The sequence below is a fragment of the Micromonospora sp. LOL_021 genome, assembly GCF_048060215.1.
Taxonomy (GTDB): Bacteria; Actinomycetota; Actinomycetes; order Mycobacteriales; family Micromonosporaceae; genus Micromonospora_E.
In genome coordinates, this window is sequence record NZ_JBHMIN010000014.1 from 55,881 (window position 1) to 111,172 (window position 55,292).

Here is a 55,292-nt window from a genome sequence, read left to right on the forward strand (position 1 = left end):
GTTCTTCATCGGGATGGACCGGCGGCATCCGGCGATCCGGTTGGAGCGGGCCGGCGAGCCGGCGGCGGCCGAACTCGCCACCGTCGTGGTCCAGAACACCGCGCCGTGGACCTTCATCGGTGAACGGGCGATCAATCCGAATCCGGAGGCGTCCTTCGATCTCGGCCTGGACGTGATGGCGCTTCGCCAATTGCATGTGCCGAGTACCGCCCGCACTTTGGCCCAGGTCGCCGCCAGCCGACCGGATCCACGCGGCCGCCAGCTGGTCCGACTGCACGATTTGTCCGAATTTACGCTATCCGCAACACAGCCGCAGGCCTTCCAACTCGATGGCGATTATCTGGGAGAGCGGCTCAAAGTCCGTTTCACGGCGGTCCGAGAGGCCTTGCGAGTGGTCTTCTGACACGCTCCGTAACAGAGCTTCGACTGCAGAGCGTGACCAGAGGCACGGAAGACACGTAGCTGAAATGCCTGCACTGCGGGGCGGACCGTACTACATTGATTCTTGACTGTCGCACTCCGGGTGTCGGTGAGCGCCAGAAAACGGACAAATGGGTCGTGACGTTGCTCACCCGATTGGACTTTTTCTGAGCGCTGCTCTTGACATCGCAGGGGTTCGTGAAAGTATTCACAAGCGGACCGATTCACCCGGGACGTTGCCTGGATGCGCTCGCCACGCGGCAGCTAGGAGCAACGTTCCACAGGCTTACGCCTGCTCACGCGCTGCCGATCCGACGGATGCAATCCGTTGTGGCCGACTGCGCGGGCGCATAAAGAAAGACCGGAGCATTTACCGCCACCGATCCAGAATGAGGAGTGTTGCCGCCATGGACTGGCGTCACCATGCTGTCTGCCGCGACGAGGACCCGGAGCTGTTCTTCCCGATCGGGACGTCCGGCCCCGCGATCCTGCAGGTCGAGCAGGCCAAGGCTGTCTGCCGGCGCTGCTCCGTGACCGACCAGTGCCTGCAGTGGGCGCTGGAGTCCGGACAGGACGCTGGCGTCTGGGGCGGGATGAGCGAAGAGGAGCGGCGCGCCGTCAAGCGTCGCGGCGGACTGCGCGTCCTGCGCGCTCAAACTGCCTGACCCACCCGACCACCACCAAGCGACGTCCGTACGGCGCCCCGGAACTGTCTCCGGGGCGCCGTCGTACATTGCACTGCGGCGACTCCGCCTCCGGCAACCGCCACGGTACGCGGCAGCCCGCTCAGACCAGCACCGGTGCGGCCCGGTCGACCCGGTGCAGCACCAGCCGGGCCAGTTCCGGCGCGCCGGCCAGCGGTGCCGCCGCACAGACCGCGCCGGCCTGCCGGGCCGACGCCACCGCCGTGTCGTAGAGCAGGCCGGGTGCCAGGAAGTACGCGGCCACCGCGACGCGCCGGGCACCCGCCGCACGCAAGGTCTCGACCGCCGCCCCCGCAGTCGGCGGTGCCGCCGACGCGAAGCCTTCGACACACGGCACCCCGACCTCGGCGCCGAACGCCGTCGCGGCCACCGCCACCGTCTCCCGGGCCGGAGCCGACCGGGTGCCGGCGGCGGCCAGCACCACGGCGTCCCAGCCGACACCGGCCTCGGCGAGTCGCCGCCGCAGCCCGGCGGTCAACAGCGGGTCCACCGCGCCGGAGCCGACCGACGGGCCGAGCACCTGCGTCGTCGTCACCGGCATCCGCAGCCCGTCCCGGTACGCGGCCCGCACCACCTCGGGAATGTCCACCCGGCCGTGGAACGCCTCGGTCAGCAGCAGCGGCACCACCGTCACCGCCGGATAGCCGGCAGCCTGCAGGTCGGCCAGCACCGCCCCGGGACGTGGTCCGGCGTGATCCAGGTACGCCGCCCGGACGTCGACCCCCGGCCGGGCCGCGGCGACCGCCCGGACCAACGCCCGGGTCGCCGTCGCCGCCCGCGGGTCCCGGCTGCCGTGCGCCACCAGCACGATCGGCCCGGTCATCCGTGCAGGCCGCACTCGGTCTTCTCGAACATCGCCCAACGGCCGGCCCGTGGGTCCTCGCCAGCGGTGGTACGCCGGGTGCACGGCCAGCAGCCGATCGAGGTGTAACCCTGCTTGAACAGCTCGTTGACCGGGATGTTCCACCGGGACACGTAGGCGTCAACGTCCGCCTGGGTCCACGCCGCGATCGGATTCACCTTGACCCGGCCGCGTCGGGCGTCGAACCCGACCACCGGGGTGTTCGCCCGGGTCGGCGACTCGTCCCGGCGCAGCCCGGCGGCCCAGGCGTCGTAGTCGCCGAGCGCCCGCTCCAGCGGCTCGACCTTGCGCAGCGCGCAGCACTCGTCGGGTGCCCGGTTGAACAGCCGGGGACCGAACTCGCCGTCCTGCTGGCCGACGGTCATCCGGGGCCGGATCGACCGCAGTTTCACCGGCATGGTCGCAGCCACCTGGTCGCGGACCCGCAGCGTCTCCGGAAAGTGCAGCCCGGTGTCGAGGAAGACCACGTCGACGCCGGGCGACACCCGGGAAACCAGGTGCGCCAGCACCCCGTCCGCCATCGAACTGGTCACGCAGAACCGGTCGCCGAAGGTCCGAACCGCCCACCGGGCGACCTCCTCGGCCGGAGCGCCCTCCAGCTCCCGGCCGGCGCGTTCGGCGAGGGCCCGCAGCTCGGCGGGGCTGCGCCGGGTCGGCGGTTGGTCGGCGGCCGGACCGAGCCGGATCAGGTTCAGGTCCGCGGCGAGCACCGGGCTCATCGGGACACCCCCTTGCGGGCCAGCAGTCCGGTGAACCGGACGGTGAAGACCCGGGCGCAGGCGTGGCACTCCCAGGCGGTGTGCGCGTCGGCGTGCGGGCGGAGGTTCTCCTCTCCGCAGTACGGGCAGTAGAGCGGTGCCGCGCGCGTCTCGGTGCTCACCGCACCTCACCTCGCTCGTTCATCGCAACTCCTCCTCGTCGGCCCGGACGACCCACCTGGCGAACGACTCGCCGTCGGTACGGCCGGCCAGGTAGCGGCGGACCACGCGTTCGACGTACTCGGGCAGCTCGTCGGCGGTGGTCTTGAGACCCCGTACCTTGCGCCCGAAGCCGGCGGTCTGCCCCTGGGCCATGCCCAGGCCACCGCCGAGATGGATCTGGTACCCCTCGACCTGCTGGCCGTCCGGCCCGACGACCAGCTGGCCCTTGAGCCCGATGTCGGCGACCTGGGTGCGGGCGCAGGCGTTCGGGCAGCCGTTGATGTGGATCGAGATGTCGGCGTCCTCGGCGAGACCGGCCGAGGCGAGCCGCTGCTCCAGGTGAGCCACCAGCTCCTCGCCGCGCCGCTTGGTCTCGACGATGGCCAGCTTGCAGAACTCGATCCCGGTGCAGGCCATCGTGCCGCGCCGCCAGGTGGACGGCCGGGCCTCCAGGCCGATCGCGCGCATCCCGGTGACCAGCGACTCGACCCGGTCCGGGGCGACGTCGAGCACCAGCAGTTTCTGGTACGGGGTGAGCCGTACCCGGTCCGAGCCGTGCTCGGCGGCCAGGTCGGCCAGGGCGGCGAGCTGGCTGCCGGAGACCCGCCCGACCACCGGGGCGACCCCGACGTAGCGCCGACCGTCGGCCTGCGGGTGCACCCCGATGTGGTCGATCGGCTTGGCCGGCAGCTCCGGAGCCGGCCCGTCCAGCAGGGTCCGGCCGAGGTACTCCTTCTCCAGCACCTCGCGGAACTTCTCGGTGCCCCAGTCGGCGACGAGGAACTTCAGCCGGGCCCGGTGCCGCAGTCGACGGTAGCCGTAGTCGCGGAAGATGCCGACCACGCCGGCCCACACGTCGGGTACCTCGGCCAGCGGCACCCAGACGCCGAGCCGCTGGGCGATCATCGGGTTGGTGGACAGCCCACCACCGACCCACAGGTCGAACCCGGGGCCGTGGTCGGGGTGGTCGACGCCGACGAACGAAATGTCGTTGACCTCGTACGGGGTGTCGGCCAGCCAGGAGATCGACGACTTGAACTTGCGGGGCAGGTTGGAGAACTCCTTGCTGCCCACGTACCGGCGGACGATCTCGTCGATCGCCGGGGTGGGGTCGATCTTCTCGGCGGCGGCGACGCCGGCGACCGGGCTGCCGAGCACGATCCGCGGGCAGTCGCCGCACGCCTCGGTGGTCTCCAGCCCGACGTCCTCCAGGGCCTTCCAGATCGCCGGCATGTCCTCGACCCGGATCCAGTGCAGCTGGATGTTCTGCCGGTCGGTGACGTCGGCGGTGTCCCGGGCGTACCGCTGCGAGATGTCGGCGATGGTACGCAGCTGGGCCAGGTTCAGCTGGCCGCCGTCGATGCGCACCCGGAGCATGAAGTACTCGTCCTCCAGCTCGTGCGGCTCCAGCACGGCGGTGCGCCCGCCGTCGATGCCCGCCTTGCGCTGGGTGTACAGGCCCCACCAGCGGAACCGGCCGCGCAGGTCGGCCGGGTCGATCGAGGCGAAGCCCCGGTGGGCGTAGATGGTCTCGATCCGGGCCCGGACGTTGAGCGGATCATCGTCCTTCTTGGTCCGCTCGTTGGGGTTGAGCGGCTCGCGGTGCCCGAGCGCCCACTGCCCCTCGCCGCGCCGGCGGCCGGGTCGGGTCGGGGTGCTGCTGCGCGCCATCGCGGCGTCCTCCGTGTCTGCGGGTCGATCTCGGTGGGCGGCACGGGCGCCTGCGCCGTCGACGACGACGGGGCCAAGGAGAAGGCCGGCGCGGGATGCCGCCCGGAACACAAAAGGGTCGGGCGTGCCTCAGTCGGCCGGACAGATGGCGCTGCGGACGCGACCGTAATCGACGTGGCGGCGGGCCACGAAGCGGCGCTCAACGGCAGCGGTCATGGCACGAATGTTGCCACATCCGTACCGGTCAGACCAGCGCACCGTAGCCGACGTCCCACATGACGGGCGAGCTGTGGGCCGGCTCACCTGCGGCCGGCGGGATTCAGGGAGTCACCTGCCGGCCAGCGGGGCCAGAGAGTCACCTGCGGGCCAGCGGGACCACCAGCACCGCCTCGGTGCCGCCGCCCGCCCGGTTGCGCAGCTCGATGGTGCCGCGCAGCTCGCCGGTGGCCAGGGCCCGCACGATCTGCAGGCCGAGTCGGCCGCCCGCGGTCGCGTCGAACTCCGCCGGCAGGCCCCGACCGTTGTCGACCACCGTCACGTGCAGCTGCTTGCGGAACCGGTGCACCGTCACCACCACCTCGGCGGCCGGCGGCGACGCCCCGCCGCCCTCGCCGGCCGACGGGAAGCCGTGCTCGACCGCGTTGAGCAGCAGTTCGTTGAGCACCATCACCAGCGAGGTGGCGATCTCCGCCGGCAGTACGCCGAACGTGCCCTCCCGGCGCATCACCACCTCGACCTCGGTGGCGGCCACCTCGGTCGCGGCGCTGGCAACCCGGTCCAGGATGCCGTCGAACTCGACCGCCTCGTCGCTGGACATGGCGAGGGTCTCGTGTACCAGGGCGATGGAGGCGACCCGGCGTACCGACTCCTCCAGGGCCGCCCGCGCCGCCGGCTGCTCCACCCGACGGGCCTGCAGCCGCAGCAGCGCCGCCACCGTCTGCAAGTTGTTCTTCACTCGGTGGTGGATCTCCCGGATGGTGGCGTCTTTGGTGATCAGCGCCCGGTCCCGGCGGCGTACCTCGGTGATGTCGCGGACCAGCACCAGCGCACCGATCGGCACGCCGGCCGGCATCAACGGCAGCGCCCGGGTGAGCATGGTGGCGCCACGGGCCTCGATCTCCTTGCGGGCCGGCGCCTCGCCGCGCAGCGCGGCCAGCATCCGGTTGGCCGCGTCGGTGCCCTCCAGCGGGTCGTCGGCGAGCCGGTGACACAGCGCGGCGAGGTCCTCACCCACCAGGTGGGCGGAGAAGCCGAGGCGGCGAAACGCCGACTGGGCGTTCGGGCTGGCGTACGTGGTCTTGCCGCTGGCGTCCAGCCGGATCAGCCCGTCGCCGACCCGGGGCGCCGAGGTGGTCTCGCCCGGGTGCCGGGCCGGCGGGAAGGTGCCGTCGGCGACCATCTGGGCGAGGTCGTCGGCGGTGGTCAGGTAGTTCAGTTCGAGCTGGCTGGGGGTGCGGGCGGTGGACAGGTTGGTGTCCCGACCGACCACCGCGATCACCCGGCCGGTCTCGCCGACGGCCGGGCGCATCCGGACCGGCATCGCCTCGTGCCGGGCCGGCGTGTTGCCGTACCAGACCGGGTCGCCCTCGCGCCAGATCCGACCCTGGTCGTACGCGATGGTCAGGTGCGCCACCTCCGGGCCGTCCACCGTCCGCCCGACCTGGTCGTCCTGGTAGGCGGTCGGCGCCGTGGTGGGCCGGACCTGGGCCACGCACAGGAACGAGCCGTCGGCGTCGACCGGCACCCAGAGCAGCAGATCGGCGAAGGACAGGTCGGACAGCAACTGCCACTCCCCGGCGAGCCGGTGCAGGTGGTCGATGTCGACCGGCCCCAGGGAGGTGTGCTCCTCGACGAGATCGCGCAGGGTGGACACCCTCGTAGCCTGCCATGCGTCGGCTGGGCGGGCACAGCCGTCACCGGGTGGAGGTGACCTTGGCCAGCCCACGGGGCGCGTCCGGGTCCTCGCCCCGGGCCAGCGCGAGGGCCAGGGCCAACTGCTGCGCGGGCAGGATGTCCAGCAGGGGCGCGTACCGCTCGTCGACGTCGGGCACCCCGATCACCGCAGCCGGGCTGGTCTGGCCGGTCCCGGCGGCGCCGGCCCCGATGGCGAGTACGTCGGCCCGCCGCTCGCCGAGCCGGCGCAGCACGTCGCGCATGGCGGTGCCGCCGGGCCCGGAGCCGACCACGGCGAGCACCGGCACGTCGGGGTCGGTCATCGCCAACGGGCCGTGCAGCAGGTCGGCTCCGGAGAAGGCCAGCGCCGGCAGGTACGACGTCTCCATCAGTTTCAGGGCGGTCTCCCGCGCGGTCGGGTAGCCGTACCCGCGCCCGGTGGTGACCAGCCGGGCGGCGAACCGGTAGCGCGGTGCCAGCTCGGCGGCGGTGGGATCGGCCAGCACCCGGTCGGCGAGCGCGGGCAGGGCGTCGAGGGCGACCCGCTCGTCGGGCGGCAGCGCCCCGTCGCCGGCGCGGATCCCCTCGACCAGCATCAGCAGGGCGAGCAGCTCGGCGGTGTACGTCTTGGTGGCGGCGACCGCCCGCTCGTGGCCGGCGGCGATGTCGACGGTGAGCTCGGCGGCGGCGGCCAGCGGCGATTCGGGGGTGTTGGTCACCGCCACGGTCAGCGCGCCCTGCTCCCGGGCCACCGCCAGCACCTCGGCGAGGTCCGGCGAGCCGCCGCTCTGGCTGACCCCGACGACCAGCGCGTCCCGCAGATCGGGGCGGGCGCCGAAAAGGGTCACGGCGCTCGGTGAGGCCAGCCCGGCGGGCAGCCCGAGCCGGATCTCGCTCAGGTACGCGGCGTACAGCGCGGCGTGGTCGGAGGTTCCCCGGGCGGTGAACACCACGTGGCGTGGGCGGCGACCGGCGATCGCCGCCGCCACCTCGGCGATCGGGTCGGCGTACGCCGGCTGCAGCAGCCGGGCGTAGCCGGCCGGCTGTTCGGCGATGTCGGCGGCCATCCCGGTGCCGGGCCGGGCGACGCCTGCCCCGTCAGCTGCCCGTGCTCCGCCAGCTGCCCGGTCAGCCGTCCCGGGCTGGTCCGACACCGGCTTCCGCTGCGTCACGACGCCTCCCTGTCTGCGCGATCCAGCTCGAACGATGATCATTCTTGCACTTTTCTGCCACCTGACGCAATGAAGCGAGCAGCAATGCGCAGGGTACGACGTTTGGCGCTGCGTGCCCTAGGCTGCCGAAGCCAGGGGGGACGATCAGCTACGAGGATCGGAAGAACGTGTCCGAGGGATTGCACGACCCGCGGCTGGCGGCCGAGGGCGAGCTGGCACTGGCCCGGATGGCACTCGACGAGGGTGACTACCGGCACGCCGCCGACCACGTCGCCGGTGCGATCACACACGCGCCGACCATGCCCGAGGTGCATGAGATGCTCACCCGGCTGGCCGCGCGCACCGGCGGAGGTCTCGACCTGTTCCCACTGGACGAGCAGGTCTTCATCGGCGCCGTGGTGGCCCGGGCGCATCTGCTGGCCGCCGCCGGCCGGGCCGGCGAAGGGCTCGAGCTGCTGGCCGCCGCGACCGGGCACGCGCCGACCGTGGACTGGGCCGGGGTGCCCTGGGTAGGCGCCGAGGACCTGCCGGCCCGGCTCGACCCGGACCAGATCGCCATCGTGCTGATGCAGATCTGCGCCAGCGTGCCCGACCCGGTCCCCGCCGCTGACCGGCCGCCCCTGCTGCCGTACCTGCGGCTCGCCGGACACGCCACCGCCGCACACCCCGACCACGGCCTGCTGCTCGGCGCCAGTTCGGCGCTGGCCCGCCGGCTCGGGGAGATCACCACCGCGCTGGACTGGGCGACCCAGGGGGTCCGCGCCGAGCCGTCCAAGTTGGCCGAGGTGTGGCTCGGGTACGCGTACCGCAGCGCCGGGCGCACCGGCGCAGCGATCGCCGCCCTCCGCCGGGCGAGCGCCCACGACCCGGACGACCTGTCCATCTACGCCGACATCGCCGGCACCCTCGCCGACGCGGGGCGCCTCGACGAGGCGATCGACTGGATCGAGCGGGCACTGGCCCGCAACCCCACCTTCGACTGCGCGGTGCACACCGCGTACCGGCTGCGTTACCGCCGGGACGGCGACCTGCGCCACCTGATCGCCCTGGCGGACTTCCAGCGGGACCACCCGGACGACTCGCACGAACACCACGACCTGGCCGAGTGCTGTCACGACCGACCCTGGCTGGCCCGGCTGCCGGCAGCCGGCGGACCGGTGGTCGCCACTGTCGAACGGGCGCTCACCCGTGGGCTGGTGCCGACCAGGCTGTCGCTGCGCCAGCCGGAGCCGCCCAGCGCGATGCGGCTGCTCGGCACGGCTTTGCCCGGACTACCGGTCACCGTGGAGCGGACCCCGACACCGGATCCCCGTCAGCCACGCCGCACCTCGGTACGGCAGCTCTGGCGCTACGCCGGCTGGCAGGCCGACCCGGCGCTGGACCACCCGTCGCCGCAGGCGTGCGAGCGGATCCGGCAAATCGCCCAGCCTGTCTGGCACCACCCGCCGGCCGCGTACGACAGCGCGGTGATCCTGGCCACCCTCGACGCCGACGACCTGCTCGGCCTGCTGGTACACCCACCGCCGCCAGCGGATCCGGCCGGCACCGACCCGGCTGGCTGGCTGCGGTGCGTGCAGGTGTGGGCCTGCCTGGGCATGCTGCACCACCGCACCGACGAGCCCTGGCCCGACTCGACCCGGCGCCGGGTACTCGTCGACGTGGCCTGGGGTGTCGAGGACTGGGCCGCCGAGGCGGCACTGTTCGCCCTGGTCACGGCCGCGTGGGTGGATCCGGCGGTACGCCCGGACGTGGCCCGGGTGGTGGCGGAGCGGCTCGCCGACGCGGTGGAGGTCGCCGAGCACCGTACCGTGCCGATCCTGTGGTCGTTGGCCCACCTGGCCTTGGCCACCCCGGAGCTCGACCCGGACACCGCCAGCACGGCACGCCGAATCGCCGGCCGGTCGGCGCGGATCCCGCGCCAGCGCCGGCCCGGTCTGATCCGTCGGCTGCTGGGCCGGGCCTGACCCCCCCGTCCGACCGGGCCTGACCCCCCGTCCGACCGGGTCCGCGAGGAACCTATTCGATGACCGCGATCAGGTCGCCTTCCTGGACCACGTCGCCCTCATCGACGGCGAGCTTCTGTACCACCCCGTCGGACTCGGCGACCACCGGAATCTCCATCTTCATCGACTCCAGGATCACCAGAGTGTCGCCGTCGGAAACGGTGTCGCCGACGGCGGCCACCACCTTCCAGACGTTGGCCACCATCTCGGCTCGGATCTCTTCGGCCATCAGCCGGCCCTCCTCCGTACGCCCGGCTCACCGGCCGGCCCGTCCCTCGCGCCGGCCCACCGGCCGACCCGTCCCGTAACCACCGGCCTGTCCCGCGTGTGCCGGTTGCGACATGCGAAAGGTATCCAATGGCGTGCCCGTCGCGCATGCCGCTCGCCGGACCGGCCTAGCATCAACGGGTCAGCTCCCGGTCTACGGGAGACACCGTCCGACGGGAGGACAGATGGCCAAGAAGGCCCGCAAGAAGAAGGCACGTAAGAAGAGCGCCGCCAACCACGGCAAGCGCCCCAACTCCTGACGCCGGTGGGTCGCCGGTCGGGCCACCCGACCGGCGGCCCACAGCAGGGTCAGTCCGGCAGGTACTCCCGCGAATCCGCGTCGAACACGAACTCGCTGAGCTTGGCGCGCAACCGATCCCGCAGTTCGGCCGGGGCCGTCTCGTTGCCACAGCAACGCGCGACGAGCGCCTTGACCTCCTGCTCGATGCCGTACTCCCGCAGGCACGGGGAGCACTCGTCGAGGTGGTGCCGGATGAGGTCCCGCCGCTCCTCGGCACACTCCAGGTCCAGGTAGAGGTAGACCTCGGCGAGCACCTGACGGCAGTCCTGGTCGAACGAGTCACCGCCTTGCACGATCGTCACACCTCCTGGCCGGCCGCGGCGGGCTTGGTCGAGCGGACCCGGTTGAGGCCGCGATCGGTGGCGTAGCGCTCCAGCATCCCGCGCAGATTCCGCCGCCCGCGGTGCAACCGGGACATGACCGTCCCGATCGGAGTCCCCATGATGTCGGCGATCTCCTTGTAGGAGAAGCCCTCGACGTCGGCAAGGTAGACGGCGAGCCGGAAATCCTCCGGCAGTTGCTGCAGGGCCTGCTTGATGTCGCTGTCCGGCAGCCGCTCCAGCGCCTCGGTCTCGGCGGACTTCAGTCCGCTGGAGGTGTGCGACTCGGCGGCGGCGAGCTGCCAGTCGGTGATCTCCTCGGTCGGTGCCTGCACCGGCTGGCGCTGCCGCCGACGGTAGGAGTTGATGTAGGTGTTCGTCAGGATGCGGTAGAGCCAGGCCTTGAGGTTGGTGCCCTCCTCGAACTGGTGGAAGGCGGAGAACGCCTTCAGGTACGTCTCCTGCACCAGGTCCTCGGCGTCGGCAGGGTTGCGGGTCATCCGCAGCCCGGCCGCGTACAACTGATCGACGAAGGGCAACGCATCGCGCTCGAACCGCGCACGCCGCTCGTCTGTCCGCTCTGATCGGGTCAACCGCTCGTCCCCCCTCGACTGTCCCGCCGAGGATACGCGCAAAGGCTGACCGGCCGTCGCGGTTCGACCAGGTGTGCCCGTACTCACCGGTCGGGTGGCAGGCTGACCTGTTCGGCGCGGGGCGGGCTCACCGACCCGCCGGGCGGCCGACGCCGGTCGGACCGGTCCGTGGGGTCGGGACGGCCCCGGCGCGGCGAGCCCTTCCAGGGTCCGCAACTCGGGTGACCATTCGAAGGCGTCCCGCAGTCGACGGCCACCGTCGTGCTGGCCCGCAGGCTGCGTCGCGCCGCGTATGTGGATGCGCACCGATTCCACCCCTTCGTCGAGACTGAGCTCCCGGGGTAGTAACGCGGGCCGGGTGGTAGCGCATTCCAACCCGTCCCGGCCCCGGAACCCGGTGACGGGCTCCGGAACCGGGAAGGGCCTGGGAGTTCCCGCGGCGGTGTCGCCACCGCGGCGCTCCGAACGCCGGCTCGGCGTCACGGACACCCGATGCAACGACGGGTACCGGGCACCGGACACGGCCGGCCGGTCAACGTGGGGGGTGGCAGCCGTGCTCGGCGTGCGGGGTCACCGGCCCGCCCAGCCGTGCCGGACCAGCCAGTCGACCACCACGTCGGCCGTACCAGCCGGGTCGCCCCGCAGATCGTGCCGTTCACCCAGGCGGACCACCACGTCGCGGCCGGCCGCCGGGGCCGGCACCCCGAACGGGTCGCGATCGCCGTTCACCACCAGGGTCGGCCGGCCGGTGTCGAGCTCGTCCGCCCGGGTCCGCTCCGGCCGCCCGGGCGGGTGCAGCGGGAAGGCGAGGGCGACGACCGCGTCGGCGTGCACCGCCGCAGCCGTACGGCAGGCCACCCGCGCGCCGCTGGACCGTCCGCCGACTATCAGCGGTGGCGGGGGGGTGAATCCGGCGACCACCTCGGTGACCACGGCACGCCAGGCCTCGTCCAGGTGGTGGGCCGGTGCGGGAGCCCGCCGACCGGCGACCCGGTACGGCTGGGTCACCAGGGCCACCGCCACCGCGGCCCGGGACGCCGCCGAACGCAGTGCCGACAGATCGGCGGCGGCCACGTCGCCGCCGGCACCGTGCCCGAGCACCAGCAGACCGGCCAGCGGCACCGGCGGGACCGTCAGGTCGACCCAGGCGGTTCCGCGCGGCGTCGGCACCGACCGTCGGTCGGCGCCCGGGCCGGCGGGTTCACCCGAGCCGGCGGGTTCACCCGAGCCGGCGGGTTCACCCGGGCCCATCGCCTTCGGCTGGTCCGAGTCGCTTCGCTGCACCGGACCATTGTGCCGTGGCCGTCGGGCGTACCCGCCTGGCAACGCCCCGATCAGCTCAGCGGCACCAGGGTGAGCAACCGGTCGCGGACCGGCGGGCCGGCTTCGTCGGCCGGAGCGGGATCCGGACCGCCGGAGCCCCGCCAGGCCACCTGCATGGCCCGGCGTTCCCGCGGGGTCGTCGCCCCCCAGACGCCGTGGCTGTCCCCGGCGTCGAGCGCCCAGGCCAGGCACGGCCCCTGGACCGGACAGGTACGGCAGAGCGCGACTGCCGCGTCGGCCGGTTCGCTCGGCGCGGGAAAAAACGTCTCCGGGTCGACGCTCTGGCAGACCCCGCGAGTCCGCCAGGCCTCGTCGATGCGGCGCTCCGCCATCGCTGTGAGCAGCCTGGGGTCGCGCCGCGCGGCAGCGACCTCATGTGGACGGGGCATTCGCGCCCGTGTCATTACCCACCTCCCCCGTGGGATCTTAGACATTGATCAACGTCGTTGGTTTGCGGCGAATCGGAATCCACTGTCGGCGCTGGTTTCTATCGCACTTCGGCAGGCACAGACAAGGGCCTGCATCGATTCTGGGGAAAATACGTCCCGGCGATTCGGTCCCAACACTGGCAAACCTCCGCCCGCGTGGTCGTCCGATCACCGAACGTAGGACCCCGGCGTCACCGCCGGGCGTGGGAGCGGTACCATCCGCAGGGTCAGAAGAGCTCCGGCTGCGCCGCCGGACCCGCCGGCCCCGACCCGCTCCCCGGAGCGACCCGTTGCACCAGTTCAGCGCCGTTGTTGCGGACGTTGCCGACCGCCGTGCCCACCGGCCGAATCTCGATGTGGTCCAGGTAATTGTCATCCGGCGGAGCCAGCAGGGCGGTGCCGTCCACTTCTGGGTCGAGCCATTCGGCCCAGCGGTCCTCCGGCAGCAACAGCGGCATTCGATCATGAACCTCGGCGAACGGCCCGACCGCCGCAGTGGTAATCACACTGCTCGTGATCATTGGGTCCGGCCGGCCCCAAACCGACCAGAGACCGGCGAACGCCAGTACCCGGCCGTCGACCGGGGTCATGAAGTACGGCTGCCCGCCACCGCGCCGGGCACCGGGCGGGCGTACCCACTCGTACCAGCCGTCGGCCGGCACCAGACAGCGACGACGGGCGAACGACGGCGCGAACGCCCGACTGGACGCGACCGTCTCCGAACGCGCGTTGATCATGCGCGTACCGATCCGGGGGTCGGCGGCCCACGGCGGCACCAGGCCCCACCGGGCCACGCTCACCACCCGCCGGGCGGCCGCCGGCTGGCCGGCCCGGTCACCCCGGGACAGCCGCACGATGGGCACCGGATCGGTAGGTGCCGCGTTGTAGTCGGCCGCCAGCGGACCGCCCGTGTCGTCCAGCGCCTCGAACAACGCGGAGAGATCCGCCGCGCTGCGCGTGGTCGCGTACCGCCCACACATGGTGCCCAGGCTAGTTGGTCGGCCGGGCGTGGTTGGCACACTGTACGGGTGCCTGAACTCAGCAGTGTCCCGCCGCACCAGCCATGGACCGCACCCCGCGCCGCCGGGCCGATCCGGTCCACCCTCCGACTGCCCGGCTCGAAGTCGATGACTGCCCGCGCCCTGGTGCTGAGTGCGCTCGGCACCGCCCCCGGCGGCGTCGTCCGCCCGCTCCGGGCCCGGGACACCACGCTGATGGCCGCCGGCCTGGCCGCGATGGGGACCGGGATCGACACCGCCTCCGCGCAGCGCTGGCCGGTCGTCCCGGCCGCACTGCACGGCCCGACACACGTCGACGTCGGCCTCGCCGGCACCATCATGCGGTTCCTGCCGGCGGTGGCCGGGCTGGCCGACGGTCCGGTCACCTTCGACGGCGACCCGCAGGCCCGGGCCCGCCCGCTCGGCCCGCTGCTCGACGGTCTGCGCCACCTCGGGTTGCGCATCGACGCCGCGCCGACCGGCGGGCTGCCGGTCACCGTGCACGGCACCGGACAGGTCGCCGGCGGTGAGGTCGGGGTCGACGCCTCGAAGTCCAGCCAGTTCGTCTCCGGTCTGCTGCTGGCCGCGCCCCGGTTCACCGGCGGGGTGCTGGTCCGGCACACCGGGGCGGTGCTGCCGTCCGCCCCGCACATCCGGATGACCGTCGAGATGCTGCGCGCCGCCGGCGCCGTGGTCGACGACTCGGTGCCACAGACCTGGCGGGTCGAGCCGGGCGAACTGCGCGGGCGGGACTGGCCGATCGAGCCCGACCTGTCCGGCGCGCTGCCCTTCTTCGCCGCCGCGCTGGTCACCGGCGGCACCGTGACACTGGCCGACTGGCCGGCGCAGAGCGCCCAGCCGGTAGGCCAGCTGATCGAGCTGATCGAGCAGCTCGGCGGCTCGGCCACGGTCGACGCCGGCGGGCTGACCGTACGGGGCACCGGCACGGTGCACGGCGTCACCGTCGACCTGCGCCAGGTCAGCGAGTTCACCCCGGTGCTCGCCGCGCTCGCCGCGCTCGCCGACGCGCCGTCGCGACTGACCGGCGTCGCCCACATCCGTGGACACGAGACCGACCGGCTGGCTGCGCTGGCTGCCGAGTTGACCGGGCTCGGCGCCGCGGTGACCGAGCTGCCCGACGGGCTGGAGATCGCCCCCAAACCGCTGCACGGCGCGGTGTTCCGCACCTACGACGACCACCGGATGGCACACGCCGCCGCGGTGCTCGGCCTGGCGGTGCCGGGCGTCGAGTTGACCGACGTCGCGTGCACGGCCAAGACGCTGCCGGAGTTTCCGGCACTATGGTCGGCGGTGGCGGCGGGAAACTGACCGCGACGGGAGAGGAGCAGATCCTGGCCGGCAGGCGCAGGGAGTACGACGAGGACGACGTGCGGGTACGACCGCGCCGGTCGTCCCGGCCGCGTACCCGCACCCGCCCGGCTCACGACGACGCGGTCGACGGTTTCGTGGTCACGGTCGACCGGGGCCGTTACGGCTGCGTACTCACCGGCCCGCAGCCGGTCGCCGGCCCGCCTCCGGTGGTGACCGCGATGCGGGCCCGGGAGCTCGGCCGGCGCGCGGTGGTGGTGGGCGACCGGGTCGCGTTGGTCGGCGACGTGTCGGGCGACGCCGGCAGTCTCGCCCGGATCGTCCGGATCGACGAACGGGCCTCGGTGCTACGCCGCACCGCCGACGACGACGAGACCACGCCGGAAGGCCGACTGGAACGGGTGGTCGTCGCCAACGCCGACCAGCTGGTGATCGTCAGCGCGTTGGCCGACCCGCCGCCCCGGACCGGGTTCATCGACCGTTGTCTGGTCGCCGCGTACGACGCCGGGATCGACCCGCTGCTCTGCCTGACCAAGGCCGACCTGGCCGACCCGGCTCCGGTCGTCGACTACTACCGGGATCTCGACCTGGAGTACGTGCTGTGCCGACCCGGCAGTGACCTGGCCGACCTGCGGCAACGCCTGGCCGGTCGGCTGTCGGTGCTGGTCGGGCATTCCGGGGTGGGCAAGAGCACACTGGTCAACCGGCTCGTGCCGGAGGCGTTACGAGCGGTCGGCACGGTCAGCGCGATCGGCCGGGGACGGCACACCTCGTCCAGCGCGGTCGCCCTGCGGCTGCCGTACTCCGGCGCGTCGCCCCACGACGCCGGGGTGGTGGGCAGTCGGGCCGACGCGCGGGTCGTCCCGGCCGGCGACCCCGGATGGATCGTCGACACGCCCGGCGTACGCAGTTTCGGGCTGGCCCACGTGTCGGCCGAGAGCCTGCTGCACGGCTTCGCCGACCTGGTCGAGGGGAGCCTCGACTGCCCGCCGAACTGCGAGCACACCGGCGACGCCGACCAGTGCCGGCTGGCCGGCTGGGTGGCGGCCGGCAACGCCGATCCGCGCCGGCTGGCGTCGTACCGGCGGCTGCTGGACTCCCGGTCCGGGGACACCGAGACCGGCCGTACCGCGACCCGCGAGTGAGCTGGCCGAACCTTGCGCGGTGGGACATCCGACCATTGCGGTGAGTAATCAGATACCTTTCCCGCCATGGCCCGGTACGCCGACGATCTCTCCCTCGCCCATCTGCTCGCCGACACCGCGGACTCGATGTCGATGGCCCGGTTCCGGGCGCTCGACCTGCGGGTCGAATCGAAGCCGGATCTCACGCCGGTCTCCGACGCGGACACCGCCGTGGAGAAGGCGCTGCGCGCCACCCTGGCCCGAACCAGACCCCGTGACGGCGTGCTGGGCGAGGAGTTCGGCGCGTCGGTCGCGGCGGCGGGACCCGGCAACCGGCAGTGGGTGATCGACCCGATCGACGGCACCAAGAACTTCATCCGGGGCGTACCGGTCTGGGCCACGCTGATCGCCCTGATGGAAGGGGACCAGCCGGTGGTCGGCCTGGTCTCGGCACCGGCGCTGGGCCGACGCTGGTGGGCCGCGATCGGTCACGGAGCGTACGCAGGACGGCACACGGCCGCCGCCACCGCGATCCAGGTCTCCGGGGTCCGCCGCCTCGCCGACGCCAGCTTCTGCTACTCCTCGCTGACCAGTTGGGAGGAGTCCGGGCGGCTACCGGCCATGCTGGACATCATGCGGTCGGTGTGGCGCAGCCGGGCCTACGGGGACTTCTACGGCTACATGCTGGTCGCCGAGGGCGCGGTGGACGCGATGGTCGAACCGGAGCTGTCGCTGTGGGACCTGGCCGCGTTGATTCCCATCGTCACCGAGGCGGGTGGCACCTTCACCGATCTGACCGGCCGGGCGGGCCCGGCCGGCGGCAGCGCCGTGGCCAGCAACGGCAGGCTGCACTCCGACCTGCTGCACCGGCTCAGCTGACCGCAGCCGGTCTCAGGTGGAGCGAATCGAGCGACCGTCTATCCTCGCCGGGTGACGTCGACCGGTTGGTGTTTTATCGCGGCGATGATCGCCACCTACGGCGTCGCACACCTCTTCCAGGCGGTGGCCGCTGCCCGCACCACGGTCCGCCGCTGCTTCGACCCCGGCCTGCTGCTGCGACTCGCCCGGCAGCCGGTGTACCTGATCGGCCTCGGCTGCCAGTGCCTCGCCTTCGTGCTGGCCTTCCTGGCCCGGCGGGACCTGCCGCTGTTCCTGGTCCAGGCGAGCGTGGCCGCCGCCCTCGGGGTGACCGCGCTGCTCGGGGTGCTGACCCTGGGCTGGCGGCTGCCGGCCGCCGAGGTGGTCCTGCTGGTGCTGCTGCTGGTCGGAGTCACCGCGCTGGTCGTCGCCGCCCGCCCCGCGCCGGCCCACCCGCTCGGCCCCCGCGCGGTGGCCGTCATCGCCCTCGCCGGCCTGCTGATCGCCGCCCTCGGTGCCGGGGCCGCCCGGCTCGACGGCTCGACCGCGGCCGTCTTGCTCGGACTGCTCGCCGGGTTCGCCTTCTCCGCCGCCGCGGTCGCCTCCCGGCCGCTCGCCGGCACCGCCAGCTACCGGGACCTGGTCACCGAACCACTGCTCTACCTGCTGATCGTGCACTCAGCCATCGGTCAGTGGCTGATCGGCCTGGCGATGCAGCGCGGTTCGGTCACCGCCGCCATCGCGGCGATGGACGCGGCGGGCGCGGTACCGGCCGCCATCGTCGGCCTGCTGCTGCTCAACGACAAGATCTGGCCCGGACGCGAATGGCTGGCCGCCGTCGGTTTCCTGATCACGCTGGCCGCCGTGCTCGGTCTGACCCGCTACGCGACGACCCAGCACGCACCCGAGACCCCGCAGCCGGCCTGGGCCGGCGGCCCGGGTCAGGCAGGCCGGACCGACAGCACAGGTCAGCCGGCCAGCACAGGTCAGCCGGCCAGCACAGGTCAGCCGGCCCGGACCGGCGTAGCGGTCGCCTCCGCCGGCGCGGTCGCCTCGATCGCCGCCAGGTCGATCTCCACGTCGACCGGCTCGACCGAATCACCGTCGGGCAACTGCCCGGAGACGACGCCGCTCGACCCGGCCGGCACCGGGCCGCCGTGGCGCCCCCCGAGCACCCGCTGGTAGAGCCGTTCGATGGCGGCGGCGGTCCGGTCCCAGCCATACCGGCACCGGACCCGGTCGACCGCCGCATGCCCGTACGCGAACCGCTCGGCCTCGTCGGCGAGCAGCCGCCGCAGCGCGACGCCGAGCGCCCGGACGTCGCCGGGCGGCACCAGCCGACCGGTCACCGCGTCCACCACGCAGTCGGCCACCCCGCCGTGGGCGTACCCCACCACCGGCACGCCGCACGCCATCGCCTCCAACGCCACCGTGCCGACGGGTACATACCGGCTCGTGCAGGCGACCACGTCGACCGACCGGTACAGCTGCGGCATCTCCCCCGCCGGCACCGCGCCGAGTAGTTCGATCTGGTCGGCAACCCCGTACCGGGTGGCCACTTCCCGCAGTCGCCGTGCGTCCGGGTGCCCGGCCAACTCGGCCCGGTCGGGCCCGCCGGCGATGAGCACGTCGACGTCGCCGACCAGCCGGAGCGCGCCGATCAGCTCGTCGTGCCCGGAGCCGGGGGTGAGGTCGCCGACGGCGAGCAGCCGGCGACGCCGCCGTACCGGCGACGCGGGGTCCGGCGTAAACCGTGTGGTGTCCACCCCGGGTGGGATCATCGCGACCGACGCCCGGTCCCGTCCCATCCGGGCCAGTTCGTCCACCTCCTCGGTGCACTGCGCGACGGCCGCGTCGACCACCCGGCACAGCGCCTGCTCAAGCGCGATCCGTTGCCGGGGGCCCCGGTAGCCGGGACCCAACTGCCGCTGCTGTTGACTACCGATGCTGTGGAAGGTCTGCACCAGCGGAACCCGGCTGCGGCCCACCGCGCTGGCGGCCGCGAGACCACCCGGCCAGAAGTGCCCGTGCACCACGTCCGGCGTCCACGGTCCGTCGTCCCACTGACCCGCCAGCCAGCGGCTGAACTCCGGCAGGTGGGCCAGCAGGTCAGCGGTGCCGAGCCGGGTCGGCGGACCGACCGGCACCCGGACCAGCTGGTAGCCGTCCGACGACTCGCCATCCGGCTCGTCCGGCCCGGTCCGCCGCTGGTAGACCCGGACGTCGTGGCCGAGAGCGGCCAGTTCGGTGGCGAGCCGGGCGATGTGCTGCCGGGTGCCGGTGACCGGCTGCCCGGCGGTGTCGAGACGTCCGGGGTCACGCTGTGCGAGGTCACGGTGTACGTGGTGGCCCATCGCAGCTCCATCGTGGGCAGACACCAGACCGACGCGCATCTTCACCTCCGTTGCTCGTCACGGGTCCTAGCGGTTCTTTCTAACCCCTGCGGTACGAGGATTCCTCCGGTTCCGGCGAGCACCACCCTCGGGTGAGAGCCACGGGTGAGGTGCGCCGAGCCACACCGGTGGTATGACACGCCCAAATCGGGGTACCGGTACGCATGGCAGCGACCGGGACGCAGAGCAGCCGCTTCCGCCCAACGGGTACGTCGGGGCGGCGGACGACCGGGCCTGATGTCCGCAGCGCCGGGTTGGTACGGGGCGCCGGGAGGAGGAACGTGCCTACCGATCTGCGGTGCGTGCTGGAGTGTGACCCGACCGAGCCGGTGATCCGGCTGGCCGGGGTGCTGGACCGGCACGCGGTCGACGACGTCCGGGCGGCGCTGCTGGACTGCCTGGCCGACCGGGCGGCCCCGGTAGCGGTGGACGTCTCCGCGGTACGCGACGTCGCGCCCGGCGCGTTGCTGCGGCTCGGCGAGGTCGCCAGGACGGTTGCCGACTGGCCGGCCGGCGGCTTCGTCTGCTGCGCCGCGCCGCCCGGCACCGACCGGACCTGGTCAGCGGCGGGGCTGACCGTACTGCCCGACGCCACCCTGGCGGCGGCGCTGGTCACCGGCGCGCCGCCGGCCGCGCCGCTGAGCGCCGAACTGGACCCGGTCGTCGGAGCTGCGCGGACCGCGCGGGCGCTGCTCGCCGAGGGCTGCCGCCGGTGGGGGCTGCCGCAGCTGGTCGATCCGGCCGCCGTGGCGCTCACCGAACTGGTCAACAACGTGGTGGTGCACGCCGGCACGCCGATGTCGGTGCGGATCGGTCTGCGGGACGGCCGGCTGCGGATGTCGGTGCGCGACGGCTCGGATAACCTGCCCACCCCGGCCGGGCCGGTCCCGGCGGCGCCGACCGCGCTGGGCGGTCGGGGCATGCTGCTGGTCGACTCGGTGGCGTGGCGGTGGGGCTGCACCCGGCTGCGAGGCGGCAAACTCGTCTGGGCGGCCATCGATCCAGCGGACCACCCACAGGACGGAGACTGACAGTGGGACGGCACGACAATTCGACCGGCCCGGCCCGGCTCGCCCTGCTACTGGCCGGGGTGGCGGTCGGCTACCTGCTCGGCAGACGGACCAGGTCTGGCGGAACAGACGTCACGACAGGTCCGGCCGTGGACCAGCCGGCTACGCACCCGGCGACCGCCGGGCCGGTGCGGGTGCGGCCAGCGGTGGCGCCGGCCGGCCAGCGGCCCGGGACCGACCTCGGGTACCACCCGGGACGCCCGACGGACGAGGAGTTCGCCGCCGACATGGTGAGCGGATCCTCGGCGACCACCGCCTCGCACCCGTACCAGGTGCCGGCCGGTAGGACCACGGCGACGCCGGCGGCGCCGGTCGGCGACCCGGCCGTGCCGACCGGCGCGGACGGTGACGACGCGCCGCCGCCGGTGCGCCGCCGCCCCGACCCGCCCCGGCCAGGTGTGTGACCGCCACCGACCCGGGTAATGGGACGGCATGCGTACAGACGACTTCCCCCGGCCGGTTTCCGACCCGGAGTCCGAAGGAATCCCGCAGACCGCGGACGACGACTCGACCGCGTACGACGACGTGGCCAGCGGCCGCGAGGCCGACGGCCCGGACCCGGAGAGCATCCCGGGCGACGTGCCGGTGGCGGTGGACCACTTCGGCAACACCGCCCAGGAGCAGCTCGACGGGGAGTCGTTGGACTACAAACTCGCCCGGGAGGCGCTGGGCAGGCCGGTGGACGATCCCCTCGGCGGGCCGGTCGACCAGGCGCTCGGCGACGAGGCCAACAGCGAACAGGCCGCCGCCCAGGCACAACGCGACGCCGACGTACTCGACCCCGGCCCGTACTCGGATCCGGACTCACCGGTCTCGATCTACGACCACGGCCGGCTCGGTGGGGCGGACAACGGGATGGTGGGGCGGCTGATCGAAGCCGACGAGGGGGCGCACACCGACGACGAACCGGACTCGGTGGCTGCCGACGCGGGAGCCGCCGGTGGTGGGGCCAGCGCCGAGGAACTGGCGGTCCACGAGACCGAGTCGCCCGAAGACCACCCGATCGACCGCTGACCGAACCGTCGACGCCCGGCCGGCCGGTCAGTCGTCCAGGCCCTGTTCGATCGCGTACCGGGTGAGCTCCACCCGGTTGTGCAGTTGCAGCTTGCCCAGGGTGTTCTGCACGTGGTTCTGCACCGTCCGGTGGGACAGCCCCAGTCGGCTGGCGATCTGCTTGTACGACAGACCTTTGGCGACCAGTCGCAGCACCTCGGTCTCCCGGTCGGTGAGCCGGGGCTCATCCCCGGCGGGGCGCGCGGTGGCGGCCAGCCGGCGGTACTCGCCGAGCACCAGTCCGGCCAGTCCTGGCGTGAAGACGGGCTCCCCGGTCGCGGTCCGCCGGACCGCGTCGAGGAACTCCCCCGGGCCGGCCGACTTCAGCAGGTAGCCGGTCGCGCCGGCCTTGACCGCGTCGAGCACGCTCTGCTGTTCTCCGCTGGCCGACAGCATCAGCACCCGTACGCCGGGCTGCTCGGCCAGCATGCCGCGGATCACCTCCACCCCGGAGATGTCGGGCAGTTGCAGGTCCAGCACCACCACCTGGGGTCGGGCCGCCGCGCAGATCCGCACGGCCTGGCGTCCCTCCCCGGTGGTGGCGACCACCTCGTGGCCGGCCTCGGCCAGGTCCCGGGCCACCCCTTCGCGCCACATCGGATGGTCGTCGACGACCATCACCCGGATCGGCTCCACCGCGTCCGCTGCCGCACCTGCCGTCACCCGTACTCCTCCACCGTCGCGTCCGGGCTCGGCACCCGCAGCTCGATCTCGGTGCCCGCGCCGGGCTCCGAGACGACCCGTACCGTGCCGCCGATTTCGGCGACGCGTCCCTCGATCGACTGGCTCACCCCGAGCCGACCCTGCGCGGCCGCCTCCGCCAGCCGACCGGGTCGGATGCCGCACCCGTCGTCCCGGATCGACACGGTAACCGCGTCCGGCTCCTCTTCGACCAGCACCCACACCCGTGCCTGCGGACCGCCGTGGCGCACCGCATTGTCGACCGCGGCACCGAGCGCCGCGCCCAGCTCGGCGGCGAGCCGACCGGGCAGCAGCACCGGGTCGGCCGGGGTGGCGACCGAGACCCGCGACGACGCGTACCCGTTGACCACGGATCGCAGGTCGACCGGTCCGGTGCCGGGCACCGTCGGGAGGCCGGCCGCCGTCGGCCCGTCCGCCACCGTCGGGGCGTCTGACACCGTCGGGGCGTCTGACACCGTCGCGGCAGGCCCGGTCGGCGCTACGGTGACCCGGCTGGTGACCAGCGCCCGCAACGCGGCCTCCTGCTCCCCGGCGAGCCGGGCCAGCTCACCGGCCTCGCCGTCGAGGTCGGCTCCGCGCCGGGCGACCATCGCCAGCACCTGCAGCACCGAGTCGTGGATGTCGCGGGCCAGCCGTTCCCGCTCCCGGGTCGCGGCGGCCAGCTCCCGGGTCGCCGCCTCCAGCTCGACCGCCCGCTGCAACCGGTCCTCGGCCGCGCCGATCAGCCGGGCCACGTGCCCGACGGCGATGCCGGCCAGCAGCATCAGCACACCGGGAGTGACCGACGACTCGTTGAGCCGGTCCCGTACCGCGAGGTCGGCGGCGGTCAGCACCAGGGCAGCGGCCGCACCGAGCCGCCGGCCGCCGGCGACCGCCCAGGCCAGCACCGGACCGGCGAGCCAGGCGACCGCGATGGTCGGCACCCCGTCGGCCAACGCGGGTCGCCCGATGATCCATGGGCTGACCAGCAGCGGGACCAACGCGACGAACAGGTCGGCGGCGAGCAGCGGCCAGCGACGCAGTCGGGGCTGGGCGTACGCCCAGCTGGCGGCGACCGTCCAGGCGATCATGCCGAGCAGGACCGGGACGGCGACGAGCGGATGGGCGTAGTCGGCGGCGTTGCGGGCGTACAGCACCAGCACGTAGCCGAGGGCGGTGAACCGGAACACCGCGAGGGCCCGCCACAACGGGACGATCAGGGTGCCCACCGGGGCAGGGCTCTGCCGCACCCGCTGACGATGGCACACGACCGGGCGGCCGGCGAGGGCCGGCCACCCCCGGCACGGAGCGAGCCGTCTCGGGCGGGCCGGACACGCCCGGACCGAGGTGCATTTCCCCACAGGTCAACGTAGGGTGAGAATGCCACGAAAGCACTGACGATCAGCAGCCGGATGGGCCATGACCGACGCAGATCCCCCGTCATCGCGTACGGTCGTGCCTATCGACCCGATGGATCTGCTCAGCGAGACCTTCGACCGGTCGCAGGTCACTGACCTGCGACATCACGTCGCATCGTGCGCCAGTTCGGCCGGGATGATCGGCCAGCGGCTCGATGACTTCGTGCTGGCCGTCAACGAGCTGATCACCAACGCGGTCCGGCACGGCGGTGGCCAGGGCTGGCTGCGGATGTGGCGTGACACACAGTCGATGTACTGCGAGGTCGCCGACAACGGGCAGGGCATCCGGTCCGACCGACTGCGCAACCGGGACCGCCCAGCGCCGAACACGGCGGGTGGCTGGGGGCTGTGGCTCACCGAGCGGTTGACCGACACCATGGCGGTCGCCACCGGCCCGGAGGGCACCACGGTACGGATCAGCCTCAGGTTGACCGACCCCGCAGCGTCCGGGGCCGGGGTGACCGAGTCGGCAGCGTCCGGGGCCGGGGTGGACGATCCGGTCAGCCGAACAGGGCGCTGACCGACTCGCCGTTGTGAATCCGGCGCATCGCCTCGGCCAGCGCCGGCGCGACGGAGAGCACCTGCAGCTTCGGCACCCGCTTGGCGGCCGGAATCGGCACCGTGTTCGTGCAGACGATCTCCAGTACGCCGTCCTGGTCGCTGAGCCGGTCCAGCGCCCCGCTGGAGAACAGCCCGTGGGTGCAGGCGATGCGGATCGACCGGACCTTCAGCTCCCGCAGGTGGTCGATCAGCTCGATCACCGTACTGCCTTTGGCGATCTCGTCGTCGAGGACGATCACGTCGCGGTCGACAACGTCGCCGATCACCGCGCTGATCTGTACCCGGTCGTCGCTGAACCGCTGCTTGGCCCCGGCCGCGACCGGCAGACCGAGCATCCGGGCGAAGGCGGCGGCCTCCTTGGCGTTGCCCAGGTCGGGTGAGACGACCACGGTGTCGGTCAGGTCGTGGTTGTGGAAGTGCGCGGCAAGCTCACGCAGCGCGTGCAGGTGGTCGACGGGCACGCTGAAGAAGCCGTGCACCTGCGGGGAGTGCAGGGTCATCGCGAGCACCCGGTCGGCGCCGGCGGAGACCAGCAGATCGGCGACGAGCCGGGCACCGATCGAGATCCGTGGGGCGTCCTTCTTGTCCGACCGGGCGTACGCGTAGTGCGGCAGCACCACGGTAATCCGGCCGGCGGACGCGCCCCGGGCGGCGTCCAGCATCAGCAGCAGCTCCACCAGGTGCTCCTGCACCGGCGGCACCAGCGGCTGGATCAGGAACACGTCCCGCTCGCGGCAGTTCGCCTGCAGCTGCACCTCCAGGCAGTCGTTGGCGAACCGGGACACCCGCACCGGGTGCAGCGGCACGTCGAGGTGGGTGCAGATCTCCGCAGCCAGCTCGGGGTGGGCGCTGCCACTGAACACTGCGATGTCACGCACCAGGTGATGGTAGGTCAGACCGAGACCAGCACCGACAGCACCCACGACGGCAACGGCAACCTGCTGCTGGATCCGCGCGAGAACCGGCCCGCGCTGCTCAGCTCAGCCGAGTTGCTTGCGGACGAACTCGATCGACAGCTGGTCGAAGTGTGCCCGGCCGCCCTCGTGCCCGTCCCACTCGTACACCTCGATCTCCTTCGGACCGGCGTACGCGTGGTAGGCGGCGAAGACCGTGGACGGCGGGCAGGTCTGGTCCATCAGCGCCGCGCTGAACAGCGCCGGGGCGGTGGCCCACGGCACCAGGTGGGCGGCGTCGACGTAGTCGACGGTGGCGAACGCCGCAGCGGCCCGCTCCGGCTGGATCCGGCAGAACCGGACCAGCTCGTTGTACGGGTCCGCGTCGGTGATCGTGACGGCACGGCGGATGTGACACAGGAACGGCACCCGGGACACCACCGCGCCGACCCGGTCACCGGCGAGCGCGGCGGCGGCCAGCGCCAACCCGCCGCCCTGGCTGGTGCCGACCACGGCGATCCGGGACCGGTCGACACCGGGCAGCTCGGGGGCGATCTCCACCGCCCGGGCCGCGTCAGTGATCAGCCGGCGGTAGTAGTAGCCGGCCGGGTCCAGCACCCCCCGGGTCAGGTAGCCCGGGGTGGTCGGCCCGGACCCGTCCGGCCCGGCGTCCGGGGTGTCCCCGCCGCGCCACGACCCGCCCTGGCCCCGGGTGTCCATCACCAGGTGGGCGAAGCCGGCCGAGGCCCACAGCAGCCACTCGTGCGGCCGGCCGCGGCCGCCGCCGTACCCGATGAACTCGACGACGACCGGCAGCGGCCCGGCGGCGCCCGACGGTACGTTGAGCCAGCCTTTGATTTCCTGGCCGGCGAAGCCGGTGAAGCTGACGTCGTACGTGTCGATCATGCGCAGCGCGGTTTCCACCGGGGTCGCCACCGGCGGCACCGCCATCGACCGGGCATCGGACAGCGTCTCGTCCCAGAACTCGCGCAGATCCGCCGGAGGTGACAGCTCAGGCTGGTAGCGCCGCAGCTGATCGAGGGGTAGATCGAACCAGGCCATGGCGGCACGCTACCAGCGCCGGCCGACCCGACGGGGGCCGATGTCTGCGGCCATGCCGGCCCTGGCTACGGCCATACTGGCCCGATGACGGAGCAGACCAGCGTGGCCACCGCCGGACGGTACGTCGCCGCCATCGACCAGGGCACCACCTCGTCGCGGTGCATCGTCTTCGATGCCGACGGCGCGATCGTCGCCATGGCGCAGCGCGAACACCGGCAGATCTTCCCGCGCCCCGGCTGGGTCGAGCACGACGCCGAGGAGATCTGGGCCAACGTCGAACAGGTGGTCCGCCAGGCCCTCGCCGACGCCGGCGCAAGTGGATTGGCCGCGATCGGCATCACCAACCAGCGGGAGACCACCGTGGTGTGGGACCGGGCCACCGGCCGGCCGGTGCACCACGCGATCGTCTGGCAGGACACCCGCACCGGGCCGCAACTGCAGCGGCTCGGCGCGGCCGTCGGCGAGCAACGGCTGCGGGCGCGCACCGGGCTGCCGCTGGCCACGTACTTCGCCGGGCCGAAGGCGATGTGGCTGCTGGAACACGTCGACGGGCTGCGTGAGCGGGCCGAACGCGGCGAGGTGCTGTTCGGCACGATGGAGTCCTGGCTGATCTGGAAGCTCACCGGCCGGCACGTCACCGACGTCACCAACGCCAGCCGTACCCTGCTGATGGACGTGCGCACGCTGCGCTGGGACGACGAGATCCGGTCCGCGGCGGGCATTCCGGCCGCGATGCTGCCGGAGATCGTCCCGTCGGCCTCGATCTACGGTACGGCGGACGCCGACGTGGCCGGCGGGGCGCTGGCCGGCGTGCCGGTCGCCAGCGCGCTCGGTGACCAGCAGGCGGCGCTGTTCGGGCAGACCTGCTTCCAGCCCGGCGAGGCGAAATGCACCTACGGCACCGGCAGCTTCCTGCTGCTCAACACCGGTACGAGTGCGGTCACCTCGCGACACGGGCTGCTGACCACGGTGGCCTACCAGATCGGTGACGCCCCGGCGCACTACGCGCTCGAAGGTGCGATCGCGGTGACCGGCTCGCTGGTGCAGTGGCTGCGCGACAATCTGGGGCTGATCTCCAGCGCGGCGCAGATCGAGGAACTGGCCCGCAGCGTCGACGACAACGGCGGCTGCTACATCGTGCCGGCGTTCTCCGGACTGTTCGCCCCGCACTGGCGGGCCGACGCCCGGGGCGTGGTCGCCGGGCTGACCGGGTACATCACCAAGGGACACCTGGCCAGGGCCGTGCTGGAAGCGTCGGCGTGGCAGACCCGGGAGGTGGTCGACGCGATGAACGCAGACTCCGACGTGGCGCTGCGCCGGCTGCGGGTCGACGGCGGGATGACCGCCAACGGGCTGCTGATGCAGTTCCTCGCCGACGTGCTCGACGTGCCGGTGGTCCGCCCGGCGGTCAGCGAGACCACCTGCCTGGGGGCGGCGTACGCGGCCGGGTTGGCGGTCGGCTTCTGGCCGGACCTGGCGACGCTACGCGCCCAGTGGCGGGCCGACGCGCACTGGCGGCCGGCGATGTCGTCGGCGCACCGGGACCGGGAGTACGCCCAGTGGCGCAAGGCCGTCAGCCGCACCCTCGACTGGGTCGACGACTGACGGCCTGTCCCCTCATCGGCTCGGTTGTCCTGCCTCCCCGCCGGGCAGCAGGTCGCCCGATGGCAGCAGATCTGCCGAGCGGCGGGCGACCGCCGATTCGATCAGCGCGATCGCCTCGCCCGCCGGCATCGCCGGCAGTTGCCGGCCGTCCCGCAACCGCAGCGCGACCCGGCCGTACGGCGCCTCCCGCGCGCCGATCACCGCCACGTACGGGATCTTGCGCCGGGCCGCGGCCCGGATCCGAGCCCCGATGGTGCCGTCGACGTCCACCTCGACCCGCAGACCGGCGGCGCTCGCCTCGCTGGCCAGCGCGTCAGCGGCCGGCCGCTGATCGGTGGCCACCGGCAGGACACACAGCTGCACCGGGGCGTACCAGGCCGGGAAGGCACCGGCGTGCACCTCGATCAGGTGCGCGAACAGCCGCTCCATCGAGCCGACCAGGCTGCGGTGCACCATCACCGGCCGGACCCGTTCACCACGTTCATCGATGTAGGACAGGTCGAAGCGGGCCGGCTGAAGGAAGTCGACCTGAATGGTGGACAGGGTCGACTCGCGTCCGGCCGGGTCGACGATCTGCACGTCGATCTTCGGTCCGTAGAAGGCTGCCTCACCGGCGACGACGCCGTACCGGACGTCTGCCGCGTCCAACGCCTGGCGCAGCAGCCGCTCGGCCATCTCCCACGCCTCGTCGTCGCCGGCGTACTTGCCGCCGGCACCGCGACGCGACAGCCGGTACGACGACACGCGTACGCCGAGTGCGTCGTGCGCCTGCCGCATCAGCCGCAGCACGTCGGCGATCTCGGCAACGACCTGCGGCACCGCGCAGAAGATGTGCGAGTCGTTCAGCCAGATCGACCGTACCCTGGTCAGCCCACCGACCACGCCGGAGCGTTCCGCCCGGTACATGGCGCCGAGTTCAGCGATCCGCAGCGGCAGGTCCCGGTAGGAGCGCTGCCGCGACTTGAACATCAACGCGTGGTGCGGACAGAGGCTGGGCCGTAACACCAGCCCGTCCCCGTCCCCGTCCCCGTCCCCGTCGTCGACGTCGACGTCGACGTCGGTCCTGCTCACCGCCATCGGCGGAAACATCTCGTCGGCGAAATTCATCCAGTGGCCGGACAGCTCGTACATCTGCCGTTTACCCAGCACCGGTGAGTAGACATGCTGGTATCCGGCGCGGCGCTCCAGCTCTCGTAGGTACGACTCGACTTCGTAGCGGGCCGCCGCGCCGGCCGGCAGCCAGAACGGCAGACCGGCACCGATCAGCGGATCAGAGTCGAACAGGTCGAGTTCCCGGCCGAGCTTGCGGTGATCGACGTGTCTCACGGTTTCTCCTGGGGTCATGGCCCCGGCCGAGACACGCACGGAGAGCCGGAAACGGCCCCGGGCGTCTCGCCCGGGGCCGTTTCGTCAGCTGAGGATCAGGTCAGCGCGAACGTACGCCGGGACGTCCCGGCGTCGTCGTGGCCAACCTCAGATCCATGCCGCGATCGTACGCCTGCCCCGCCCCGCCGCCTACCGATTTCGCCAGCACCCGACGATCAGGCTGAGCCGCACACCGCCACCCGAACCGTTCGCGCCGGCTCCGCACAAACCGTTCGCGATGGATGGCGACTGGCGGGATGCTGTCGGAATGCCCGCCCGCACCGCCTACCACGACGAGCTCGGCGACCACTTCGCCCGACACTCCGACACCAGTCCGTACAACGCCTACACCGACCGGCCGGCGATGCTCGCCCTCGCCGGGGACGTCGCCGGGCAGCGAATCCTCGACGTCGGCTGCGGGGCCGGGCACTACGCGGCGGAGCTGCTGTCGCGCGGTGCCGAGGTCGTCGGGATCGACGGCAGCGCGACGCTGCTGGCGCACGCCCAGCGCAGGTTGGGCGACCGGGCCGACCTGCACCGGCACGACGCCGAGGATCCGCTCGACTTCATCGACGACGCGTCGTTCGACGGGGTGGTGTGCGCGTTGATGCTGCACCACGTCGCCAACCGACGACAGTTGCTCGGTGAGCTACGACGGGTGCTGCGGCCGGACGGATGGCTGCTGGTCTCCACGACCCATCCGACCGCCGACTGGCGGCACTTCGGCGGCTCGTACTTCGCCGACGACTGGGTGGACCTCCCGCTGTCCGGCGGCCCGCTGTCGATCCGCTACCAACGCATGACGCTGGAAACGTTCCTGGGCGAGCTGCTGGACGCCGGGTTGCGCCTGGAGCGGTTCGTCGAACCACGCCCGGTGCCCAGCCTGTGTGACGTCGACGAGGCGGCCTACCGCAAGCTGCACCGGTCGCCGTCCTTCGTCGCTGTCCGGCTCCGGCGACCCTGACCGGCCTGATGTCGTCCGGTGCCCCGCTGGTCACGGGACACCGGACGACACCGTCGAGGGTCAGGGGGTGAGGCGGTGCAGGTCGCGCGGGAAGAGGGTGACCTGCCGGATGTTCGGTACGCCGAGCAGCCGGGCCACGAACCGCTCCAACCCGAACGCGAAGCCGCCGTGCGGCGGCATGCCGTACCGCATCGCGTCCAGGTAACCGGCGTACGGGGTGAGGTCGGTCTCGCCCCGCTCGGCGAGCGCGTCGACGTAGTCGCCGTACCGGTGCAGCCGCTGCCCGCCGCTGACCAGCTCCACGCCCCGGAAGATCAGGTCGATGGCCCGGGAATGGCCGGGCCGGGCCGGGTCCGGGTGGGTGTAGAACGCCCGGTGCCGGGTCGGATAGCCCTCGACGAAGACGAAGTCGCTGCCGTGCTCGCGCAGCGCCCACTCCCCCAGCCAGCGTTCGTGCTCCGGGGCCAGGTCCGGCTCGCCGGTGACGTCCCGGCCGGTCGCCGCGCTGATCATGTTGAGAGCGTCGACGAAGTGCACGATCACCGGGTCGGCCGGCAGCGCCGGCAGCCGTATGTCGAGCAGTTCCAGCGCCGGCCCGGCCCGTTCGGCGACCGCCGTCAGCATCCCGGCGACGGTGGCGTGGCAGGCGGCGATCACGTCCCGGTGGTCGTCGACGAAGCCGAGTTCGGCGTCGAGCGACGTGTACGCCGCCAGGTGCCGGGCGGTGTCGCTCAGCTCGGCCCGGAACACCGGACCGACCTCGAAGACCCGTTCGAAGATACCGACCATGATCTGCTTGTAGAGCTGCGGTGACTGGGCCAGATAGGCCCGCCGACCGAAGTAGTCGAGGGCGAAGACGTTCGCGCCGCTCTCGGTCGCCGTACCGACGATCTTCGGGGTGTGGATCTCGACAAAACCCATCGTCGTGAGTGTTTTTCGGAAGCCGGCGACGGCGGCGGCCGCGATCCGGTGCGTCGCGGCCAGCTTCGGGTGCCGCAGTGCGACCGGCGCGTGGTCCAGGATCGTCGGCAGGTTCGCCCGCAGGTCCGGCCGATACAGATCAAACGGTACGGGCGCCGCCGGGTCGCTGAGCGGGGTGATCGTCGGCCCGGTGACCTCGACGCCACCGGGGGCGGCCGGCTGAGCGACGACGGTCCCAACGACAGCGACGACGGTCTCCTCCGGCAGGTGTTCGAGCTGGGCCCGTACCGCCGGGTCGGTGACGACGACCTGGGCGAGCCCGGCGGCGTCGCGCAGGATCAGGAACGCGACGGATTTCAGCAGCCGCCGCCGGTGAATCCAGCCGGCCAGCCGTACGGGCTTTTCGACGAAGTCGGGAAGAGCAGCGGAAAGGATGCGTTGCATGGTGGTGACCTCCTCCGGTGTGCGCAACGCGTCCCCAGGGAGGTGCGGGCGAGCGGGATCCTCGCGGTGCCACCACACCTTCACCGCGCCATCGCGTGGTGTACGCGCGGCGCGGCCTTCGCTTACCCGTGACGTGGGCGAGGCGGCGGGAGTCTACTGAGCCCGGACGGGCCGTTCTTTCCCGCAGCTCAGGAGGGTCTTCACGGCTGGGCCGGAGTCCGCCCTCTCAGCTGTGGGCGGCTCTCTGTCACTCCGGTGGGCGCAACCGCTACTCGGCTCCGTCGTCGCTGTTACCGGTCGACGTTAGCCGCTCGCCGTCGCCGTCCGCATCCTGATTCCGACCGAGGGGCTTGCGCCAGACGGAGACGTGTTTTTTGCTGTCGGAGGTGAACGGCGAGCCGTCCCAGTCCGCCACCCGACGCTCCAGCGCCAGGCCTGCCAGCCGGGCCATCAGGTCGCACTCCGCGGGCCAGATGTAGCGGAAGTTGCTGTTGCCGTAGCTGGCGCTGCCGTCGTCGCTGCGCCGGTAGTGGTGCGAGGTCCCCTGCTGGGTGACCATGTCGTAGGTGTCGAAGCCGACATGCCGGTCCGTCACCTCGAACGGCACCGCCGACTGCCCCGGCGGGAACCGCCGGATGCCCGGCACCCACAGCTCGACGACGAAGCGCCCGCCCGGTGACAGGTGCCGGGCGGAGTTACGGAAGCACTCCACCTGCTCGTCCTGCGTACGCAGGTTGCCGATGCTGTTGTGTACGACGTAAACCAGGGAAAACCGCCCCGGGACCGTCGCCATGTCGCCGACGACGACCGGCAGGTCTTCGACCAGCGGGACCTTGCGGCGCAGCTGATCGATCATCGGCTGCGACAGCTCGATCCCGCTCACCGGGATGCCCTTCGCGGACAGCGGGATCGCCACCCGGCCGGTGCCGATCGCGAACTCCAGCGCAGGGCCAGCACCGGCCAGTTTGGCCAGAAACTCCACCGTCGGGTCCAGCACATGTGGGGCGAACATTTCTGCCGAGGTGCGGTCGTACCCCTGCGCTGCCCGCTCGTCCCACAGGTCACTGCTCGTCATGGGCGCGACCCTGCAGGTGTCTGCCGGCTCCACACCAACCATTTACGATGTTTGATCAAGATCGAGGTGACGCTGACGCACCTCAAAATCGCGAAATAAGGTGCGTCAGCGTCACCTCGATGCAGCGGGTCAGCGCCCCCGATGCTCGCGGGGTCTGGGTAGGGTCAGCGTCGTGACCGTCGCGCGCTCCCTCGTCCTGTTCGTCTTGGCCGCAGTCGCCGAGATCGGCGGGGCGTGGCTGATCTGGCAGGGCTGGCGGGAGCACCGTGGCCTGCTGTGGATCGCCGCCGGGGTGATGGCGCTCGGGCTGTACGGGTTCGCCGCGTCGCTGCAGCCGGATCCGAACTTCGGCCGGATCCTCGCCGCCTACGGCGGGGTCTTCGTCGCCGGTTCACTCGCCTGGGGCGTTGTCGTGGACAAGTTTCGGCCGGACCGCTGGGACATCACCGGCGCGGTGATCTGCCTGATCGGCGTCGCCGTCATCATGTACGCCCCACGCAGCTGAACGGCCAAGGCCACGCTGCCGGCGGTACTCCTGTGCCCGGCGGGTGCTCCTGGAGCCGGGAGTGTCTTCTTTAGTCGGATGCGCGACTGGACCGGCGTACCGGGCAGAAACAAGGGCGACGACAGGGCAAGCTCCTCCGATGCCCCGCCCTGCCACGGTGCCACGTGAGCTGAGCTTCGAGCCGTTCTGCGGCAGCCGCGCCATCGCTGCCGGCCTGATCACCCGGCGGATGCTCAACGGCCGGTCCTGGCGCCGCATCCTCCCCGACGTCTACGTACACGAGAGCTCGTACGACCCCGACGACTACCGGATGTGGTGTACAGCCGCCGCCGCGCGACTGCCGCCCGGTGCGGCGATCCACGAGCTCAGCGCGGCCTTTCTCTGGGGGGCCAACCTCCTGCCGCTACGCGGTCCCGGGCAGGCGGTGGTGCCGGTACACATTGCCCTGCCGAAGACGGCCAGGCGGTACTCGCACCCAAGAGTAAAGTGCGCATACCGGACACTCGACCCTGACGACATCACGTCCTTGAGCGGACTTCCCTTGACCACTGGAGTCCGTACCGCGTTCGGCCTGGGTCGCTCGCTACCGCGTGCTGATGCACTCAGCGCCCTCGACACCGTCCTACGCCGTCGCCTTGTCACGCGCGCGCACCTCGCGGCGTACATCGACACCCGCCATGGGCTACGCGGCTTGCAACAGGTGCGGGACCTGCTTGCTCTTGCGGAGCCGTTGAGTGAATCGCCGATGGAGAGCCGACTCCGCCTGCTGCTACACGACGCCGGCCTGCCGAAACCCACCTTGCAGTACGAGGTACGGGACGCCCCGTCAGGCAAGAGTGGGCGGTTCATCGCGCGGGTCGACCTGGCGTACCCGCAGTGGCGGATCGCCATCGAGTACGAAGGTGACCACCACCGGGAGCGAGCGACGTTCCGCAAGGACGTGTACCGCTTCAACGCGCTCCGGGAAGCCGGCTGGCTTGCGCTCCGCTTCACTGCCGACGACGTACTTTGGCGGAAGGAACAAGTCGCACAAAAGGTGCGGGCGGCGATCGCCGAACGCACCACCTGACCACATCGCACCCGTCGAGGTGACGCTGACGCACGCTATTTTCGCGTTTTAGCGTGCGTCAGCGTCACCTCGACGGCGAAGAGCCGTCACGAAGCCAGACCAGGAGTTGCAAGAAAAGGACAAAACAGGACCGTACGGATCCTTCGAGTCCCGCACCGCGACGCCGAATGCAGCCGGGCCAGCAAGCCCAGCCACCTCGACACAGTTGGAGTTGGATCCGCTGCGGCTCGACTTACGCCACGTTCGGGTCGGCAGGTCAGCTGCGTCCATCCTCGCCTCACTCTCGTGCTCCGCCGCGAGCCGGGCCACCAGGTCGATCGACTCAGCCGGGCTCAGCGCCACCGTGAGCAGCCTATCCACTTCACCGCGAAAGAAGCTCACCTGCTCGGGCTCCTCCAGGAACAACCCGGAGATCTTGTGCTCGAGGTGCACGACCGTCCGGTTGCGAGGAAAGTTCAGGATGGCGAACGCGCCGTCCAGTCCCGTGTAGCCGCCGACCGACTGCGGCACGACTTGCAGGGTGACGTTCGGGCGGTCGGCGGCGTCGACGAGGTGTCGGAGTTGGCGACCCATCACCCATGGACCGCCGAGCGGCCGACGCAGCGCCGCCTCGTCCAGGATCGCGTGCAGCGCCGGTGGCTCAGACCTCGCCAGGATGGCCTGGCGCCCGAGCCGAGCGGTGACTCTGGTCTGCGCGTCGGCCTCCGGAACGCCACAACCTCCCAATACCGCCCTGGTGTAGTCGGGGGTCTGGAGCAGACCCGGTACCAGCAGCGGTTCGAAGTCGAAGATCGCCGACGCCTCGGCCTCCAACTGGATCAACGTCCGAGACTCGACCGGGAGACCGCCAAGCACCTCCCACCAGCCGGGCTCGGACCGCTCCGACATGGCGAGCAGCCGCTGTCGTTCTTCACCGGTGACACCGTAGATGACCAGCAGGGATGCGACGTCCTCCAACTTGCTGCCCTGGCGGCCGGTCTCCATTCTGGACAACTTCGACGCCGGCCAGCCGAGTCTCGCCGCCACCCCACGGACGCTCAGCTTCCCGCCCTGCCGCAGCGTGCGCAGTTCGCCGCCGAGGCCACGGATGGCGATGGTGGGCGGCGTTGGCTTGGTCATCGAAATCCTCCTGTCCCCGACCTCTCGACAGGAGGCTACCGCCGTAGCCATGTTGTATGCAACGTTGCTTCTCCGAGAGATACAGCCTGAGTGAGGTGAGCCAGTGATGTTGGTGAAGGTGCGGGCGTACGATTCGGCGGACAGCCCAGGGCCGATCCCGTCGGTGATCGACCACTTCCGGCCCGGCCCGGACCTGCCCGAGCAGCTCAGCGAGGCGGAGCACACCGCAGCCCGTTACACGGTGATCCTGCTGCCGCCGGAGGAGGCGGAGATCCTCGATCTCGGCCGGGACAACCCGGGGCTCAAGCTATACCTGGACCACCACTGGGAGGCGGACGTAACCGACCTCGTTCAGGCGGCGACGCTGATCTCCGAGCACTGCGACAAGCCGGTCACGTTGGTCGAGCACCGGGCCGACCTCTGCTACTGGACGGCGTACGTAAAGCTGCCCTACGCCGACGGCCGGAGCTGACGCGCCCTTGGCAGTTGAACTACGTACTGACGACGGTCGCCGGGCTGGCCGCGATCGGCCAGCCCGGCAACGTACAGCCTGGTCTCTCAGGGTGACGGCGCGCGATGGGCCCGGACGACGAAGTCGTGGATGGTCAGCTGCTTCGAGTCGTGGTGCACCTCGCGGGTCCGGGACTCCGCGACGGCCACCTCCCACTGCGCTTCGGGCAGGGAGCCGACGACGGCGTCCAGGCCGATCGACGCCGTACGAGGAGCGTGGGCAGCCGAGTGGGTGTCGGCGTGGTCGTGGCCGACGACCAACAGGGTCCCGCCATCGGCGACGGCGGCGGCCAGCCGTGCCACGAACCGGTCGAACGGCAGGTCGGGGTGGACGTACTGGCTGGTCACCAGGTCGTAGCGCTGCGCCGGCTGCCAGCTGGTCAGGTCGGCGGTGAGCCAGGTGATCCGCTGCGCAATAGCGGGATCCTGTTGTACGGCGAGCCGCTGGGCGCGGCCGACCGCGGTCGACGAGGCGTCGACGGCGGTCACCTGCCAACCCCGGCTGGCGAGCCAGATCGCGTCGGCGCCGGTGCCGCAGCCCGCGTCGAGCGCCGTACCTGGGGGCAGGTCCGCGACCTCGGCGACCAGCTGCGGTCCTGGCGAGACGTGTCCCCTCGGGTGTGCCTGATAGTGCTGCTCCCACCAGTCGGCACTGAAAGCGGGATGGCCCGCGTGGGTCTCGTTGGTCATGCCTCGACGGTAACGAGCCTTCCGAGAACTGGAAGAGTTCATGCGGTTTCCGCAAGAAGGCAGTAGGTAGCACCTAGCATGGTGGGCGTGTCAGAGGTCGATCTTTCCGACGTGGTCCGGCAGCGCATCCGTGGTCTGCGGCAGGCGCGCGGCTGGAGCCTCGACTCACTCGCCGCCCGGTGCCACCTCAGCCCGTCCACGGTGAGCCGCATCGAGACCGGCCACCGGCGGATCGACCTGGACCAGCTTGTCGCCCTGGCCAGGGCCCTGGACACCACGATCGATCAGCTTGTCGAGCCGGTCGACGACGCCGATGTGATCATCCGGCCGATAAGACACCAGGAACCGGGCCTGGCCACCTGGATGTTGTCGCGCAGCTCAGGGCAGCACGGCGGCAGCATGGTGGCGAAGATGCGGATCACTCCGGAGCGGCGTACCGGGCCTGGGCATCTGAGCGTGCACCCCGGTCGGGAGTGGTTCTTCGTGCTCAGCGGCACCGCGCTGCTGCATCTGGGTGAGCGGCAGATCCCGGTCGGCCAAGGGAACGCGGCGGAGTTCTCCACGATGATCCCGCACTCCATCGGCGCGGTGAACGGGCCGGTCGAGATCCTCACCATCTTCGACCAGGACGGCGAGCGGGCCCACGCGCAGTCGTCGAGCGACGCACCGAACGACTGTTAGTGGAGCACCGCCGACCAGCGCGCTGATCGGCGACCCGGGGCAGGTCTTGCCAATAATGCAAGCGTTGGTGCGCTTAATGCAAGGCGGGGCTAGCTTTCCCGCATGACCTCTCCAAGCCTGTCTTCGCAGGTGTCCGCCGGGACGGAAGCCGCTGCGGCCGATTCCGACCCGACGATCCACGATCCACGCCGACGCCGCGCAATCCTCGTCGCGGTCTGCATCGCGCTGATGGCGGTGATCTCATCCGTCACCGGGCTGGGCGTCGCCCAGCAGGAGTTCGCCGTCGCGTTCGGCGCCTCGCAGAGCACCGTCCTGTGGATCATCAACATCTACACGATCACCCTGGCCGCGCTACTGCTGCCGCTCGGCGCGGTCGGCGACCGGTGGGGCCGCAAACCCGTACTGCTCGCCGGCCTGGCCGTCTTCGGCGCGGCCAGCGCCGCCGCGGGCCTCGCCACCTCGACCGAGATCATGATCAGCGCACGGCTGCTCAGCGGCGCCGGCGCGGCGATGATCATGCCGATCACGCTGGCCGTGATCACCTCGACCTTCCCGGACCAGGAACGGTCCCGGGCGATCGGCGTCTGGACCGGCGTCGCCGGCGGCGGTGGTCTGCTCGGCATGTACCTGTCGGCGCTGCTGGTCGACCTAGCCGACTGGCGCTGGCTGTTCGCCCTCCCGGTCGCGCTGGTCGTCGTGGCGGCCGGCATGACCATCCGGTACGTCCCGAACTCCCGCGAGGAGTCGGGCCACCCGTTCGACACTGTCGGTTCGCTGTCGTCGGTCCTGGCCGCTGTCGGACTGATCTTCGTCCTGCACGAGGGTCCGGAACACGGCTGGACCGCACCTGCCACCCTGGTGGGCCTGCTCGTCGGCGCCGTCGGCGCCGTCGTCTTCGTCGCCTGGGAGCTGCGCCGGCGGGCGCCACTGCTCGACGTCCGACTGTTCCGTGATCGGGGCCTGTCCAGCGGTTCGGTGGCGCTGCTCGCGGTATTCGGCGTGCAGGCCGGCATCTTCGTCGTGCTCTTTCCGTACTTCCAGGCGGTGCTCGGCTGGTCCGGGCTGCGTTCCACGCTGGCGATGATGCCGATAGCCCTGCTGATGATGGTCGCCTCGGGTCTCGCCCCACGGGTGGCCGCGCTGGTCGGCGCCCGCGCCACCATGGTGGCCGGAATCGGTCTCGCCGGCGCGGGCCTGGCCCTGATGGCCAGCTTCGTCTCCGTCGACGGCGGCTACCTGTCGGTGCTGCCCGGCATGCTCCCCATGGGGCTCGGCATGGGCCTGTCGATGACCCCCTCCACCGAGGCGATCACCAGCGCCCTGCCCCGCGCCCGCCAGGGCACCGCGTCCGCGCTCAACGACGTCACGCGGGAGTTCGGTGCCGCGCTCGGCGTGGCGCTGCTCGGGGCGATCGTGTCCGCCGGCTACCGCACCGCCGTCGACATCCGGCTCGACGGGCTGCCCGTCGACGCGCCCGACGCGGCCCGGGAGGGCATCGCCACCGCTCTAACCACCGCTGACGAGGCCGGTCCGTACGCCGACGAGCTGGTCAGAGCCGCCCAGCAGTCGTTCGTCGACGGCTGGCAGCAGGCCATGTGGGTGGGCGTAGCGGTGCTGGCGTTCCTGTTCGGTTACGTGCTCGCCCGGGGTCCGCAGCGTCGGCCGCAAGCCGCTCAGCCACCACCGTTGCCGGAGCAGGGCAGGTAGTCGAGGCATGGCCACACCTGGTGAGCGGGCTCACCAGGTGTGGCCGGTGATCCGTTCGTAGACCTCGACGTAGCGGGCCCGGGTCACCTCGACGACGTCGGCCGGCACCTCCGGGGCCGGCGGGCGCTTGTCCCAGCCGGTGCCGGCCGCCCAGTCCCGCACGTACTGCTTGTCGAAGGAGAACTGGGCACGGCCCGGCTGGTACGCGTCGGCGGGCCAGAACCGCGACGAGTCGCTGGTCAGCACCTCGTCGGCGAGGACCAGGGTGCCGTCCGGTGCCCAGCCCAGCTCGATCTTGGTGTCGGCGACGATCAGGCCGCGATCGGCGGCCAGCGCCGCGCCGCGCCGGTAGACGTCCAGGGTGATCTGCCGCAGCCGCTGCGCGGTTTCCGCACCGACCTGGGTGACCACGTCGGCGTACGTGATGAACTCGTCGTGCTCGCTGACGGCGGCCTTGGTGGTCGGGGTGAAGATCGGCTCGGGCAGCTTCGACGCCTCGACCAGGCCGGCGGGCAGCGCGACGCCGGAGACCGACCCCGACTTCTGGTACTCCTTGAGCCCGAGGCCGGTGAGGTAGCCGCGGGCGATGCACTCGACGGGCACCATGTCCAGGCGGCGGCAGCGGATGGCCCGGCCGGCGAACTCGGCCGGTACGTCGGTAGCGGAGACGACGTGGTTGGGCACCAGGTCGGCGAGTTGCTCGAACCACCACAGCGACAGTGCGGTGAGCAGTTTGCCCTTGTCCGGGATGGGGGTGGGCAGCACCACGTCGTAGACGCTGATCCGGTCGGAGGCGACCAGGATCAGGTCGTCGCCGTCGGCGTACACGTCCCTGACCTTGCCTGAGTGCAGCAGCTCCACGCCGGCAAGTACATCACGACGTCGGACACCGGCCGGACCGACCAGCCCAGAGAACGTTCTCCAGCCGTACGGCCCGTTGACACCCGACCGGGTCGCTTGTGTAAATGATCGGGCCGCAGACCGGCCAGCCCAGCCCTGATCAGGAGAAACCCGTGTCACCATCCGCCGTATCGACACGCGGAGCTGTTGCCCGAACACTCACTGTCCTACTGGCGGTCGCCATCGGACTCGGCGCCTGCGCCGCCGACGACACCGGCGAGCCAACCGAGGACGGGCCGGTCGAACTCTCCATCTTTTGGTGGGGCGCGGAGCGCCGGGCCGAGCTGACCCAGCAGGCGCTCGACGTCTACGCCGCCCGCAACCCGGGGATCACCTTCAAGGTGACCTGGCAGGGCTACAGCGGCTACTACGACAAGCTGGCCACCCAGGCCGCCGCCGGCAACACGCCGGACCTGTTCCAGATCGACGACAACTACCTGACCGAGTACGCCGAACGTGACGTCGTGCTCGACCTCACCCCCTACGTGGACAGCGGCGAGCTCGACCTTTCCAAATTTCCCAACAGTTTGGTCCAGTACGGACAGATCGGCGGGCGGACCGTGGCGGTCGCCGCCGCCGCGAACACCCCGGCGATGGTGTACGACAAGACGCTGCTGACCGAGCTCGGTGTCGCCGAACCGACGATCGGGATGACCTACCCGGAGCTGATCGACTGGGCCAGCCAGATCACCTCGCTCACCAACGGCGAGGTTGCCGGCACGATGGACCCGTCGGCCGACTACAAGGCGCTCTGGCTCTGGCTGCGCACCGCCGACCTGGAGCTGTACCAGGGCCGGCAGCTGGGCTTCGGCGTCGACGACCTGGAAGCCTGGTTCGAGCTGTGGCAGCAGGCCCGCGACGCGAACGCCACCCCGAGCGTCGAGCTGATCAGGGCGGCGAACAGCGGCGACGTCACCCAGCAGCTGGTCGCCACCGGCGACGCGGCGACGTCGTTCATGTGGTCCAACCAGCTGGCGGAGCTGCAGAAGCACACCACCGCCGACCTCGGTGTGGTCTCCTATCCCGGCGACCCGCAGGGCCAGTGGGCCCGGGCGTCGATGTACTGGGCCGGATTCCGGGGCACCCGGCACCAGCAGGAGGTGGTGAACCTGATCGACTTCCTGGTCAACGACCCGCAGGCCGGCCGGATCCTCGGCACCGAGCGCGGCCTCAGCTCCAACCTGGAGGTCCGCGAGACGGTGCAGGCGACGCTCGCCGACGAGAAGATGCAGGCGTCGGTCGCCTTCGAGCAGCAAATGTCCGATCTGTTCGGTCCGGCGCCGGTGCCCCCGCCGCCCGGCCACACCACGGTCCGGACGCTGCTGGTCACGGCGGCGGAGAGCGTACAGAGCGGTGCGGCGACGCCCCGGCAGGCGGCCGAGGAGTTCGTCGCACAGGCCAATGCGGTGTTGGCGAACGGCTGATAGGACCCCGGACAGAGCGGCTGACCGGGCCCGGGAGGGGAGGTCGGCCGACCACCCGAGTCACCAATAGGCGGGACAGGCGTAACAAGCAGTTACATTGGTCGACGTCACGCCGTTTCGACCGTACCGTCAGCATGGGAGGTCCCCCATGCCGGAGGATTACATCGGCCTGCGGGTCGCGCGGTGGCGTGACATCGCCGGCATGACGCAGCAACAGCTCGCCGCCGAGATCGGAGTGAGCCGCGAGTACGTTTCCATGATCGAGAACGGCAAGCGCGCGGTGACCAAACGGTCCATGCTGATCGCGCTCGCCTCCGCACTCGGGGTCTCTACGATGGACCTCACTGCACAGCCGTACCTGCCCAGGTCCCGCAACGACCTGGCGCTGTACGCCGCCGTACCGGCGATCCGCAAGGCGATGGACGACGACGAGCCGGCCGCCGCCCGCCCGGCGGCGCTGCTCGCTGCCGAAGCCGACCGGGCGATGCGGGCCCGGATGGCCTGCGACAACCCGACACTCGGTATCCTGCTGCCCCGGCTGATCGCCGAGATCCGCTCCACCGCCAACGCCGACGACGACCCGGCCGCGCTGCGGATCGCGGTGCAGGCCCTGGTCACCGGGTCGCTCGCGCTCAAACCACAGGGCCACATCGACCTGGCGATGCGGCTCGCCGAGCGCGCCGTCCGGGCGGCGCGGCTCGCCGACGACCCGGCCTGCGTCGCCGCCGCCGACTTCGCGTTGGCCCAGGCCGTCCTCGCCACCGGGCTACGGAAACGGTCCTGGACGTTGGCCTGCGACGCCGCCGAACGGATGCAGCTTCACACAGGTACGGACGAAGGCCGCGCCTGGTACGGCATGCTGCACCTGCACGCCGCACTGTCCGCCGCCAGCCTCAGTCAGCACGACGTCGCCGAGACCCACGTCGCCGAGGCCGCCGACGTCGCCCGGCGTACCGCTGGTGATCCGTGGCGGATGGAGTTCACCTCGGCGAACGTCGCGGTGTGGCGGGTCGGGGTAGTGCTGGAGAACGGCGAGCCGGGCCGCGCCCCGGAACTCGCCCGCAAAGTGGACCAGAGCGCGCTGCGTACCCCGCAGCGCCGGGCCAGGTTGCACATGGACGCCGGGCGCGGGTTCCACGCCGCCAAACGCAACGAAGAGGCGGTACGGGCGTTCCTGCGGGCCGAGTCGATCGCCCCGCACGAGACCCGCAGCCGGGCCACCGTACGGGAAATCATCGCGCACATCGTGCGGGACTCGTCGCCCCGTGGCGGCTCCGACGAGCTGCGGCAACTCGCGGTACGGATGGGAATTGATCCACTCTCGCCAGAGGATCACCCGACGTAACCGCTCGTTACGCAAAATCCACGTACGGTCTCGTAGCGTCATGAGTACGGGGTGCGGTGCCGGGTGTCAGTGGAGAGCCCCCGGTGTCGCACCCCGGCTTTCGGGTCGCACCCGTGGCTCTGCTCGCCGGCCCCCTTTTGCGCTCGCGTTGCCGTGAATGGCCGTCGTGTTTGGACTGTCGTGAAGGGATTGACATGGTCTCGTACGACGAGTACCTTTTCGCCGTCGCGGCGACGCTGGCCCGCCGGCACCGCCCACAGTGGTCGTGGCGGCGGTGGCGGCGGACCTGCCGGTGTGGCGCCGAACTTCCCTGCCGCACCCTGCATCGGGTGCCGATCAACCGGGGCCACTGGCCACGATGACGCCTCGACCGTCACCGTCCGGTCAGGCGGTAGCCGACCAGAGCGGCACCGACCACCAGCAGCCCTACGGCGGTCAGCGCCTGCGCGACACTGGCACCACCACCACCGCCGCCGCCGGCCGGCTGATCGGCCGAAGCCGCCGGTGGTGCCGGCGCGAGCACCGCGTTGGTGGCGATCAGCGACGGGGCGGGCCGCTCGGCACCCGGCCCGGTGTCCGACCACTCGTAGCTGTCGCCGTCGACGCACCGCTGCACCGCCGGGAACCAGAAGGTCTGCCCGACCGTCCCGGTCAACCGGACCAGCACCGAGAACTCGGCGACCCCGGCGGCGATCTGCTCGGCGCTGATCGCCGGCCCGGTCCAGCTGACCCGGCCGGGGGTGACCTCGGCAGCCCATCCGGGTGGCTGTCCGGTCGTCGAACCGGCGATCGCCCCGGTCGGCATCTCGACCACCAGCTCGTTGGTGTCCGCGTTGTCGCAGCCGTGGTCGAAGGTGAAGGTCAACGTGGTGGCGCCGGCACCGTTCGGGGCCGCGCCGGCCAACTGGGTGTGGGCCGCCGCCGGCGCCGCCGGCCAGAGCGTCACCAGCACCGCCGGTGCCAGGCCCAGCAGCACCGTGCCGAGCAGTCCCAGCAGTGCCGCGCCGGGTAGTGCCGCGGCACGTCGTCTGAACCTGTTCATCGGATCTCCACCAGGCTCATCGGATCTCCACCGGGATGGTCGCGATCGGGCTGTCGAACCGGGAGGTACGCGCGTTGACGGTGACCTCCCAGCTGCCGGGCAACGGGAAGTCGGCGACCGCCTCGTAGCGTCCGGGACCCGTCTGGGCGAGCCGGCGGTCCAGCGGCCCGACGCCGACCTCGGGCAGCGTCACGGTCACCGTCGGCGGCGCGACCGGCTCCAACGGCTGCCCGGCGGCGTCGAACAGCGCCAGCTCCAGCGCGTTGATCCCGGTGGCACCCGGGGTGATCCGGATCTGCACCCGGCCGTCGCCGAGCGCGGCGTCCGCGACGACAGCCTGCTCGACCGCGCTGGTACGGCCGTCGGCCGAGCCGGTGGCGGCGGCGTCGGAGGCCCGATCCGTGGGATCCTGGGTGACCAGCACACCGGTGACGGCGAGCACCCCGACCAGCAGCACCGCCTCCGCCCGGACGGTGCGGCGCAGCGAACGCAGGGCGGCGGCCTCGGTGTCAGGTCGGCGGGTACGCGGCACCAGCCGGTACCGGTTCCAGCCGGCGATGCCAACGAGCACCCCCAGCGCCGCGACCTTGCCGAGCAGCACCAGACCGTACGTGGTGCCGAACAACGCCGACCAGGATCCGACGATCCGCCAGCCGAGCAGGACTCCAGCCGCCGCAAGCAGGGCGACCAGGAACGCAGCGGTCTGGGAGAACGCGGCCACGACGCCGGCCCGCTGCACGGCCGACGTGGTGTCGAAACGGCGGGACAGCAGGTGGCCCAGGCCGAGGATGCCGCCGAGCCACACCGCGGCCGTGACCAGGTGCAGCAGGTCGCTGCCCAGGGTCAGCCAGACCGGGCCGAAGCTGCGGGTGTGGCCGACCAGCGCCAACGCGCCGATCGCCAACCCGGCCCCGGCGAACACCGGCACACCGGCCGGACGGCGGGCCGCCCCGGCACCGCCATTCTCCAGCCGGGCTCCGACCAGGACCGCGAGCACGCCGACGGCGGTGAGCGCGGCGGCCAGGCCGAGGTCGGACAGGTAGCCGGTCCGCCAGGTGGCCGGGCCAGCCAACGTGGCGACGTCGGCCGCGTCCTGCCAGGCGGCGGTGACCGGCGGCATCACCGCCACCGCGACGAGGGCGACGACCCCGAGCCCGACCACCGTGGGCAACTGTCGTCGACGCTCCGGGACCGGCAGGAACGACAGGCCGAACACGGCCAGCCCGGTGCCGCCGAGCACGCCGACGTACAGCAGCGCCTCGGTGACCGGGCGGAGTACCCGCAGGGCGAGGTCCGGCTCGGTGACCGGGATGGCGACGCTGCCGGCGGTGGGTGCGCCGATGGCGAAGCTGAACCCGCCGGCCACCGGGTGGCTGTCCGCGGAGATCACCCGCCAGCTGACCACGTAGGTGCCGTCGGCCAGGCCGGTCGGCAGGTCGACGACCACGGTGCTGTCCACCGCCCTGGCGGTGACGTCGACGGTGGATCCGGCGGCGTCGAGCACCTGCACGCCCTCGGCGCGGACCTGGACCGGCTCGTCGAAGGTCAGGGTGACCGACGGGGGCGCCTCAGCGAGCAGCGCGCCGTCCGCCGGGTCGTTGGCCAGCAGCGTGGCGTGCGCGGCGGCTGGGCCGGCACCGGCGAGCGCGAGCAGCAGACCGAGCAGGCCTCCGGACAACATTCCGGGTACGGCGAGCAGCGCGGCCCGCCGTACCCGGTCCGGCGACCACACGCCTATGTGGTCTTCCGAGTGCGCTGCAGCGCCAGGCTGCCGGCGATGAAGCCGAGCAGGCCGAGGATCAGGCCGATCCAGCCGACGGCGGAGCCGCCGTCGCTGGTGGTGGAGCCGGCGGTGGTGAGTTCGGTCGGCTCGGCGTCGTCGGCGGGCTCGTCACCGGCGGCGGTGCCGTCGGCGTCGGCGGCGGTGATGACGAACGACGGTGCCGGGTAGTCCAACTCGTGGCTGTCCTGGCCGTCCGCCGGCACCTGGGCCCACGCGGCCTCGCCCTGCTCACAGGTTTGAATGGCGGGGAAGATCAGGGTCTCACCCGCCGCGTCGGGTAGTCGTAGGGACAGCTCGAACACGTCGCGGTGGCCTTCGGGCAGTGGGGTCTTGGCGGTGTAGACGACCTCCGCGACTCGCTCGGTGAGCTCGTTGCCGTGGCTGTCGGTGACCGGCGGGTCGAGGGTGGCCATCACCTTCTCGACCGTCCAGCCCTGGTTGATGGTGGGTGTCACCGAGTTGATCGGGTCGGGGATCTGGATGGCCACCTCGGTGGTCGCCGAGCCGTCGCAGCCGTGCGGCACCGACACCGTCAGCACGGTGTAGGAGTCGGCGGTGGTGACGGTGGGGGTGACGGTGACGTGCGCTGCCGCCGGGGAGCTGGCGAGCAGCACGGCGCCACCGGCGATGGCGGCGACGGCACCGGCGCGGGCGACGCGACGAAGGTTGGAGCGCATGGACGGGTTACCTCTCGATCATCGGGCCGCCGAGGGTGCCTCTGGGCGGGGCTTGGTGCATTGGTCGGCCGCCGACGCCGGCTGGTTCCCGGCGGTCCCGATGATCCGGCCAGAGTCGATCGTCACCCGGGTCCGGGTCGCTGGTCCCGACCCTGGTCACCGTCGTGACCGTACGGCTGGTCGCCTTCGCGGCCGTACGGCTGGTCGCACTGAGCCGGCGGGCGCCACATCGGCCAGATCGGCGGGCCGTCCGGCAGCTGGACCGGCTCGTCGGCGACGTACCCGTGCCGCAGGTAGAGGCCGCGGTTGCGCGGCGTGGTGGCCTCCAGGTACGCCGGGGTGGAGGAGGCGTCGAGCTGCCGGTGCTGGTGGGTCAGCAGGGCGGTGCCCACCCCCCGGCCCTGCAGCCAGGGTGTGACGCCGAGGTACGCGAGATACCGGTGCGGCCGGTCCGGCCGCTGTCCGCTGAGGACGCTGTGCAGGGCGGCGACGCGGTGCTGCCAGATGCCGGCGGCGAGCATCAGCCGACGCTGGTGGACGGTGATGAGGTTGGCCGGTTCCGGCTGCTCGCGCTGGTACCAGATCGCCACCCCGGTGAACGGTCCCGCTACGTACACGTCAGCACCGGTGTCGATGGCGTGTTCGAGCTCGATGGTGAACAGCGACCGGAACGTGGTGACCCGGGCGTCGATGTCCCCCACCAGCCACTGGGAGACCGGTGCAATCAAAAACGCCTCGGTGAGCAGCGTCGCTGCCTGAGGGATGTCGTCGTGGGTGGCGGCCCGGACGGTCATCGCGGGTGTGGTCGCGTTCATCGGCACGCTCCAGGAGGGTGAGTGTGGGTGGAATGGAACAGATGGGTCGCGCGGTAGGGGGATTGCGCGGTAGGGGGATTGCGCGGTGGCAGGTCGAGCCGGGCCTGGCTGGCCGGGGCCGGCTCAGGTACGCCCGCTCAGCACCGCGTTGCCGACCGCCGCGCCGGTCCGGCCCAGCAGGTCGCGCAGCGCCGGCCGCAGCGCCCGCAGCAGGACGTCGAGGTGACGGGCCACCTCGGGTTCGGCGCCGTCGAGCAGGTAGGTGTCCAGTCCGGTCGCCACGGCCAGTCCGGCAAGAAACAGGTCAGGCTCGTCGAGCGGTTCCATCCGGCGCAGCCGCAGCGACAACCGCGCCCACGGCCAGGCCGCGAGGTTGATGTCGACCGGTACGTAGATCGTCCGGGTGCGCATCAGCCGGCGTACCTGCTCGGGTCGGACGACCCCGGCGGCAGTCAGCCGCTGGGCGACGTGGTCCGGGGCCCGCTCCGACAGAACGGTCAGCCAGACCCGGAGGCTGGTGTGCTCCGGCTCGTCGAGCAGCAGCCGCAGCGCGGAACGACCGAGCGCGTCGGCCGGCGCCGCCGGATCGACCACCCAGACGTGACCGGCGTCGACGGCGACGGCCTGGGCGGTGACCAGCTCGGCGAGGACCGCGCTGGCCAGACCGAGCCCGACCGCCCGGGGGTGCAGCCGGGCGCGACCGGTGACGTCGTGATGGGCTAGCAGGAAGAACTCATCGGCGAGCAGCGGCACCGTCGACCACCACCTGCTCGGCGGGCGGCGGCTGAACGCCGGCGTGTCCGCCGACTGCGGCCTGCCGCACCGCAGCGACGCTGACCAGCGCCTGTTGGCAAGGTGGATGGTCGGGTCGACAGTCGACGTGGTGGCCGTCGACCCACACCCATTGCCCGCCGTAGCTGCGGGCGGAGCCGATCCGGACGTGGGTGATCAGCAGGTCGAAGGGTTCGCCGGGCACGGGACCTCGCCCGTACCGCCATTCGGAGACGGCGAATCGGAGCACCGTGCCCGGCGGAAACTCCGGAACTTCCACGTTCTCGACGTTGTAGGTCATATATATCAGTCCAGCCGGAATCATCGGACGCGCCACCGGGGCACGCGTCGCCATCCGGAGCACGGCAGGCGATCCGGACGACGTTTTGTCTAACGTGAAGATCCAGGTCAGGGAGAGCACTTGGCGGACATTGGTCACGTGGACCAGATGAATTCCAACTCGTCGGCGGCACCACCGATCCGGACCTCGGACAGCACCTCCCGGAACGCCGAGGAAAGATCCCCGACGGCGGTGCCGGTCAACAGATCCGGATGATGGGCCGCCACGGCGTTGAACACGAGACGTTCGACGGTGAGCGCGTCCACCGGGCTCAGCCGGCAGCCGCACGGGGCGCCGTACACCCAGCCGTTGAGCCTGGCCATCGGAATCATTTGCCGTTCGCAAGTTGCACAGAAGAGCAAGCCGGCCAGTGGTGACGGATAGCCACCGGGCGACATATTGGGATCGGCGACCCGAGCATCATTCAGCTCAGCACCGTCGGTGATCTCCCAGCGCGTGCCACGGCTTCTCGCCATCGCGGACTCCTCACCCTGGGACACCATCGATTGGCCGCCATCGGCGGACGCAGATCGAGTCTGCCAGGGTACCCACAGTGGTGCAATGCTCAACGCGCCGGTGAAACCGCGCCGAAAGTTTGAAAACCCGAAATAGCTGCGGGTTCACCTTCGTCGACTCCTCGGAGGTCGTCCGGATTCCGGTGGCGGCGCCCCGATCGGCCACCTCCACCACGCCGACCAACGAGGACGGTGGACGCACCGGCCGATCCCGACACTGGCGGACGTCCGATAAGCTGGTACGTCCCACGCCTCGCGCGGGTGATCCCGGTGGTCGGCGGGATCCCTCCCCATCACCGTCCCGCCGGCCACCGCCACAGCTGTCGTGACCGGTCGCCACCACCGCCGTCGCCGACCTTGATCGACAATGGCACGATCTCCGCCATGGATCACGGGCACGGCAGACTCGAACTGTCCATCGGATACCCGACCAGCCGGCCGACCCGGCTCGCGGTGCTGTCGGTGCTGGGCGTCGGGCTGGTCACCGCCGGGTGCTGCCTCGGCAGCCTGCTCGGGCTGGTGGTCTCGGGCGGCGGAGACGAGCCGACCCTGCCGGTACTGCTCGGCACCGGGCTCGCCCTGGCTGCGTCGGCCGGTATCGGCCTGCCGATCGCCAGGGTCGCCCGGACCGGGGCGTGGCTGTCCGGCACCCAGCTCACCGTACGCGGACTCGCCACCCGCACCGTCGACCTGCGTACCGCCGAGACCGTGACGGTCTCGGCCGGCTCCCCCGCGACCACCGATGCTGACCTGAAGACCGGCGGCGCCGCCGGCACCCCGGTGCTCACCGTCAGCGGCCCGGACGGCACCGTCCGGCTACCGCTACGCAACCGGGAGGGCACCCTGCTACCCGCCGCAGAGATGATCGCGCTGGCCCGGGCGTTCTCCGCCGCGTCCTGCCCGGGCGCGCACGAGGCCGCCCATCTGCTGCACACCATGGACGCGGATCCGAGCGCCCTGCTGCTGTGACCGCCGTCCGGCCGGTTTGCCAGCCGGCGGAAGTGGTAACCCGGAAAGGGTGAGGCAGTTGGCGAGCAGAGGGGGCACCATGACCGAGGGGTTGGCGAAGCTGGTCAGGATGAGCGACGCCCACGAGATGGTCGCCGATCCGGCCGAGGACATCCGCGGCCGGAAGGTGTGCGACGCGGACGGCAACGACATCGGCAAGGTCGACGACCTGCTGATCGACGAAGCCGAACACAAGGTCCGCCTGCTGCGGGTCGAGCACGGCGGCATCCTCGGTTTCGGGGCCACCCCGTCGTTCGTCCCGGTCGACGCGATTGTCCGGATCACCGACGACGTCGTGCACATCAACGAGTCGAGTGAGCGGGTGGCCGGAGCCCCGCCCTACGATCCGGAGCTCGTGTCACAGGACAAGTACTACGAGGAGCTGTACGGCTACTACGGTTACCCGCCGTTCTGGGGCGTCGGGTACGTGTACCCGGGCTACCCGTTCTACCGCTAGTCGGCACCGAATCGGGTCAGGGCAGCGTAGGCGCTTCGGTGCCGGGCCGCCACCGCCCGATGCGAGGCTGGCCGACATGGTCGGTGGCGAACCGCTGACCAGCCGATCCCTGCCGGTCTGGCAGCCGGGTAGCGTGACCGGGCATTGGCGTCGCGACGGTTTGGACAACAGGAGTCATGGCACAAGGTCCCGGATCGGCCCGTCGCTGGCCATTGACCGGCGTGGTCGTCGCCGCGTTGCTGGCCGGTGGCGCGGCGTGTACGAGTCAGGGCAGTGCCGAGGCACCGCCAGCGGACGGGCAGCCGACGGGCGTACCGTCGGCGGTGGAGTGCCCGCCGACGGACCAGGCCGTCCCGGTCGACGCCGGCACCGTGGCCGATCCGTCGGTGACGTTCGACCCGCTGCCCGCCGGCGGGACGCACGTCGCGGCGGCGGTGTCGCCCGCGGACGTCGGTCCGGGCCAGCTCCGGCAGTCCGAGCTACGGGTGTACGGCTGCGCGGCGGGCGACTGGACGCAGGTCTTCGCGACGTCGCTGGACACGACGGCCTGCGAGATCGTGCTGACCCCGGTCTCGGTCCGCGGCCCCGACGAGCAGGATCTGATTTTCGGCCGGCGGTGTGGCAGCGGCGGGTTCCTGGACTTCGACGTGCTCGGTGTCACCGGTGCGGGCGGCGTCGAGGTGCTGCACTCGGAGACCGGCCTGGCTGCCGGCCAGGTGACGCAGGACGGTGACCGCCTCGTCGTCGTCACCGGATCGCAGGAGCGGTCGCTGGTGTGGCGCGACGGGAGGTACGCGACCCGATGAGCAGCCCGTCACCTGCCGGAGCCGGCCCAGAGCCGCTCGGCGACTCGCGCGAGCAGCCGGCGCGTACCCGCGGCAGCCGCCTGCGGGTCGCCGTACTGGCGCTGGTCGTCCTGCTGATCGTGGTGCTGGTCACGGTCGCCGCAACGATGTGGGCGGTGGGCCGCTCACCGTCGGAGCCGACGTCCGCCGGGCCGACCACGTCGGCGAACCCGTCGGCTGATCCGGCAGGGTCCGACGGCGACGACGAGTTGCTGATCACCACGCGCGGAATCGGCCCGTTGCGGGTCAGCGGCAGCGTCGCCGAGTTGACCGCGACCGGCGCTCTCGGCACCGAACCGGGCGACTTCTGCGCCGACCGGCTGGTCGGCAGCGACGAGTTCGCCGGGGTGGTCGTCCACACCGCCGACGACGACATCGCCGCGATGATCGTCGTCGAGGAGTCGTCGCTGTCGACCGCCGAGGGCGTGACGGTGGGTAGCACCAGTGCCGAACTGCGCGAGGCGTACGGCGAGCAGCTCACCCGGCACATTGCCGAGAACAACCCGTACTCCGAGAACTACCTGGTCAGCAGCGGCACGCTGGCGATCGGCTTCACCGTGTCTCAGGACACGGTGGGCAAGATCCTGGTGGCGCCGACGGAGGTACTGCGGGCCGTCTACGACGCCGGCGAGTTCCACTGCTGACCCACCTGCCGGTCGGCCGCCGGCAAGGGCCGGCGGCCGCCGGCGGCTACCCGAGTGGGCGCCAGCCGTCCCGGTACCCGACCGGGCCGGCCAACCCCGATGCCGGACGCTGTTCACCGTGCCAGGCGCCCGACACCGGCTCGGTCCGGATCACCGCCGGGCGCTCGACCAGTACGCAGGTCCGCTCCCCCGGCCACCACCAGCCGGCGGACCGGGCCAACGCCGCCCACTCCTCGAGCTGCGTCTCGTCGGCCCGCCGGTACCGGGCCAGCCCGAGCCGGCGCAGCACGTCGTAGTACGCCACCCAGTGCGCGTCCTGCTGGCCGTACCAGGCGGTCGGCACCGGCTGTCGCCCGACGGCCGCGAGTGCCCCACGGACTGGTAGGGAGAAGCCGTCGACCAGGCTGGTCCGCAGCGCGTCGCGGACCCCTTGCTGTAGGACGACCCGCAGCGGTACACCGGCCGCGAGCGCCTCGGTCGGTGGCAGCACCGGCCATTTCGGTCCGGCACCGCCCTGTTTCTTGCCGGTGTCCTTCTTCCGGGCGTCCCTGTTCCCGGCGTGCTTCTTCCGGCCGGCCTCTGCTGGGGTCAGGTCGGGATGGTCGGCGCCCGCGTCCAGGGCGCTGCGCAGCCGGGACAGCCCGGCGGCGATGTCGCTGGCCAGTGGGGGTTTCCCGGCCGGCTGTCGAGCTCTGATCCACTGCTGGAGCAGGTCGTGGGTGGGCAGACCGGCCAGCAGCGGCAGTGCCTGACGGGGTGAGTCGACCCAACGGAACCGGGGTCGGCTGCGGTAGTGCCGGGCATAGATGCGGGACAGGACGTCCTCTGTGGTGGCCCGGTCGGCGGGCGCGGTGTCGAGCCCGTGGTCGAGCCATTCGCGCCGGACGGGTTCGGCCAGCTGCCAGTAGGCGACGGCCCGATCGGAAGATGGTGCTGGGGAGGTGGAGCGGGCGGCGTCACGCCGCGTGGGCGCGGTCACCGCGCGAGGGCGGTTCCGCCCTTCCGGTAGGAAGTGATCATGTCCACCATGGTGGCGGATCGGGCCACCGACCGCAACCGGTCTGCCCTCTTCGGCCGGCTGCTTCCGGTCAGCTGGCCAACTGCTGCCAAAGGTAGTAGATCGCGAACCAGGCGAAGAAGACCACGGCGGCGACCACCGGTGCGGTCGCAGCCCACCCGGCGCGCAACGCGCGCGGCATGGTCCGCCGGTTGAGCCACAGCACGAGTCCGGCGACCAGCGGGATGTGCACGGCCTCGATTGACCCGGCAAGGGTCAGCAGGGCGACCGGATTGCCGAAGATCAGAAACACGGCGTACGGCAGGGTCGCCAGCCACACCACGATGGCGGTCCGGCTGATCATCGCCGGGCGGGCGAGGCTGTGCTCGGCGAGCCGCGCCGGCAGCACACGCCGTACGCCGTCGGTGTAGAGCCGCTGCCACCCGTCGATGTTGGTGAGGGTCGCGGTCCAGAACGCCGAGACCAGTCCGACGACCATCAGCCAGAAGCCGACGCTGCCGAACACCTCGCTCAGCAGGCGGGTCAGGTCGCGGGCGACGTCGGCTTCGGCGGGAACAATGCCTTCCGGCCGCAGCAGCTCGGCGCCGAGGACCAGGAACGCGACGGTGATCAGCGCGACGCCCATCACCGCGAACGTCGAGTCGAGGGTCATCGTCCGCAGCCAGCCGCGGACCCGGTCGATCTGGTGGCTGTCGAGGTCCCGTGGGTCGCGGCGGTCGGCTGCCGGCACCCCGGCGTGGCCGATGCCCTTGGCGGTGATCCAGTAGGAGTACCACATCAGTCCGGCCGCGCCGTTGGACAGGAAGCCCAGCCAGGGCAGGATCTCGGCGACCTGCAGGTCGTCCGGCGGCACCGGGACGAAACCGGCGGCGGCCTCGGTCAGGTCCGGCCCGACCTGGATCGCGGCGACGACGGCGCCGAGGGCGAGCGCGATGCCGAGGACCCGCGACACCCATTCGACGCCGGTGTAGTGACCGACCAGCACCAGCCCGGCGGCGGCGGCGATGACCGCGCCGGTCCAGACCTGGATCGGACCGGGTACGGCGAGCGCGAGTGCGCTGCCGGCGGCGCTGGCGATGCCGGCGATCGCGGCGATCCCGACGACCAGCTGCGGCACCAGGATCACCCAGATCGCCCAGCCGGGCGGGCCGGGCAGGCCGGCCAGGCCGGTGAGCAGTCGGCGGCCGGTGACGACGCTGTAGCGGCCGATTTCCCGGGTGACGAAGAGCTTGAGGACGAGTACGGCGACGAGCGCCCACATCAGACTGTAGCCGTACTGGGCTCCGACCCGGGGGGTGAACAGCAGTTCACCGGTGGCGAGGGCGGCGAGCGCCCACAGCACGCCGGGGCCGATGTAGCGGAAGCGGCGCCAGCCGGTCGGTGCTTCGGGTACGCCGGTCGACCGCTGCGGCGCGGCCTCGGTGACCTGGCTCATGCCGTGTCTCCTTCGGGGGGTGGACTCGTCGGGTCGATGCCACTGCCCGAGCCGGTACCCAGCAGGCGACTCCTTCACGCACAACACCCACCGGCCAACAGCTGACTTCACAGCGTTACATTGGTAATCTTTGATGTATTCGTCGCCGCACCCGCACCAGGTGCCAATGACCGTCCACGAAGCATCCGAGACAGCAGAAAGGAAGCAGATGAAGCGCGCAGTCCTGCGTGCGGCGACCGTCCTCGCCGCCGCGATCGCCGCCGCTGCCCTCGCGGCCAGCGGAGCCACCGCCAGCCCGTCGATCCTGCAGCGGTTCTCCGTCCCGTCCGGGGACAACTGCACCTACGGCTACACCCAGGGTCACCTGGAGTGGCGCTCCGCCCCGCCGACCAGCGCGGTACGGGTGACCGGGGTGCTCGCCGACCGTCCGTTCCCGAACGACCCGGGAGCCGTCTGCCGCGACGACAGCCGCTACACCATCGCCAGCTATACCGCGTACGCCGGCGAGTGGGTCGTCAACGAGACCGCCCGCCGGGTGAACAACGGCGTCGTCGAGATCGAGTTCGTCCTCGGTGCGAACGCCGCCGTCCGAGGGATCGACCGCGTCGTCATCCAGGTCTGCCGGGTGTCACTGCTCGACATCACCCCGATCCCGGACTACTGCGGCCGCCCGCACACCTTCACACCGTCGACCGTCACCCCGACCGTGCCCCTCTGACAGGGCAAGCGACTCCGCCGTCCTGATGGCGCAGATGCATCGACATGCGCCTGCGCCATCAGACCGATCCGCGGAGCATCCGCAGCATCGGCGTCCATTCGCCGTACGCTCTGGTCAGGTTTTCTGACCGCCGGAGCGGTCTGCGGCGAAGGATGCCTTGACCGCACGGGCCGTCTCGTCGGCGAGCACCTCCCACTCACCCGCTTCGAGACCGTCCAGGGCGGCCTTGACGATCACCGCCGGGTCGCTTTTCGGTACGTCGTAGGAGGCCATCATGTCGGTGTCGACGGCGCCCATCAGCAGGCCGGTGACCTGGGTGTGCTGTGCGGCCAGCTCCAGCCGTACGGCGTTGGTGAGGTTCCACTCGGCGGCCTTCGCCGCCGCGTAGCCGCCGGCACCCGGATAGGCGCTCCAGGACAGCGCCGACAGAACGTTGAGGATCGCGCCGCCGGCCAGCTGTGGCGCGAAGGCCCGGATCATGTGCAACGTTCCCCAGAAGTGGGTGTCCATCTCCCGGCGGATCAAATCGAGGTCACCGCCGACCAGATCGGCGCCGGTGGTGACCCCGGCGTTGTTGACCAGC

Annotated in this window: 57 protein-coding genes and 3 pseudogenes (2 of these 60 cut by a window edge); 27 read left to right on the top strand and 33 right to left on the bottom strand. The window is 71.8% G+C overall.

Features of this window, described 5'->3' with window-relative positions; translation table 11 throughout:
* A protein-coding gene (locus tag ACFHWT_RS12045) for a diacylglycerol/lipid kinase family protein (RefSeq protein WP_416594679.1) crosses the window boundary here: on the top strand, window positions 1-403 show its 3' portion. Its footprint begins 548 nt before the window's first position; 403 of the gene's 951 nt are visible here — the last part of the coding sequence; its start codon lies off the left edge, out of view; it ends in the stop codon at window positions 401-403.
* A 424-nt stretch (window positions 404-827) separates the two neighbouring features.
* A complete protein-coding gene (locus ACFHWT_RS12050) occupies window positions 828-1,085 on the top strand; it encodes a WhiB family transcriptional regulator (RefSeq protein ID WP_123605230.1) in 258 nt (85 codons plus the stop codon).
* A gap of 121 nt (window positions 1,086-1,206) precedes the next feature.
* Here the strand turns inward: ACFHWT_RS12050 and ACFHWT_RS12055 are convergent, their stop codons facing one another.
* The 6 genes from ACFHWT_RS12055 to ACFHWT_RS12080 form a co-directional block, all read right to left on the bottom strand.
* Window positions 1,207-1,962 carry a sirohydrochlorin chelatase gene (locus ACFHWT_RS12055; protein WP_416594680.1) on the bottom strand — a complete coding sequence of 252 codons (756 nt, stop codon included), beginning with the start codon at window positions 1,960-1,962 and terminating at the stop codon, window positions 1,207-1,209.
* The gene (locus tag ACFHWT_RS12060) at window positions 1,944-2,705 is read right to left on the bottom strand and encodes a phosphoadenylyl-sulfate reductase (RefSeq protein ID WP_416594681.1); all 762 of its coding nucleotides are present in this window, start codon (window positions 2,703-2,705) and stop codon (window positions 1,944-1,946) included. The genes ACFHWT_RS12055 and ACFHWT_RS12060 overlap by 19 nt, the downstream gene beginning before the upstream one ends.
* The gene (locus ACFHWT_RS12065; RefSeq protein WP_199757930.1) at window positions 2,702-2,866 is read right to left on the bottom strand and encodes a hypothetical protein; all 165 of its coding nucleotides are present in this window, start codon (window positions 2,864-2,866) and stop codon (window positions 2,702-2,704) included. The genes ACFHWT_RS12060 and ACFHWT_RS12065 overlap by 4 nt, the downstream gene beginning before the upstream one ends.
* Window positions 2,867-2,885: 19 nt before the next feature.
* Entirely contained in the window at window positions 2,886-4,577 is a 1,692-nt protein-coding gene (locus ACFHWT_RS12070; RefSeq protein WP_416594682.1) for a nitrite/sulfite reductase, read from the bottom strand.
* Between the two features lie 355 nt (window positions 4,578-4,932).
* On the bottom strand, window positions 4,933-6,450 hold the full coding sequence (locus ACFHWT_RS12075; protein ID WP_416594683.1) for a sensor histidine kinase: 1,518 nt from the start codon (window positions 6,448-6,450) through the stop codon (window positions 4,933-4,935).
* A 40-nt stretch (window positions 6,451-6,490) separates the two neighbouring features.
* Entirely contained in the window at window positions 6,491-7,537 is a 1,047-nt protein-coding gene (locus tag ACFHWT_RS12080) for an SIS domain-containing protein (protein ID WP_416594751.1), read from the bottom strand.
* 332 nt (window positions 7,538-7,869) lie between these two features.
* Here ACFHWT_RS12080 and ACFHWT_RS12085 point away from each other — a divergent pair, with 332 nt between their 5' ends.
* On the top strand, window positions 7,870-9,606 hold the full coding sequence (locus ACFHWT_RS12085; protein ID WP_416594752.1) for a tetratricopeptide repeat protein: 1,737 nt from the start codon (window positions 7,870-7,872) through the stop codon (window positions 9,604-9,606).
* 52 nt (window positions 9,607-9,658) lie between these two features.
* On the opposite strand, the gene ACFHWT_RS12090 is transcribed toward ACFHWT_RS12085, so the two are convergent.
* A complete protein-coding gene (locus tag ACFHWT_RS12090; protein WP_416594684.1) occupies window positions 9,659-9,874 on the bottom strand; it encodes a biotin/lipoyl-binding carrier protein in 216 nt (71 codons plus the stop codon).
* A gap of 223 nt (window positions 9,875-10,097) precedes the next feature.
* Here ACFHWT_RS12090 and ACFHWT_RS12095 point away from each other — a divergent pair, with 223 nt between their 5' ends.
* Window positions 10,098-10,172 carry a 50S ribosomal protein bL37 gene (locus ACFHWT_RS12095; RefSeq protein ID WP_370461611.1) on the top strand — a complete coding sequence of 25 codons (75 nt, stop codon included), beginning with the start codon at window positions 10,098-10,100 and terminating at the stop codon, window positions 10,170-10,172.
* A gap of 49 nt (window positions 10,173-10,221) precedes the next feature.
* Here the strand turns inward: ACFHWT_RS12095 and rsrA are convergent, their stop codons facing one another.
* The 5 genes and pseudogenes from rsrA to ACFHWT_RS12120 all read right to left on the bottom strand — a co-directional run bounded on the left by rsrA (window position 10,222) and on the right by ACFHWT_RS12120 (window position 13,857).
* A complete protein-coding gene (rsrA, locus tag ACFHWT_RS12100) occupies window positions 10,222-10,506 on the bottom strand; it encodes a mycothiol system anti-sigma-R factor (protein ID WP_416594753.1) in 285 nt (94 codons plus the stop codon).
* A gap of 5 nt (window positions 10,507-10,511) precedes the next feature.
* Window positions 10,512-11,171: pseudogene (locus ACFHWT_RS12105) on the bottom strand (sigma-70 family RNA polymerase sigma factor); the annotation flags it as partial.
* A 525-nt stretch (window positions 11,172-11,696) separates the two neighbouring features.
* On the bottom strand, window positions 11,697-12,410 hold the full coding sequence (locus ACFHWT_RS12110) for an alpha/beta family hydrolase (RefSeq protein ID WP_416594685.1): 714 nt from the start codon (window positions 12,408-12,410) through the stop codon (window positions 11,697-11,699).
* A 50-nt stretch (window positions 12,411-12,460) separates the two neighbouring features.
* On the bottom strand, window positions 12,461-12,853 hold the full coding sequence (locus tag ACFHWT_RS12115) for a WhiB family transcriptional regulator (protein ID WP_416594687.1): 393 nt from the start codon (window positions 12,851-12,853) through the stop codon (window positions 12,461-12,463).
* A gap of 251 nt (window positions 12,854-13,104) precedes the next feature.
* The gene (locus tag ACFHWT_RS12120) at window positions 13,105-13,857 is read right to left on the bottom strand and encodes an SOS response-associated peptidase (protein WP_416594688.1); all 753 of its coding nucleotides are present in this window, start codon (window positions 13,855-13,857) and stop codon (window positions 13,105-13,107) included.
* 48 nt (window positions 13,858-13,905) lie between these two features.
* Here ACFHWT_RS12120 and aroA point away from each other — a divergent pair, with 48 nt between their 5' ends.
* The 4 genes and pseudogenes from aroA to ACFHWT_RS12140 form a co-directional block, all read left to right on the top strand.
* Window positions 13,906-15,204, top strand: coding sequence for a 3-phosphoshikimate 1-carboxyvinyltransferase (gene aroA, locus ACFHWT_RS12125; RefSeq protein WP_416594689.1), 1,299 nt, complete (start codon window positions 13,906-13,908; stop codon window positions 15,202-15,204).
* A complete protein-coding gene (locus ACFHWT_RS12130; protein ID WP_416594690.1) occupies window positions 15,177-16,349 on the top strand; it encodes a ribosome small subunit-dependent GTPase A in 1,173 nt (390 codons plus the stop codon). Before aroA ends, ACFHWT_RS12130 begins: the two co-directional genes overlap by 28 nt.
* Window positions 16,350-16,415: 66 nt before the next feature.
* On the top strand, window positions 16,416-17,207 hold the full coding sequence (hisN, locus tag ACFHWT_RS12135; RefSeq protein WP_416594691.1) for a histidinol-phosphatase: 792 nt from the start codon (window positions 16,416-16,418) through the stop codon (window positions 17,205-17,207).
* Window positions 17,208-17,291: 84 nt separating this feature from the next.
* Window positions 17,292-18,191: pseudogene (locus ACFHWT_RS12140) on the top strand (hypothetical protein); the annotation flags it as partial.
* Between the two features lie 167 nt (window positions 18,192-18,358).
* Here the strand turns inward: ACFHWT_RS12140 and ACFHWT_RS12145 are convergent.
* Window positions 18,359-19,579, bottom strand: a pseudogene (locus ACFHWT_RS12145) (glycosyltransferase); the annotation flags it as partial.
* A 281-nt stretch (window positions 19,580-19,860) separates the two neighbouring features.
* On the opposite strand from ACFHWT_RS12145, the gene ACFHWT_RS12150 reads away from it, so the two are divergent.
* From ACFHWT_RS12150 to ACFHWT_RS12160, 3 genes are read left to right on the top strand one after another with little or no spacing between them, the layout of a single operon-like run.
* Window positions 19,861-20,610: an ATP-binding protein gene (locus ACFHWT_RS12150; RefSeq protein ID WP_416594692.1), complete on the top strand. Its 750-nt coding sequence runs from the start codon at window positions 19,861-19,863 to the stop codon at window positions 20,608-20,610.
* Between the two features lie 2 nt (window positions 20,611-20,612).
* A complete protein-coding gene (locus tag ACFHWT_RS12155; RefSeq protein WP_416594693.1) occupies window positions 20,613-21,053 on the top strand; it encodes a hypothetical protein in 441 nt (146 codons plus the stop codon).
* 28 nt (window positions 21,054-21,081) lie between these two features.
* Window positions 21,082-21,663, top strand: coding sequence for a DUF5709 domain-containing protein (locus ACFHWT_RS12160; RefSeq protein ID WP_416594694.1), 582 nt, complete (start codon window positions 21,082-21,084; stop codon window positions 21,661-21,663).
* A gap of 27 nt (window positions 21,664-21,690) precedes the next feature.
* On the opposite strand, the gene ACFHWT_RS12165 is transcribed toward ACFHWT_RS12160, so the two are convergent.
* Complete coding sequence (locus ACFHWT_RS12165; protein ID WP_416594754.1) at window positions 21,691-22,320, bottom strand: response regulator; 630 nt, start codon at window positions 22,318-22,320, stop codon at window positions 21,691-21,693.
* 41 nt (window positions 22,321-22,361) lie between these two features.
* A complete protein-coding gene (macS, locus tag ACFHWT_RS12170) occupies window positions 22,362-23,633 on the bottom strand; it encodes a MacS family sensor histidine kinase (RefSeq protein WP_416594695.1) in 1,272 nt (423 codons plus the stop codon).
* A gap of 169 nt (window positions 23,634-23,802) precedes the next feature.
* Here macS and ACFHWT_RS12175 point away from each other — a divergent pair, with 169 nt between their 5' ends.
* Window positions 23,803-24,321 (top strand): ATP-binding protein, encoded by a 519-nt coding sequence (locus tag ACFHWT_RS12175; protein ID WP_416594696.1) that lies wholly within the window; start codon window positions 23,803-23,805, stop codon window positions 24,319-24,321.
* On the opposite strand, the gene ACFHWT_RS12180 is transcribed toward ACFHWT_RS12175, so the two are convergent.
* Window positions 24,302-25,240, bottom strand: a complete 939-nt coding sequence (locus tag ACFHWT_RS12180; protein ID WP_416594697.1) for a ribose-phosphate diphosphokinase — start codon at window positions 25,238-25,240, stop codon at window positions 24,302-24,304. The genes ACFHWT_RS12175 and ACFHWT_RS12180 overlap by 20 nt on opposite strands.
* Before the next feature lie 102 nt (window positions 25,241-25,342).
* Entirely contained in the window at window positions 25,343-26,317 is a 975-nt protein-coding gene (locus ACFHWT_RS12185; RefSeq protein WP_416594698.1) for an acetylxylan esterase, read from the bottom strand.
* Window positions 26,318-26,401: 84 nt separating this feature from the next.
* Here ACFHWT_RS12185 and glpK point away from each other — a divergent pair, with 84 nt between their 5' ends.
* On the top strand, window positions 26,402-27,922 hold the full coding sequence (gene glpK, locus ACFHWT_RS12190) for a glycerol kinase GlpK (protein ID WP_416594699.1): 1,521 nt from the start codon (window positions 26,402-26,404) through the stop codon (window positions 27,920-27,922).
* A gap of 12 nt (window positions 27,923-27,934) precedes the next feature.
* Here glpK and thrS read toward each other — a convergent pair whose 3' ends face one another.
* A complete protein-coding gene (gene thrS / locus ACFHWT_RS12195; RefSeq protein ID WP_416594700.1) occupies window positions 27,935-29,248 on the bottom strand; it encodes a threonine--tRNA ligase in 1,314 nt (437 codons plus the stop codon).
* Window positions 29,249-29,555: 307 nt separating this feature from the next.
* On the opposite strand from thrS, the gene ACFHWT_RS12200 reads away from it, so the two are divergent.
* Complete coding sequence (locus tag ACFHWT_RS12200) at window positions 29,556-30,251, top strand: methyltransferase domain-containing protein (protein WP_416594701.1); 696 nt, start codon at window positions 29,556-29,558, stop codon at window positions 30,249-30,251.
* A 60-nt stretch (window positions 30,252-30,311) separates the two neighbouring features.
* Here the strand turns inward: ACFHWT_RS12200 and aspS are convergent, their stop codons facing one another.
* On the bottom strand, window positions 30,312-31,616 hold the full coding sequence (aspS, locus tag ACFHWT_RS12205) for an aspartate--tRNA(Asn) ligase (protein ID WP_416594702.1): 1,305 nt from the start codon (window positions 31,614-31,616) through the stop codon (window positions 30,312-30,314).
* 268 nt (window positions 31,617-31,884) lie between these two features.
* On the bottom strand, window positions 31,885-32,691 hold the full coding sequence (locus ACFHWT_RS12210; RefSeq protein ID WP_416594703.1) for a class I SAM-dependent DNA methyltransferase: 807 nt from the start codon (window positions 32,689-32,691) through the stop codon (window positions 31,885-31,887).
* 172 nt (window positions 32,692-32,863) lie between these two features.
* Here ACFHWT_RS12210 and ACFHWT_RS12215 point away from each other — a divergent pair, with 172 nt between their 5' ends.
* Both ACFHWT_RS12215 and ACFHWT_RS12220 read left to right on the top strand, forming a co-directional pair.
* A complete protein-coding gene (locus tag ACFHWT_RS12215; RefSeq protein WP_416594704.1) occupies window positions 32,864-33,196 on the top strand; it encodes a YnfA family protein in 333 nt (110 codons plus the stop codon).
* Between the two features lie 139 nt (window positions 33,197-33,335).
* Entirely contained in the window at window positions 33,336-34,265 is a 930-nt protein-coding gene (locus ACFHWT_RS12220) for an endonuclease domain-containing protein (protein ID WP_416594705.1), read from the top strand.
* A 48-nt stretch (window positions 34,266-34,313) separates the two neighbouring features.
* On the opposite strand, the gene ACFHWT_RS12225 is transcribed toward ACFHWT_RS12220, so the two are convergent.
* The gene (locus tag ACFHWT_RS12225) at window positions 34,314-35,384 is read right to left on the bottom strand and encodes a Scr1 family TA system antitoxin-like transcriptional regulator (RefSeq protein ID WP_416594706.1); all 1,071 of its coding nucleotides are present in this window, start codon (window positions 35,382-35,384) and stop codon (window positions 34,314-34,316) included.
* Between the two features lie 106 nt (window positions 35,385-35,490).
* Here ACFHWT_RS12225 and ACFHWT_RS12230 point away from each other — a divergent pair, with 106 nt between their 5' ends.
* Entirely contained in the window at window positions 35,491-35,856 is a 366-nt protein-coding gene (locus tag ACFHWT_RS12230) for a hypothetical protein (RefSeq protein WP_416594707.1), read from the top strand.
* Between the two features lie 86 nt (window positions 35,857-35,942).
* Here ACFHWT_RS12230 and ACFHWT_RS12235 read toward each other — a convergent pair whose 3' ends face one another.
* A complete protein-coding gene (locus tag ACFHWT_RS12235) occupies window positions 35,943-36,584 on the bottom strand; it encodes a class I SAM-dependent methyltransferase (protein ID WP_416594708.1) in 642 nt (213 codons plus the stop codon).
* An 87-nt stretch (window positions 36,585-36,671) separates the two neighbouring features.
* On the opposite strand from ACFHWT_RS12235, the gene ACFHWT_RS12240 reads away from it, so the two are divergent.
* Both ACFHWT_RS12240 and ACFHWT_RS12245 read left to right on the top strand, forming a co-directional pair.
* Window positions 36,672-37,265, top strand: coding sequence for a helix-turn-helix domain-containing protein (locus ACFHWT_RS12240; RefSeq protein ID WP_416594709.1), 594 nt, complete (start codon window positions 36,672-36,674; stop codon window positions 37,263-37,265).
* A gap of 102 nt (window positions 37,266-37,367) precedes the next feature.
* A complete protein-coding gene (locus tag ACFHWT_RS12245) occupies window positions 37,368-38,972 on the top strand; it encodes an MFS transporter (RefSeq protein ID WP_416594710.1) in 1,605 nt (534 codons plus the stop codon).
* A 30-nt stretch (window positions 38,973-39,002) separates the two neighbouring features.
* Here the strand turns inward: ACFHWT_RS12245 and ACFHWT_RS12250 are convergent, their stop codons facing one another.
* Entirely contained in the window at window positions 39,003-39,833 is an 831-nt protein-coding gene (locus ACFHWT_RS12250) for a phosphoribosylaminoimidazolesuccinocarboxamide synthase (protein WP_416594711.1), read from the bottom strand.
* 152 nt (window positions 39,834-39,985) lie between these two features.
* Between ACFHWT_RS12250 and ACFHWT_RS12255 the strand changes: the two genes are divergently transcribed.
* The 3 genes from ACFHWT_RS12255 (at window position 39,986) to ACFHWT_RS12265 (ending at window position 43,003) form a co-directional block, all read left to right on the top strand.
* On the top strand, window positions 39,986-41,296 hold the full coding sequence (locus ACFHWT_RS12255; RefSeq protein WP_416594712.1) for an ABC transporter substrate-binding protein: 1,311 nt from the start codon (window positions 39,986-39,988) through the stop codon (window positions 41,294-41,296).
* A 148-nt stretch (window positions 41,297-41,444) separates the two neighbouring features.
* Complete coding sequence (locus tag ACFHWT_RS12260) at window positions 41,445-42,641, top strand: helix-turn-helix domain-containing protein (RefSeq protein WP_416594713.1); 1,197 nt, start codon at window positions 41,445-41,447, stop codon at window positions 42,639-42,641.
* 194 nt (window positions 42,642-42,835) lie between these two features.
* A complete protein-coding gene (locus ACFHWT_RS12265) occupies window positions 42,836-43,003 on the top strand; it encodes a hypothetical protein (RefSeq protein ID WP_199757933.1) in 168 nt (55 codons plus the stop codon).
* An 11-nt stretch (window positions 43,004-43,014) separates the two neighbouring features.
* On the opposite strand, the gene ACFHWT_RS12270 is transcribed toward ACFHWT_RS12265, so the two are convergent.
* The 7 genes from ACFHWT_RS12270 to ACFHWT_RS12300 form a co-directional block, all read right to left on the bottom strand.
* Entirely contained in the window at window positions 43,015-43,683 is a 669-nt protein-coding gene (locus ACFHWT_RS12270; protein WP_416594715.1) for a DUF1775 domain-containing protein, read from the bottom strand.
* 16 nt (window positions 43,684-43,699) lie between these two features.
* On the bottom strand, window positions 43,700-45,415 hold the full coding sequence (locus ACFHWT_RS12275; protein WP_416594716.1) for a copper resistance protein CopC: 1,716 nt from the start codon (window positions 45,413-45,415) through the stop codon (window positions 43,700-43,702).
* Window positions 45,416-45,417: 2 nt separating this feature from the next.
* Window positions 45,418-46,143, bottom strand: coding sequence for a YcnI family protein (locus ACFHWT_RS12280; protein WP_416594717.1), 726 nt, complete (start codon window positions 46,141-46,143; stop codon window positions 45,418-45,420).
* Between the two features lie 122 nt (window positions 46,144-46,265).
* Window positions 46,266-46,958 carry a GNAT family N-acetyltransferase gene (locus ACFHWT_RS12285; RefSeq protein WP_416594718.1) on the bottom strand — a complete coding sequence of 231 codons (693 nt, stop codon included), beginning with the start codon at window positions 46,956-46,958 and terminating at the stop codon, window positions 46,266-46,268.
* Window positions 46,959-47,081: 123 nt separating this feature from the next.
* Entirely contained in the window at window positions 47,082-47,711 is a 630-nt protein-coding gene (locus ACFHWT_RS12290) for a GOLPH3/VPS74 family protein (RefSeq protein ID WP_416594720.1), read from the bottom strand.
* Window positions 47,692-48,030 (bottom strand): hypothetical protein, encoded by a 339-nt coding sequence (locus tag ACFHWT_RS12295; RefSeq protein ID WP_416594721.1) that lies wholly within the window; start codon window positions 48,028-48,030, stop codon window positions 47,692-47,694. Before ACFHWT_RS12295 ends, ACFHWT_RS12290 begins: the two co-directional genes overlap by 20 nt.
* Window positions 48,031-48,164: 134 nt before the next feature.
* The gene (locus ACFHWT_RS12300; protein WP_416594722.1) at window positions 48,165-48,392 is read right to left on the bottom strand and encodes a hypothetical protein; all 228 of its coding nucleotides are present in this window, start codon (window positions 48,390-48,392) and stop codon (window positions 48,165-48,167) included.
* A gap of 576 nt (window positions 48,393-48,968) precedes the next feature.
* On the opposite strand from ACFHWT_RS12300, the gene ACFHWT_RS12305 reads away from it, so the two are divergent.
* The 4 genes from ACFHWT_RS12305 (at window position 48,969) to ACFHWT_RS12320 (ending at window position 51,538) form a co-directional block, all read left to right on the top strand.
* Window positions 48,969-49,553 carry a hypothetical protein gene (locus tag ACFHWT_RS12305; RefSeq protein WP_416594723.1) on the top strand — a complete coding sequence of 195 codons (585 nt, stop codon included), beginning with the start codon at window positions 48,969-48,971 and terminating at the stop codon, window positions 49,551-49,553.
* Window positions 49,554-49,632: 79 nt separating this feature from the next.
* Window positions 49,633-50,049, top strand: coding sequence for a PRC-barrel domain-containing protein (locus tag ACFHWT_RS12310; RefSeq protein WP_416594724.1), 417 nt, complete (start codon window positions 49,633-49,635; stop codon window positions 50,047-50,049).
* A gap of 176 nt (window positions 50,050-50,225) precedes the next feature.
* A complete protein-coding gene (locus ACFHWT_RS12315; protein WP_416594726.1) occupies window positions 50,226-50,855 on the top strand; it encodes a hypothetical protein in 630 nt (209 codons plus the stop codon).
* On the top strand, window positions 50,825-51,538 hold the full coding sequence (locus tag ACFHWT_RS12320) for a hypothetical protein (protein WP_416594727.1): 714 nt from the start codon (window positions 50,825-50,827) through the stop codon (window positions 51,536-51,538). Before ACFHWT_RS12315 ends, ACFHWT_RS12320 begins: the two co-directional genes overlap by 31 nt.
* Window positions 51,539-51,584: 46 nt before the next feature.
* Here the strand turns inward: ACFHWT_RS12320 and ACFHWT_RS12325 are convergent, their stop codons facing one another.
* Together ACFHWT_RS12325 and ACFHWT_RS12330 are read right to left on the bottom strand one after the other, a co-directional pair.
* Window positions 51,585-52,517 (bottom strand): DUF6745 domain-containing protein, encoded by a 933-nt coding sequence (locus tag ACFHWT_RS12325; protein WP_416594728.1) that lies wholly within the window; start codon window positions 52,515-52,517, stop codon window positions 51,585-51,587.
* 109 nt (window positions 52,518-52,626) lie between these two features.
* Complete coding sequence (locus tag ACFHWT_RS12330; RefSeq protein ID WP_416594729.1) at window positions 52,627-53,991, bottom strand: Nramp family divalent metal transporter; 1,365 nt, start codon at window positions 53,989-53,991, stop codon at window positions 52,627-52,629.
* A gap of 208 nt (window positions 53,992-54,199) precedes the next feature.
* On the opposite strand from ACFHWT_RS12330, the gene ACFHWT_RS12335 reads away from it, so the two are divergent.
* Window positions 54,200-54,709: a hypothetical protein gene (locus ACFHWT_RS12335; protein ID WP_416552275.1), complete on the top strand. Its 510-nt coding sequence runs from the start codon at window positions 54,200-54,202 to the stop codon at window positions 54,707-54,709.
* Window positions 54,710-54,823: 114 nt separating this feature from the next.
* Here the strand turns inward: ACFHWT_RS12335 and ACFHWT_RS12340 are convergent, their stop codons facing one another.
* Window positions 54,824-55,292 carry the 3' portion of an SDR family oxidoreductase gene (locus ACFHWT_RS12340; RefSeq protein WP_416552274.1) on the bottom strand. The gene runs 218 nt beyond the window's last position, so the window shows 469 of its 687 coding nt (coding positions 219-687); the start codon falls outside the window, past its right edge — the gene reads right to left on this strand; it ends in the stop codon at window positions 54,824-54,826.

Coding starts and splice junctions, on each gene's coding strand:
- ACFHWT_RS12070 (WP_416594682.1), bottom strand. CDS start 4,577: ATGGCGCGCAGCAGCACCCCGACCCGACCCGGCCGCCGGCGCGGCGAG.
- ACFHWT_RS12265 (WP_199757933.1), top strand. CDS start 42,836: ATGGTCTCGTACGACGAGTACCTTTTCGCCGTCGCGGCGACGCTGGCC.
- ACFHWT_RS12305 (WP_416594723.1), top strand. CDS start 48,969: ATGGATCACGGGCACGGCAGACTCGAACTGTCCATCGGATACCCGACC.
- ACFHWT_RS12085 (WP_416594752.1), top strand. CDS start 7,870: ATGGCACTCGACGAGGGTGACTACCGGCACGCCGCCGACCACGTCGCC.
- ACFHWT_RS12200 (WP_416594701.1), top strand. CDS start 29,556: ATGCCCGCCCGCACCGCCTACCACGACGAGCTCGGCGACCACTTCGCC.
- ACFHWT_RS12330 (WP_416594729.1), bottom strand. CDS start 53,991: ATGAGCCAGGTCACCGAGGCCGCGCCGCAGCGGTCGACCGGCGTACCC.
- ACFHWT_RS12295 (WP_416594721.1), bottom strand. CDS start 48,030: ATGACCTACAACGTCGAGAACGTGGAAGTTCCGGAGTTTCCGCCGGGC.
- ACFHWT_RS12165 (WP_416594754.1), bottom strand. CDS start 22,320: ATGGTCGTCGACGACCATCCGATGTGGCGCGAAGGGGTGGCCCGGGAC.
- ACFHWT_RS12060 (WP_416594681.1), bottom strand. CDS start 2,705: ATGAGCCCGGTGCTCGCCGCGGACCTGAACCTGATCCGGCTCGGTCCG.
- ACFHWT_RS12280 (WP_416594717.1), bottom strand. CDS start 46,143: ATGCGCTCCAACCTTCGTCGCGTCGCCCGCGCCGGTGCCGTCGCCGCC.
- glpK (WP_416594699.1), top strand. CDS start 26,402: ATGACGGAGCAGACCAGCGTGGCCACCGCCGGACGGTACGTCGCCGCC.
- ACFHWT_RS12160 (WP_416594694.1), top strand. CDS start 21,082: ATGCGTACAGACGACTTCCCCCGGCCGGTTTCCGACCCGGAGTCCGAA.
- ACFHWT_RS12090 (WP_416594684.1), bottom strand. CDS start 9,874: ATGGCCGAAGAGATCCGAGCCGAGATGGTGGCCAACGTCTGGAAGGTG.
- ACFHWT_RS12080 (WP_416594751.1), bottom strand. CDS start 7,537: ATGGCCGCCGACATCGCCGAACAGCCGGCCGGCTACGCCCGGCTGCTG.
- ACFHWT_RS12130 (WP_416594690.1), top strand. CDS start 15,177: ATGGTCGGCGGTGGCGGCGGGAAACTGACCGCGACGGGAGAGGAGCAG.
- ACFHWT_RS12285 (WP_416594718.1), bottom strand. CDS start 46,958: ATGAACGCGACCACACCCGCGATGACCGTCCGGGCCGCCACCCACGAC.
- ACFHWT_RS12120 (WP_416594688.1), bottom strand. CDS start 13,857: ATGTGTGGGCGGTACGCGACCACGCGCAGCGCGGCGGATCTCTCCGCG.
- ACFHWT_RS12335 (WP_416552275.1), top strand. CDS start 54,200: ATGAAGCGCGCAGTCCTGCGTGCGGCGACCGTCCTCGCCGCCGCGATC.
- ACFHWT_RS12270 (WP_416594715.1), bottom strand. CDS start 43,683: ATGAACAGGTTCAGACGACGTGCCGCGGCACTACCCGGCGCGGCACTG.
- ACFHWT_RS12210 (WP_416594703.1), bottom strand. CDS start 32,691: ATGACGAGCAGTGACCTGTGGGACGAGCGGGCAGCGCAGGGGTACGAC.
- ACFHWT_RS12245 (WP_416594710.1), top strand. CDS start 37,368: ATGACCTCTCCAAGCCTGTCTTCGCAGGTGTCCGCCGGGACGGAAGCC.
- ACFHWT_RS12225 (WP_416594706.1), bottom strand. CDS start 35,384: ATGACCAAGCCAACGCCGCCCACCATCGCCATCCGTGGCCTCGGCGGC.
- ACFHWT_RS12050 (WP_123605230.1), top strand. CDS start 828: ATGGACTGGCGTCACCATGCTGTCTGCCGCGACGAGGACCCGGAGCTG.
- ACFHWT_RS12185 (WP_416594698.1), bottom strand. CDS start 26,317: ATGGCCTGGTTCGATCTACCCCTCGATCAGCTGCGGCGCTACCAGCCT.
- ACFHWT_RS12260 (WP_416594713.1), top strand. CDS start 41,445: ATGCCGGAGGATTACATCGGCCTGCGGGTCGCGCGGTGGCGTGACATC.
- ACFHWT_RS12220 (WP_416594705.1), top strand. CDS start 33,336: ATGCCCCGCCCTGCCACGGTGCCACGTGAGCTGAGCTTCGAGCCGTTC.
- ACFHWT_RS12300 (WP_416594722.1), bottom strand. CDS start 48,392: ATGGCCAGGCTCAACGGCTGGGTGTACGGCGCCCCGTGCGGCTGCCGG.
- ACFHWT_RS12315 (WP_416594726.1), top strand. CDS start 50,226: ATGGCACAAGGTCCCGGATCGGCCCGTCGCTGGCCATTGACCGGCGTG.
- ACFHWT_RS12310 (WP_416594724.1), top strand. CDS start 49,633: ATGACCGAGGGGTTGGCGAAGCTGGTCAGGATGAGCGACGCCCACGAG.
- ACFHWT_RS12235 (WP_416594708.1), bottom strand. CDS start 36,584: ATGACCAACGAGACCCACGCGGGCCATCCCGCTTTCAGTGCCGACTGG.
- ACFHWT_RS12230 (WP_416594707.1), top strand. CDS start 35,491: ATGTTGGTGAAGGTGCGGGCGTACGATTCGGCGGACAGCCCAGGGCCG.
- ACFHWT_RS12175 (WP_416594696.1), top strand. CDS start 23,803: ATGACCGACGCAGATCCCCCGTCATCGCGTACGGTCGTGCCTATCGAC.
- hisN (WP_416594691.1), top strand. CDS start 16,416: ATGGCCCGGTACGCCGACGATCTCTCCCTCGCCCATCTGCTCGCCGAC.
- aspS (WP_416594702.1), bottom strand. CDS start 31,616: ATGCAACGCATCCTTTCCGCTGCTCTTCCCGACTTCGTCGAAAAGCCC.
- ACFHWT_RS12115 (WP_416594687.1), bottom strand. CDS start 12,853: ATGACACGGGCGCGAATGCCCCGTCCACATGAGGTCGCTGCCGCGCGG.